Annotated in this window: 47 protein-coding genes and 3 tRNA genes (1 of these 50 only partly in view); 35 read left to right on the forward strand and 15 right to left on the reverse strand. The window is 75.4% G+C overall.

From position 1 onward, the window contains the following. From ACN20G_RS16990 to ACN20G_RS17010, 5 genes are all read left to right on the forward strand, one after another. A complete protein-coding gene (locus ACN20G_RS16990) occupies positions 1-255 on the forward strand; it encodes a DUF3311 domain-containing protein (RefSeq protein WP_424213635.1) in 255 nt (84 codons plus the stop codon). Between the two features lie 38 nt (positions 256-293). Next, on the forward strand, positions 294-1,793 hold the full coding sequence (locus tag ACN20G_RS16995) for a sodium:solute symporter family protein (protein WP_424215548.1): 1,500 nt from the start codon (positions 294-296) through the stop codon (positions 1,791-1,793). 586 nt (positions 1,794-2,379) lie between these two features. Further along, positions 2,380-2,580, forward strand: coding sequence for a DUF6412 domain-containing protein (locus tag ACN20G_RS17000; protein ID WP_424213636.1), 201 nt, complete (start codon positions 2,380-2,382; stop codon positions 2,578-2,580). A gap of 1,113 nt (positions 2,581-3,693) precedes the next feature. Further along, the gene (locus ACN20G_RS17005) at positions 3,694-4,713 is read left to right on the forward strand and encodes a hypothetical protein (RefSeq protein ID WP_424213637.1); all 1,020 of its coding nucleotides are present in this window, start codon (positions 3,694-3,696) and stop codon (positions 4,711-4,713) included. Positions 4,714-5,363: 650 nt separating this feature from the next. Beyond that, positions 5,364-6,221, forward strand: a complete 858-nt coding sequence (locus ACN20G_RS17010; protein ID WP_424213638.1) for a fumarylacetoacetate hydrolase family protein — start codon at positions 5,364-5,366, stop codon at positions 6,219-6,221. A 53-nt stretch (positions 6,222-6,274) separates the two neighbouring features. Here ACN20G_RS17010 and ACN20G_RS17015 read toward each other — a convergent pair whose 3' ends face one another. Continuing rightward, positions 6,275-7,354: a Gfo/Idh/MocA family protein gene (locus ACN20G_RS17015; RefSeq protein WP_424213639.1), complete on the reverse strand. Its 1,080-nt coding sequence runs from the start codon at positions 7,352-7,354 to the stop codon at positions 6,275-6,277. Between the two features lie 55 nt (positions 7,355-7,409). Here ACN20G_RS17015 and ACN20G_RS17020 point away from each other — a divergent pair, with 55 nt between their 5' ends. The 3 genes from ACN20G_RS17020 to ACN20G_RS17030 all read left to right on the forward strand — a co-directional run bounded on the left by ACN20G_RS17020 (position 7,410) and on the right by ACN20G_RS17030 (position 10,101). After that, a complete protein-coding gene (locus tag ACN20G_RS17020) occupies positions 7,410-8,687 on the forward strand; it encodes an ROK family protein (protein ID WP_424213640.1) in 1,278 nt (425 codons plus the stop codon). Positions 8,688-8,729: 42 nt separating this feature from the next. Beyond that, on the forward strand, positions 8,730-9,059 hold the full coding sequence (locus tag ACN20G_RS17025) for a hypothetical protein (RefSeq protein ID WP_424213641.1): 330 nt from the start codon (positions 8,730-8,732) through the stop codon (positions 9,057-9,059). 214 nt (positions 9,060-9,273) lie between these two features. Further along, the gene (locus ACN20G_RS17030) at positions 9,274-10,101 is read left to right on the forward strand and encodes a hypothetical protein (RefSeq protein ID WP_424213642.1); all 828 of its coding nucleotides are present in this window, start codon (positions 9,274-9,276) and stop codon (positions 10,099-10,101) included. Here the strand turns inward: ACN20G_RS17030 and ACN20G_RS17035 are convergent. After that, positions 10,082-10,657, reverse strand: coding sequence for an MBL fold metallo-hydrolase (locus ACN20G_RS17035; RefSeq protein WP_424213643.1), 576 nt, complete (start codon positions 10,655-10,657; stop codon positions 10,082-10,084). The genes ACN20G_RS17030 and ACN20G_RS17035 overlap by 20 nt on opposite strands. Before the next feature lie 76 nt (positions 10,658-10,733). Next, complete coding sequence (locus tag ACN20G_RS17040) at positions 10,734-11,741, reverse strand: aldo/keto reductase (protein WP_424213644.1); 1,008 nt, start codon at positions 11,739-11,741, stop codon at positions 10,734-10,736. Positions 11,742-11,925: 184 nt separating this feature from the next. Here ACN20G_RS17040 and ACN20G_RS17045 point away from each other — a divergent pair, with 184 nt between their 5' ends. The 9 genes from ACN20G_RS17045 to ACN20G_RS17085 all read left to right on the forward strand — a co-directional run bounded on the left by ACN20G_RS17045 (position 11,926) and on the right by ACN20G_RS17085 (position 21,748). After that, a complete protein-coding gene (locus ACN20G_RS17045) occupies positions 11,926-12,393 on the forward strand; it encodes a MarR family winged helix-turn-helix transcriptional regulator (RefSeq protein WP_424213645.1) in 468 nt (155 codons plus the stop codon). 167 nt (positions 12,394-12,560) lie between these two features. Continuing rightward, on the forward strand, positions 12,561-13,322 hold the full coding sequence (locus ACN20G_RS17050; RefSeq protein WP_424213646.1) for a GntR family transcriptional regulator: 762 nt from the start codon (positions 12,561-12,563) through the stop codon (positions 13,320-13,322). Positions 13,323-13,511: 189 nt separating this feature from the next. Further along, the gene (locus ACN20G_RS17055; RefSeq protein ID WP_424213647.1) at positions 13,512-14,633 is read left to right on the forward strand and encodes a TIGR03364 family FAD-dependent oxidoreductase; all 1,122 of its coding nucleotides are present in this window, start codon (positions 13,512-13,514) and stop codon (positions 14,631-14,633) included. Between the two features lie 8 nt (positions 14,634-14,641). Beyond that, complete coding sequence (locus tag ACN20G_RS17060; protein ID WP_424215549.1) at positions 14,642-15,340, forward strand: phosphonatase-like hydrolase; 699 nt, start codon at positions 14,642-14,644, stop codon at positions 15,338-15,340. Continuing rightward, a complete protein-coding gene (locus ACN20G_RS17065) occupies positions 15,337-16,485 on the forward strand; it encodes an ABC transporter ATP-binding protein (protein ID WP_424213648.1) in 1,149 nt (382 codons plus the stop codon). Before ACN20G_RS17060 ends, ACN20G_RS17065 begins: the two co-directional genes overlap by 4 nt. A 64-nt stretch (positions 16,486-16,549) precedes the next feature. After that, complete coding sequence (locus tag ACN20G_RS17070) at positions 16,550-17,560, forward strand: 2-aminoethylphosphonate ABC transporter permease subunit (protein WP_424215550.1); 1,011 nt, start codon at positions 16,550-16,552, stop codon at positions 17,558-17,560. Beyond that, positions 17,544-18,341 carry an ABC transporter permease gene (locus ACN20G_RS17075; protein WP_424213649.1) on the forward strand — a complete coding sequence of 266 codons (798 nt, stop codon included), beginning with the start codon at positions 17,544-17,546 and terminating at the stop codon, positions 18,339-18,341. Before ACN20G_RS17070 ends, ACN20G_RS17075 begins: the two co-directional genes overlap by 17 nt. Positions 18,342-18,573: 232 nt before the next feature. Further along, on the forward strand, positions 18,574-19,653 hold the full coding sequence (locus tag ACN20G_RS17080) for a 2-aminoethylphosphonate ABC transporter substrate-binding protein (RefSeq protein ID WP_424213650.1): 1,080 nt from the start codon (positions 18,574-18,576) through the stop codon (positions 19,651-19,653). Between the two features lie 544 nt (positions 19,654-20,197). After that, on the forward strand, positions 20,198-21,748 hold the full coding sequence (locus tag ACN20G_RS17085; protein ID WP_424213651.1) for an alkaline phosphatase family protein: 1,551 nt from the start codon (positions 20,198-20,200) through the stop codon (positions 21,746-21,748). A gap of 135 nt (positions 21,749-21,883) precedes the next feature. Here the strand turns inward: ACN20G_RS17085 and ACN20G_RS17090 are convergent, their stop codons facing one another. Next, positions 21,884-22,441, reverse strand: coding sequence for a hypothetical protein (locus ACN20G_RS17090; RefSeq protein WP_424213652.1), 558 nt, complete (start codon positions 22,439-22,441; stop codon positions 21,884-21,886). Between the two features lie 407 nt (positions 22,442-22,848). Here ACN20G_RS17090 and ACN20G_RS17095 point away from each other — a divergent pair, with 407 nt between their 5' ends. The 3 genes from ACN20G_RS17095 to ACN20G_RS17105 all read left to right on the forward strand — a co-directional run bounded on the left by ACN20G_RS17095 (position 22,849) and on the right by ACN20G_RS17105 (position 26,675). After that, positions 22,849-23,628, forward strand: coding sequence for an HAD-IIA family hydrolase (locus ACN20G_RS17095; RefSeq protein WP_424213653.1), 780 nt, complete (start codon positions 22,849-22,851; stop codon positions 23,626-23,628). A gap of 1,620 nt (positions 23,629-25,248) precedes the next feature. Next, positions 25,249-25,998, forward strand: coding sequence for a hypothetical protein (locus ACN20G_RS17100; protein ID WP_424213654.1), 750 nt, complete (start codon positions 25,249-25,251; stop codon positions 25,996-25,998). Beyond that, positions 25,995-26,675 (forward strand): class F sortase, encoded by a 681-nt coding sequence (locus tag ACN20G_RS17105; RefSeq protein WP_424213655.1) that lies wholly within the window; start codon positions 25,995-25,997, stop codon positions 26,673-26,675. The genes ACN20G_RS17100 and ACN20G_RS17105 overlap by 4 nt, the downstream gene beginning before the upstream one ends. 87 nt (positions 26,676-26,762) lie before the next feature. Here the strand turns inward: ACN20G_RS17105 and ACN20G_RS17110 are convergent. Beyond that, a tRNA-Lys gene (locus tag ACN20G_RS17110) sits at positions 26,763-26,836 on the reverse strand. Between the two features lie 187 nt (positions 26,837-27,023). Between ACN20G_RS17110 and ACN20G_RS17115 the strand changes: the two genes are divergently transcribed. From ACN20G_RS17115 to ACN20G_RS17140, 6 genes are all read left to right on the forward strand, one after another. Continuing rightward, positions 27,024-28,775, forward strand: coding sequence for a peptidoglycan-binding protein (locus ACN20G_RS17115; protein WP_424213656.1), 1,752 nt, complete (start codon positions 27,024-27,026; stop codon positions 28,773-28,775). A 1,256-nt stretch (positions 28,776-30,031) separates the two neighbouring features. Continuing rightward, entirely contained in the window at positions 30,032-32,293 is a 2,262-nt protein-coding gene (locus ACN20G_RS17120; RefSeq protein ID WP_424213657.1) for an SPFH domain-containing protein, read from the forward strand. A gap of 338 nt (positions 32,294-32,631) precedes the next feature. Beyond that, positions 32,632-33,306, forward strand: a complete 675-nt coding sequence (locus ACN20G_RS17125) for a lytic polysaccharide monooxygenase auxiliary activity family 9 protein (protein ID WP_424213658.1) — start codon at positions 32,632-32,634, stop codon at positions 33,304-33,306. A gap of 111 nt (positions 33,307-33,417) precedes the next feature. After that, positions 33,418-35,130 (forward strand): AMP-binding protein, encoded by a 1,713-nt coding sequence (locus tag ACN20G_RS17130; protein ID WP_424213659.1) that lies wholly within the window; start codon positions 33,418-33,420, stop codon positions 35,128-35,130. Positions 35,131-35,219: 89 nt separating this feature from the next. Further along, entirely contained in the window at positions 35,220-36,056 is an 837-nt protein-coding gene (locus ACN20G_RS17135; RefSeq protein ID WP_424213660.1) for an isocitrate lyase/PEP mutase family protein, read from the forward strand. A 98-nt stretch (positions 36,057-36,154) separates the two neighbouring features. Beyond that, positions 36,155-36,228 (forward strand) — tRNA-Lys (locus ACN20G_RS17140). A gap of 89 nt (positions 36,229-36,317) precedes the next feature. Here the strand turns inward: ACN20G_RS17140 and ACN20G_RS17145 are convergent. After that, positions 36,318-37,076, reverse strand: a complete 759-nt coding sequence (locus ACN20G_RS17145) for an IclR family transcriptional regulator (RefSeq protein ID WP_424213661.1) — start codon at positions 37,074-37,076, stop codon at positions 36,318-36,320. A 263-nt stretch (positions 37,077-37,339) separates the two neighbouring features. Here ACN20G_RS17145 and ACN20G_RS17150 point away from each other — a divergent pair, with 263 nt between their 5' ends. Both ACN20G_RS17150 and ACN20G_RS17155 read left to right on the forward strand, forming a co-directional pair. Next, entirely contained in the window at positions 37,340-38,572 is a 1,233-nt protein-coding gene (locus ACN20G_RS17150) for an LLM class flavin-dependent oxidoreductase (RefSeq protein WP_424213662.1), read from the forward strand. 250 nt (positions 38,573-38,822) lie between these two features. Then, positions 38,823-40,535: a glycosyl hydrolase family 18 protein gene (locus tag ACN20G_RS17155; RefSeq protein ID WP_424213663.1), complete on the forward strand. Its 1,713-nt coding sequence runs from the start codon at positions 38,823-38,825 to the stop codon at positions 40,533-40,535. Positions 40,536-40,699: 164 nt separating this feature from the next. Here ACN20G_RS17155 and ACN20G_RS17160 read toward each other — a convergent pair whose 3' ends face one another. Next, entirely contained in the window at positions 40,700-42,700 is a 2,001-nt protein-coding gene (locus ACN20G_RS17160; protein ID WP_424215551.1) for a putative bifunctional diguanylate cyclase/phosphodiesterase, read from the reverse strand. Between the two features lie 602 nt (positions 42,701-43,302). Here ACN20G_RS17160 and ACN20G_RS17165 point away from each other — a divergent pair. Next, entirely contained in the window at positions 43,303-44,556 is a 1,254-nt protein-coding gene (locus ACN20G_RS17165) for a M6 family metalloprotease domain-containing protein (RefSeq protein ID WP_424213664.1), read from the forward strand. A gap of 76 nt (positions 44,557-44,632) precedes the next feature. On the opposite strand, the gene ACN20G_RS17170 is transcribed toward ACN20G_RS17165, so the two are convergent. The 5 genes from ACN20G_RS17170 to ACN20G_RS17190 form a co-directional block, all read right to left on the reverse strand. Continuing rightward, positions 44,633-44,706: transfer RNA gene (locus tag ACN20G_RS17170), tRNA-Lys, on the reverse strand. 184 nt (positions 44,707-44,890) lie between these two features. Continuing rightward, complete coding sequence (locus tag ACN20G_RS17175) at positions 44,891-45,529, reverse strand: bifunctional DNA primase/polymerase (RefSeq protein ID WP_424213665.1); 639 nt, start codon at positions 45,527-45,529, stop codon at positions 44,891-44,893. A gap of 260 nt (positions 45,530-45,789) precedes the next feature. Further along, a complete protein-coding gene (locus tag ACN20G_RS17180; protein WP_424213666.1) occupies positions 45,790-46,131 on the reverse strand; it encodes a hypothetical protein in 342 nt (113 codons plus the stop codon). A gap of 183 nt (positions 46,132-46,314) precedes the next feature. Further along, on the reverse strand, positions 46,315-47,733 hold the full coding sequence (locus tag ACN20G_RS17185) for a sensor histidine kinase (RefSeq protein ID WP_424213667.1): 1,419 nt from the start codon (positions 47,731-47,733) through the stop codon (positions 46,315-46,317). Next, positions 47,730-48,419 (reverse strand): response regulator transcription factor, encoded by a 690-nt coding sequence (locus ACN20G_RS17190; RefSeq protein ID WP_424213668.1) that lies wholly within the window; start codon positions 48,417-48,419, stop codon positions 47,730-47,732. Before ACN20G_RS17190 ends, ACN20G_RS17185 begins: the two co-directional genes overlap by 4 nt. Positions 48,420-48,497: 78 nt before the next feature. Between ACN20G_RS17190 and ACN20G_RS17195 the strand changes: the two genes are divergently transcribed. Both ACN20G_RS17195 and ACN20G_RS17200 read left to right on the forward strand, forming a co-directional pair. Further along, positions 48,498-49,067, forward strand: a complete 570-nt coding sequence (locus ACN20G_RS17195; RefSeq protein ID WP_424213669.1) for a hypothetical protein — start codon at positions 48,498-48,500, stop codon at positions 49,065-49,067. Between the two features lie 38 nt (positions 49,068-49,105). Further along, positions 49,106-49,480: a hypothetical protein gene (locus ACN20G_RS17200; protein WP_424213670.1), complete on the forward strand. Its 375-nt coding sequence runs from the start codon at positions 49,106-49,108 to the stop codon at positions 49,478-49,480. Between the two features lie 31 nt (positions 49,481-49,511). Here ACN20G_RS17200 and ACN20G_RS17205 read toward each other — a convergent pair whose 3' ends face one another. Then, the gene (locus ACN20G_RS17205) at positions 49,512-50,435 is read right to left on the reverse strand and encodes a spermidine synthase (RefSeq protein ID WP_424213671.1); all 924 of its coding nucleotides are present in this window, start codon (positions 50,433-50,435) and stop codon (positions 49,512-49,514) included. A gap of 40 nt (positions 50,436-50,475) precedes the next feature. After that, positions 50,476-50,943: a hypothetical protein gene (locus ACN20G_RS17210; RefSeq protein ID WP_424213672.1), complete on the reverse strand. Its 468-nt coding sequence runs from the start codon at positions 50,941-50,943 to the stop codon at positions 50,476-50,478. Between the two features lie 252 nt (positions 50,944-51,195). Between ACN20G_RS17210 and ACN20G_RS17215 the strand changes: the two genes are divergently transcribed. After that, the gene (locus tag ACN20G_RS17215; protein ID WP_424213673.1) at positions 51,196-52,524 is read left to right on the forward strand and encodes a tetratricopeptide repeat protein; all 1,329 of its coding nucleotides are present in this window, start codon (positions 51,196-51,198) and stop codon (positions 52,522-52,524) included. 91 nt (positions 52,525-52,615) lie between these two features. On the opposite strand, the gene ACN20G_RS17220 is transcribed toward ACN20G_RS17215, so the two are convergent. Next, positions 52,616-53,212, reverse strand: a complete 597-nt coding sequence (locus ACN20G_RS17220) for a histidine phosphatase family protein (protein WP_424213674.1) — start codon at positions 53,210-53,212, stop codon at positions 52,616-52,618. Between the two features lie 242 nt (positions 53,213-53,454). On the opposite strand from ACN20G_RS17220, the gene ACN20G_RS17225 reads away from it, so the two are divergent. The 3 genes from ACN20G_RS17225 to ACN20G_RS17235 form a co-directional block, all read left to right on the forward strand. Then, positions 53,455-54,702, forward strand: a complete 1,248-nt coding sequence (locus ACN20G_RS17225; RefSeq protein WP_424213675.1) for a hypothetical protein — start codon at positions 53,455-53,457, stop codon at positions 54,700-54,702. Further along, the gene (locus tag ACN20G_RS17230) at positions 54,690-56,342 is read left to right on the forward strand and encodes a hypothetical protein (RefSeq protein WP_424213676.1); all 1,653 of its coding nucleotides are present in this window, start codon (positions 54,690-54,692) and stop codon (positions 56,340-56,342) included. The genes ACN20G_RS17225 and ACN20G_RS17230 overlap by 13 nt, the downstream gene beginning before the upstream one ends. 61 nt (positions 56,343-56,403) lie before the next feature. Next, positions 56,404-57,671: the 5' portion of an AAA domain-containing protein gene (locus tag ACN20G_RS17235; protein ID WP_424213677.1), read on the forward strand. The gene runs 76 nt beyond the window's last position; the window shows 1,268 of its 1,344 coding nt (coding positions 1-1,268); it begins with the start codon at positions 56,404-56,406; its stop codon lies beyond the right edge, outside the window.

Consider the following 57,671-nt stretch of genomic DNA (forward strand, 5'->3'; position numbering starts at 1 on the left):
ATGCGTCCCTTTTGGGCTGAGCGCCCGCATCTGCTCTGGCTCCTGGTGCCGTTCGTCGTGTACCTGGGGGCCCTGCCGGCCGTGAACCGGGTGCTGCCGACCGTGTTCGGCGTGCCGTTCCTGCTCGCGTGGTTCGTCGCGGCGACGCTGGTGACCCCGGTGGCGGTGGCCCTGGCCTGGCGCGGGGACCGGCGCCTGGCGGCGCGCCACGCGGCGGCCGGGCGCGCGGCCGAGGGGGAGGGGGAGGGGCGGTGAGCGCGGCGGCGGTGGCGACCTCGGTGTTCGCCGTGTTCATGGTGGCGACGGTCCTGCTGGGCCTGTTCGCCGTGCGCGGCCGGGGCGGGGGCGGCGGGGGCCTGACGGAGTGGTCGGTGGGCGGGCGGTCGCTGGGTACCGTGTTCATCTGGGTGCTGATGGCCGGCGAGGGCTACACGAGCTTCAGCTACCTGGGCGCGGCGGGCTGGGGCTACGACCGGGGCGCGCCGGTCGTGTACGTGATCGCGTACATGTCGTGCGGGTACGCGATCGGGTACGTGGTCGGGCCGATGCTGTGGCGGTACGCGCGCACGCACGGCCTGGTGTCGATCTCCGACCTGGTCGCGCACCGGTGGCGGCGGCCCTGGCTGGGGGCGGTGGTGGCGGTGCTCGCGACCGTGTTCCTGCTGCCCTACATCCAGCTCCAGATCACCGGCATGGGCGTGGTGTTGGCGACGGTCTCGTACGGGACGGTGTCGTTGGAGTGGGCTTACTTCGTGGCGTTCGCGGTGACCACGGGCTTCGTGGTGGTGAGCGGGCTGCGGGGCAGCGCGTGGGTGTCCGTGCTCAAGGACGTGCTGGTGATCGGGACCCTGGGGTTCCTGGCCGTGTACGTGCCGGCGCACTACTTCGGCGGCTGGGACGGCCTGTTCGAGCGGCTGGTGGCGGAACGCGGCGACTGGCTGACGTTGCCGGGACACGCGCCGGGCACGGAGGACGGGCGGGGCACGCTGGGCACCCTGTGGTTCACGACGACGACCGTCCTCAACGCGCTCACGGTGGTGATCTTCCCGACCACGGTGGCCGGGTACCTGGGCGCGCGGAACGCGGACGCGCTGCGCCGCAACGCGATCCTGCTGCCCGCCTACAACGTGTTGTTGCTGGTGCCGATGGTGCTGGGGATGGCGGCGTTGTTCGTGGTGCCGGGGCTGACGGGCGCGGACTCGAACCTGGCGTTGTTCCGGCTCGTCGTCGACGCGCTGCCGGCGTGGGCGGTGGGCCTGGTGGGGGTGGCGGCGGCGCTGTCGTCGATCGTGCCGATGGCCGTGTTCATGCTGGTGATCGGCACGATGTGGGGCGCGAGCGTGTTCCCGCTGTGGCGGCGCGGCGAGGACGCGGGCGGCGAACGGGGCAAACGGGCCGCGCAGGTCGTGGTGTTCGCGGCGGGCGGGATCGCGCTGCTGATGACGTACGCGGCGCCGAACACCCTGGTGCGGCTCTCGCTCATCTCGTACGAGGGGATGGCCCAACTCGTGCCGATGCTGCTGCTGGGGCTGGTGTGGCGGCGGTTGAGCCTGGCGGGGGCGGTGAGCGGGCTGGTGGTGGGCGTCGGTGTGGTGTGCGCGCTGGTGTTCACGGGACGGGATCCGCTGTGGGGAGTGAACGCGGGAATGCTCGCGCTGGCGCTCAACCTCGCGGTGGCGGTGGGCGTCTCCCTGTACGGCCCGCCGATCGCCCCGGCGGACCGCCCGGACGACCGCGTCCCGGCCCCGGACCCGGTCACGGACCCGGTCACGGGCTCGGCGATGGTGCGCTGAAAACCGGACCCGCGAGCGGGAATCATCGCGGGAGCCCGACCGTTGAAAGGGCACGGTGGGCGGGAGAACGCCGGCCGAGGACGAGGGAAGAGACAGGGGGAGGGCCGACGACATGCGAAACGACACGCACACGCACACGGACCCCCCACGCCCTCCCACGCCCACGCCGACGCCCACGCACACGAGCACGGGCACGTCTGCGCGAGTGTCGGGGTTGCGGGCGGCGGCCACGCGCACGCGCACGTCCGCGCGCACGCCGCTGTCGCGGTCGGCGGCGCGTGCGTTCACGCGTACACCGGCGTGGCGGCCGGCCACGAATGCGCGTACGGCGGCGGATTCGCCGACGGAGGCGGTCACGCGGGCCGTCGGCACGATCGCGGCCCGCCTGCACACCCGTTTCGCCTCCCTCTCCGCCCGCCCGCGCACTCGCGCCGGCCACCACACCGGGCGTCGGACCGGACCCCGGTCCCCGTTCCTCGTTCTCCTTTTCGCGCTTCTCCCGGCCCTGGCCCTCGCCCTGTTCGCCGCCGCCGGCACTCCCGGTGGCGTCGGCACGGGCGCCGGCGCCGCGGCCGGGGCCTCGGCCGTGGTGTTCGCCGTCGGCGCCGCCGTGTGGGCCTCCGTGCTGCTCGCGGCCCGACTCGGCATCCCGATACCCCGCGCCCGGACGCGCACCGCGATCCGGGACCGCGAACTCCGCACCGCCTTCCTCCCGCAACGCGACCCCGACGCCTCCGGCCGTCCGCGCCCCCGCGCCCCGGGTCGGACCCTGCCGACGGCCGCGTAGGCCCCTCTCCTCCTCACCCCACCCCGCCGTGCGATCAGGCGAGGGACGGGCGTGGACGGAGAGAACGGCCCCCGGGTCCGCTCGGCGGACGGGGAGAACAACAGAACACAAGCGAAGCGAAACAGCCACCGACACCCGCACCACCGCGGGCTTCGCCACTCACCACGCTGTGCCGCTGCCCGGACTGTCCGCGCACCTCAGGGCGCCCCCGGCGCACCGCCGCGTGCTGCGACCGGCCGCTCCCCGGCGTCACCCACCACGTGCCGCCGGGGCCACCCACCGAGGCCACGAATGGGCTGCTGTGGGGCCGGGGCCGGGGCCGGGGCCAGGGCCGGGACGGGGGACGTTCCCACCGGTTCGAGCCGTGGTCCCGCCCATCACGTGTCGCTGTGCGGGCCTTCCGTTTCGGGCCGGTGGAGCCGTCGGGCTCCAACGGGTCGGACAGGCGTCCCGCGCGGCCCATCCGGCCGGTGCGACTTCGGGTCGGGCCGGCCGGGCCCCGGCCTCGTGGGGTGCATCGGGTTCCTGCGGAATACTCCGTGGCCCACGATGCCCTCGCCTGGCTCCGCGTGATCTCGTGATCTCACGTGGCGAGGTGCCGGCGTGCGCTCGGCCGTTGGTCCTGCCGTGCTGCCGCCCCATGGGTGTCGGTCGCGCGCGGGAGTCCTCGGCTTCGGGCGCGGCGCGGGTGACGGTCGGTGCGCGGGACGCGAGCCGGTGGCGTTCGGCGTGCCTCGCCCGGCAACCGTGCCGGTTGCGTCGTGACGGCGTCGCGCCCTCCCTCGTCGGCCCGTCCTGGGCGCCCTGTTTATGGGTTCGCGCGGTTCGCTTGTGTTCTCGGTTCGTTCCTCCGCGTCCTCCGACGCGCACTCTCGCCGTCCGCGTTCTCCCGTCCGGCCCGTCTGTCTGTGGCGGGTGGGTTGGAGCGCGGGCGCGGGCCGGTGCGCAGGGACCCTTCACGCGCGGCACGTCGGCACGACGCCCGCCGTCCCCGTCCTGAGTCGTCGTGATCCGCCCCGTGCTTCGTGCGTGGAGCGGGTGGGCGGCTCGGGACGGGAGTGGCGTGATCGCGAGTCCGACGACGACCTCCGTTTCCCCGAAGGGTCTGCCCACGTGTCCGTATTCATCGATCTCGTCTCCTGGTTGGCCGGGCTCGTCGAGCCCGCCACCGGCGCGTTCGCAGGTGCCGCCGCCATCGTCCTGTTCACCGTGCTCGTCCGCCTGGCCCTGCACCCCCTGGCCCGGGTCGCCGCCCGCAGTGCCCGGCCCGCCGTCGCCCTGCTCACGTTCCTGCCGCAGATACCGCTGCTCTGGTTCCTGTACCGGGCCTTCTCCGAGACCCGGGTGGACGGCGCCCCGAACCCCCTCCTCGAACACGGCCTGTTCGCGGCGCCGTTGTCCGGCACGTGGGGTGAGGCGCTGTCCGGTGACGGCCCGTTCGGGCCGGCCGGGCTGGTCTTCCTGGGTCTGTTCGCGGTGGTCGCCGCCGTCGCGTCCTGGAGTGCTCTGCACGGCCGGCGGATGGCCCAGTTGCGTGCCGAACTCCCCCCGACCCCGCTTCCCGGCGGCAAGCGGCCCACGCCGGAACAGGAAGAGGTGATGCGACGGATGACCGCCATGGCCCCCAAGCTCGCGCTGCTCTCGTTCGGCACGCTGATCTCCGTCGCGATCGTTCCGCTGGCCGCCGGGCTGTACCTGATGACCACGAGCGCGTGGGCCATCGCCGAACGCACGCTGCTGGACCGCCGCTGGCCGCCGGCCGAACGCGCCCGTATCGCCGCGGAGGCCCGTGCGCGGGCCGGGGCGGGGGATACGGCCACGGCGGGGGCCAAGGCCAAGGCCAAGGCCGAGGTCGAGGTCGGGGGCGGTGCTGTGGTCAGGGGTGACGCCGGTGTCGGTGTCGGGGCCGAGGCCGCCGGTGGTGACACGGGTGGCGCACGGTCCGTTCCGGCGGGTCCCGGTACGCGCACGACCAAGGCGCAGCGGGCCCGTGCCGCCAGGGCACGCGCGAACGCGGCGGCACGCGGGTCCGGTGCGGGTGCGGACGCGGGTGCGGGTGCGGACGTGGGGTCCGCTTCGGCGCCCGTGTCGGGGGCGGCCCGATCTCGTGCGCGGTCGCGTGCCCGGTCCTGACGGTGCCGTGGTCCCGGTCGGCCGCGTTCCCCTGTTCCCCCAGTGAGGGGCGCGGGTGTGTTCACGTCCGTGACCGGGGCCGTGCGGGTCGGTGGTGGGTGGCCGGCGGAGTCGGTGGGGGGGCTTGCGTACCGGCCGGGCTCGGGTCGGGGCGTGGTCGCGGTGGCCGCCTGCCGGCGGCGGGCAGGTCAAAGGCTTTTCCCAGGGGCGGCGGAGGGGGGCCGGGGCTCGGGCCGTGGCCGTGTTTCCGTCGCCGGGAGCCGGGAGCCGGGGGCCGGGGGCCGGGAGCCGGGAGCCGGGAGCCCGGAGCCGGGAGCCCGGAGCCCGGAGCCCGGAGCCGGGAGCCCTGAGCTGGGGGCCGGGGGACGGGGGCCTGGAGCCGGGAGCTGGTAGCCGGGAGGGGGTGGGGCCTGTGGCCCGTGGGCGGGTGGGTTCGGGTGTCCTTGGGGCGCCTGGGGTGGGGGTGTTCGGGTGGTTTGTAGGGGTGGGTGGGGTGAGCGGGATCGGGGGGTGTGTTCCAGAGTGTGAACGGGGTCTTGCGGAATGACCCGGCATCTTGGAGGATCGACCAATCCTCCGATGGCCGCAACCCATCGTCCGGCCCGGGGCATGCCCATGGGTCGACCAATCTCGACCACGGGAGAATGCCCATGAAGCTGCTGCGAGTCGGACCCGTCGGTGCCGAGCGCCCCGCGCTCTTGGACGCCGAGGGCGTGCTGCGGGACCTGTCCGGGCTGATCACGGATGTGGACGGCGCCCTGCTCGCCGACCCGGCCGCGCTTGCCCGAGTACGGGAGGCGGCCGCCTCCGGTGAGCTTCCCGCCCTGGACGCCGAGGGCCTGCGTGTCGGCGCCCCGGTGGGGCGGATCGGGAAGGTCGTCGGCATCGGCCTCAACTACCACTGCCACGCCGTCGAGGTGGGTGCGGAGGCGCCCGGTGAGCCGATCGTGTTCATGAAGGCCGCCGACACCGTGGGCGGCCCGGACGACGTGGTGCTGATCCCGCGCGGCAGCGTGAAGACGGACTGGGAGGCGGAGCTGGGCGTCGTCATCGGCACGACCGCCCGCTACCTGGACTCGGCCGAGGAGGGCCTGGCGCACGTCGCCGGCTACGTGCTCGTGGACGACGTGACCGAGCGCGCGTTCCAGAACGAGCGCGGCGGCACGTGGGACAAGGGCAAGAACTGCGAGACGTTTACCCCGATAGGCCCGTGGCTCGTGACCGCCGACGAGGTGGGCGACCCGCAGGCCCTCGACGTGAAGCTGTGGGTCAACGGCGAGCTGAAGCAGGACGGGCACACCTCGGACCAGATCTTCCCGGTCGGCGAGGTCGTGCGGTACCTGAGCCACTTCCTCACCCTGTACCCCGGTGACGTGATCGTCACGGGCACCCCGGCCGGTGTGGCCGCCGGGCAGCCCGAGCCGAAGCCGTTCCTGCGGGAGGGCGACGTGATCGAGCTGGAGATCGGCGGGCTCGGTCGCCAGCGGCACGAGTTCAAGAACGCCTGACGCGCCGCGAACGGCCCGGCCCCCGCACTCGCGGGGGCCGGGCCGTTCGTGTGTCAGGGGGCGAGGCGGACCGTGACGCCCTCGGTCGCGGAGCGGCGGGCCGCTTCCAGGACGTCGAGGGTGGCGGCGGCTTCCCGCGCGCCCACCGGGGCCGGGCCGCCCGTGCGCAGGGCGCGGGCGACGGCCGCGTAGTAGGCCGGGTAGTCGCCCGGCAGGGTGGGGACGGGCTGTGCGTGGTCGCCGGCGCCGAGGACGCCCCAGGCCGATTCGGGTTCGACGCCCCACGGTTCGCCGTGCTTCGGCCGCGCGCCGTCGCGCAGGGCGCCCTCCTGCGGGTCGAGGCCGTGCTTGACCCAGCCCGCCGTCGAGCCCAGGACGCGGAAGCGGGGGCCGAGGCGGGGGGTGACGGCGCTGACGTAGAGGTGGGAGCGGACGCCCGAGGTGTGGGTGAGGGCGATGAACGTGTCGTCGTCGGTGGAGGCGGTCGGCCGGCGGACGTCGACCTCCGCGTAGACGGTCTCGGCGGGCCCGAAGAGGACGAGGGCCTGGTCCACGACGTGACTGCCGAGGTCGTACAGCAGCCCGCCGACCTCCTCCGGCGCCCCCGATTCGCGCCAGCCGCCCTTCGGGGTGGGGCGCCAGCGTTCGAAGCGGGACTCGAAGCGGCGGACCTCGCCGAGCTCCCCGGCGTCGAGGAGGGCGCGCAGGGTCAGGAAGTCGTTGTCCCAGCGCCGGTTCTGGAACACCGACAGCATCAGGCCGGCCTTGTCGGCGGCGTCGGCGAGGGCGCGGGCCTCGGCGGCGTGCGCGGCGAGCGGCTTGTCCACGACGACGGGCAGCCCGGCGTCGAGGGCTGCGTGCGCGAGCGGGACGTGGGTCTTGTTCGGGGAGGCGACGACGACCAGGTCGAGTTCCTCGTGGCGGGCGAGGAGCTCGTCGGGCGTGGCCACGACCCGCACCCCGGGGTGTTCGGCCTCGGCGGCGGCCCGGCGTTCGGGGTTGCCGGTGACCACGGTGTCGAGGGTCAGTTCGGGGCAGGCCGCGATCATCGGCGCGTGGAAGACGGAGCCGGCGAGGCCGAATCCGACGAGGCCGACGCGCAGGGGGGCGTGGGTGTGGGGTGTGGTCGTCATGACTCCACTTTGGCAACACTGTTGCGGAAGTGCAAGAACAGGCGACAATGGACGCGTGAACAGGGGAACCGGGGCCAATCTGCCGAGCGTGCGCCACCACAACGGGGCGCTGCTGCTCGACCTGCTGCGCGCGGCCGGGCCGGGCGGGCTGGGCCGGGCCGAACTCGCCGAACGCTCCGGGCTGACCCCGCAGGCCGTCAGCAAGATCTGCGCGCGGCTGCGCGCGGACGGGCTCGTGGACGACGCCGGCCGGGCCGCGTCCACCGGCGGCAAGCCGCGCACCCTGCTGCGGCTCGTCCCGCACGGGGGTCACGCGATCGGCGTGCACGTGGACCGGGACGGCACCCACGCCGTCCTCGTGGACCTGACGGGCCGGGTCCTGGCCGAGGCCCGCACCCCGGTCGGCCTGGCCGACGGCGCCTGCGAGGACCCCGCCCACGACCGCCCCCACCCGCCCGCCGACGACCCCGCCCGGGACGGCGACGCCGCACGCACCCACGGCACCTCGGGCCCGCCCGCCGGTGACCCCGGCCGACCCGGGCCGCACGGGGCGCACGCGCGGCACGTCGGGGTGCGGGCCGCGTGCGGGCTCGTCGACGCCGTCACCGGGCTCGTGCGCGGGCTGCTGCCGGCCGGCTCCCCGCCCGTGCCGGTCGGCGTGGCCCTGCCCGGCCCCCTCGACGCGCGCACCGGCGTGCTCGGCCCGATCACCGCCGCCCCCGCCTGGGCAGGCGTGCCGCTGCGGGCCCTGCTCGCCGAACGGCTCGCCGCCGAGGGCCTGACCCCGCCCGACGGCGTCGTGCTCGACAAGGACACCAACGCCGTCGTCGTCGGCGCCCTGCGGGCCCTGCCCGACCCCGCCGGCGACGTGGTCTGCCTGCACCTGGGCACCGGCCTCGGCGCGGGCCTGCACCTGGGCGGGACCCTGCACCGGGGCGCACGGTCGGCGGCCGGCGAGTTCGGGCACCAGGTCCTCGACCCGGCCGGCCCGCGCTGTGCGTGCGGGGCACGGGGCTGCGTGGAGGCGCTGTGCCTGGCCGCCGCGGCCCGGGGCGACCTGCCGGCGGCGGCGCGGGCGCTGGGGGAGGCCGCGGCGAACCTGGTGGCGTTGCTCGACGTGGACCGGCTGCTGCTCGGCGGCGGCACGGTGGACGCGGCGCCCGAGGTGTTCCTGACGGGGGTCCGCGCCGCCCTCGCCGCCCGTTCCCACCCCACCCCGTACGGCCCGAGCGCCCCGGCGGGCTCGTCCGTCACGGTCTCCCGCACCCCGGTCGGCCCGGCCGCCGGCGCCGCCGAACTGGCCCTGGCCCCCCTCTTCGGCCGCCGGCCGTAGTCGGGACAGGGGCGCGGGCGGGGTGGAAGAGCCCGGTACCCGTTGGCGATCGCCGCGGTCCTGGCGTCGGCCGGACCCGGTTTCGCCGTGCTCGCGCTGTGGGCCCTGCGCAAGGGCAGCGTCGCCCCCGGCCGCTTCGACCGGGTCGGCTGGATCCTCGGGGGCTGGGGCACGACGACGGTGGCCCTGTTCCCCGTCGGCGTGACCACGTACGGCCTCGGCGAGGCGGCGCGGCCGCCGGCGACGGTGTTCGCGGTCGGGGCGGTCGCCACGGGCCTCGCCGCGCTGTCGCTGCCCCCGTACGCGGACGCCCGGGCCGGCCTGGACATCGGCGGCCGGCCGGGTCGGGTGCGGGACCGACGGCCTCGGTGAGGGCGCGGGGCGGGCCCTTGGGCCGGTCGGCGGTGGGGCGCGAGCCGGCCGCCGCCATTCGAGGCACCGGGCCCGGGTCGGCGGTGGGTCGGCGGCGGGCCCCGCGCGGGGGCGTGGCAGGGTGCGGGGCACGGGCGGGGTGATCGTCACCTGGTCCGACCATCCTCCGACCCCGTCCGGCCGCCTCGTTGACGACGCGAGTGAAGGTGATCGAATGCGCACGCGTGACGCCCTCGCCCTGTCCGCCCTGCTGCTCACCCTGACCGCCGGCGCGGCCGGTCCCGCCGTCGCGGACGTGGGCGCGGGCGGGGGCGCGAACCCGGCGCCCGCCCTGCCCTCGCGGATCGAGGCCCGCTGCGGCAAGGGCGTGGACACGGCGTTCCCGATCGGCGCCCGGATCCGCGGCGGGCCGGCCGTGTACCGGATGGGGGCCGAGCCGCAGAGCTGGTACCTGGACCTGGCCAACACCACCGACAGCCGGTGCACGGCCATCCACCCCGTGGTGGTGTTCACCGACCGGGCGCGGTCCCTGCGCCCGGCGCACCTGCGGATGCGGTTCGACGGCCCCGGCGGATCCCTGCCGGTGTCGGTGGAGCGCAGCGACCGGGACGAGGTGATCGCCGTGTTCGACGGCGGGTCCCGGTTCCCGGGGTTCACGGTGGACGCGGGCGCGTCGCTGACGGTGAAGGTGTCGCTGGCCTTCGCGCCGGACGCCCCGACGGGCGAGGTGGTCGCGGACGCGGCGCTCGTGCGGCGGGCCGGCGAGGACGGGGACTGGGTGGGGGAGGCGGGCACCTACCGGTTCGCGGTCTCGGGGCCCGACCCCTCCGACCGCGGGTCGTGGGACGGCGACGGCGACGAGGGGAGGGCCGAGGCGGGCGCGTTGGCGCACACCGGCGGCCCGCCCGCGTCGCGCGCGGAGCGGGACCGGCCGCGCACCGGCCCCTACGCGCTGGCCGCGTTCGGGACCCTCACGCTCGGCGCGGGCTTGCTCCTCACCTCCCGCCGACTGCGCGGGCCGGTCACCGTCGCACGGGACTGAACGGGCCGAACAGGGCGCGTTCGGCGCCCAGGGTGGTGTCGGGGCCGTGGCCGGGCAGGACGCGCGTGGAGTCGGGCAGGGGGTCGCAGACGGCGGCCAGGCCGGCCCGCAGGGCGTGCGCGTCGCCGCCGGGGCCGTCGGTGCGGCCCAGGGCGCCGGCGAGGAGGGCGTCCCCGGTGACCAGGAGCGGCCCGCCGGTCGAGCGGCCGGCGTCGGCGGGCCGGGGCGTGTCCGCGGGACGGGCGGCTTCGGCCGGGTCGGTGACGGTGATCAGCACCGAGCCGGGGGTGTGTCCGCCGACGTGGTCGACGGTCAGGTCGAGTCCGGCGAGGGCGAGTCGGGTGCGGTGCGCGGCGAACTCGACGACGTGCGCCGGTTCCCGGTCCGGATGCCCGGCCAACAGGTCGGCCGGGAAGGAGGGCGGGAGGGCGGCGGCGGGGTCGGCGAGGGCGAAGCGGTCGGCGGGGTGCACGTGGACGGGAACGCCGTGCGCGTCCGCGACGGGCACGGCGTCCCAGGTGTGGTCCATGTGCCCGTGCGTGATCAGCACGGCCACCGGCCGCAGCCGGTGCCGGGGGCCAGGACCAGGGCGTTGGTGCCGAACGAGCCGGCCGGGAAGCGGAGGGCGAGCATCAGTAGCGGGTCCCGCGGGCGGCCGGCAGCGCGGACAGGGCGGCCGTGTCCTCCTCGGTGAGGACGAGTTCGACGGCGCGGACGTTGTCCTCCAGGTGGGCCAGGGTCTTGCTGCCGGGCAGCGCGACGACGTTCCCGGCCCGCGCGAGGACCCAGGCGAGGGCGACGCGGGCCCCGCTCACCCCGTGCCGCGCCGCGACCTCGCGGACCCGGTCCGCGATCGGCTGGTTCGCGGCGATGGCCTCGGCGCTGAACCGGGGCGTGGCGTGCCGGCCGTCGACGGCCGGCAGGTCGGCGGCGGAGCGGATGGCGCCGGAGAGGAAGCCGCGGCCCAGCGGGGCGTAGGCGAGGAAAGTGATGCCGGCGCGGGCGCAGTGGTCGAGGACCCCGTCGGCGAGGGGCTCGCGGCTCCACAGCGACAGTTCGCTCTGCACGGAGGTGACGGGGTGGATCGCGGCGGCGCGTTCGATCTCGTCGACGGACACCTCGGACAGGCCCAGTCGGCGGGCCTTGCCCTCGGCGACGAGCTCGGCCATGGCGCCCCAGGTCTCCTCCAGGGGTACGGCCGGGTCCACGCGGTGCAACTGGTACAGGTCGACGTGGTCGGTGCGCAGGCGGGTCAGGCTCGCCTCCAGGGCGGCGCGGAGGTGCTCGGGACGGCCGTTCCGCCGGCTGCGGTGGGTGGCGGGATCGTCGACGACGAGACCGCCCTTGGTGGCGAGGACGGCGCGGGCGCGGTGCGGGCCGGCGAGGGCGCGGCCGAGGAGGGCCTCGTTGGTGAAGGGGCCGTACTGGTCGGCGGTGTCGAGGAGGGTGCGGCCCAGGTCCAGGGCGCGGTGGACAACGGCGATGGAGCGCTCGTCGTCGCGTCCCTCCTGGTCGTAGCCCCAGGACATGCCCATGCAGCCGAGGGCGACGGCGGGGACGACGATGCCGGTGCGACCCAGCTCCCGGGTGGGCGCCGGGGCGGTGGGGGTGGCGGGCGTGGTGGGCGTGGTGGTGCTCACGGGGGCTCTTTCGGTCGGAACGGTCGGAAGGTCAAAACGGTCGGGCAGGCGAGGCAGGGCACACTCTTGCATCAGTGTTCTGTCATTCGCAAGGGTTCTGTTGTCGTGATCCTCGGAAGGCTGAGACCATGTGCGACGACACCCCGCCGACCCACCGGCCCGCCGCCCACACGAGAGCCCCGCCATGGACCAGGAACCGCCCACCCCGCCCGTCACGGCCGCCGCGCTCGCCCCGGACCGGCTCGGGCTCGTGATCAAGCGCGCCGAGCAGGCCCTGATCGCCCGCAAGACGCGAGCCCTGCGCGCGCACTCCCTGACCGTCCCCCAGTACGCGGCGCTGCTCCTGCTCGCCGCCTCCGACGGCATGTCGGCCGCCCAGCTGGCCCGCGAGTGCATGGTGACCCCGCAGACCATGTCCACCGTCCTGGGCAACCTGGAGAAGGCCGGGCACGTCGTGCGCGCCCCTTCCCCGTTGCACCAGCGGGTGCTGGTGGTCCGGGCCACCGACTCCGGGCGGGCCCTGGTGCGCCGGGCCGACGAGGCCGCGCTCGCCGTCGAGCGGCGACTCGGGGACGCCTTCACCCCCGAGGAGCGGGCCGCGCTGGAGGAGTACCTGGAACGGGCCGTCGTCGCCCTGACCGAGGAGCCCTGACCGAGGGGCCCTCACGGTCGGGCCCTCACGGTCGGGCCCTGACCGACGGGCCCTGACCGACGAATCCCGGCGGAAGGGCGCCGTCCGGGTGCGGGGCGCCGGCCCCGGGCGTCGTGCCCGCCCCGGCGCGTCGTCCCGCGTTCGCCCGGGCCGCGTAGGGTGCCGGCGTGGAACCGACCCGACACCGACCCGGGGAGCCCGTCCGTTCGGGCATCCCCGAGCACGGACGCATCCCGAAGTACTACGCCGTCAAGGCCCGCATCGGCGGCCTCGTCGCCGAACTCGGCGAAGGCGGCGTCCTGCCCACCGAACGCGACCTCGCCGAACGCCACGGGGTCTCCCGCGAGACCGTCCGTCAGGCCCTGCGCGAACTGCTCCTGGAGGGCCGGTTGCGCCGCTCCGGGCGCGGCACCGTCGTCGCCGGACCCAAGCTCGAACAGCCCCTCTCCCTGGCCAGCTACACCGAGGGCGTCCGCCGTCAGGGCCGCCGCCCGGGACGCTCCCTGATCGGGCTGGAGCAGTTCCCCTGCCCGCCCGACCTCGGGCCCGAGATCGGGGCCGAGGCCGGCGAGCCGGTCTGGCACCTGGAGCGCGTGCTCCTCGCCGACGAGGAACGCGTCGGCCTGGAGAGCACCTACGTGCGCGTGGCCCGCGCACCCCGCCTCGACCGCGAGTTCCCGCCCGACTCCTCCTTCTACGGCTGGCTGCGCGAGCACCTCGGCATCGAGTTCGGCGACGCCGACGAGAAGCTGGAGACCGTGCTGGCCACCCCCCGCGAGGCCCTCCTCATCGGCACCCCGCCGGCCCTGCCGATGCTCCTCATCCACCGCGTCTCGCGCGACCGCGAGGGCCGGCCGCTGGAACGGGTCCGCTCCCTCTACCGCGGCGACCGGTTCAGCTTCACCACCCACCTGCGTCCCACGACCTGACGGATCCCGCACCGTCCCACTCCACCGCCCGGGTGCCGCCACACCCGGCGAACCACCGCAAACCCCTGCCAAACCACCCCCGTTCGATCACGAAATGGTAACGGGTCTGGTCCAAGCGTCCCGTGTCGTTCACCGGCCCGTCGCCGGGCCGATCCTCCCGGGACATCGGTCCCGACGACCGTTTGCGTCATGCGAGTGACAATCGTCGGAGGCGGCGTGGTCGGCACCATGCACGCCTGGCAAGCAGTCCAACGCGGCCACGAGGTCGTCCAGATCGAACGCGAGGCCGAGGCCCGGGGCGCGTCCCTGCGCAACTTCGGGCAGATCTGGGTCAGCGGCCGGGCCCCCGGGCCCGAACTCGACACCGCCCTGCGGGCCCGGGAGCTGTGGGAGGGCATCGGCGCCGAGGTCCCCGGCCTCGGCTTCCGCCCCAACGGCTCCCTCACCCCCGTCCGCACCGACCGCGAACTCGCCGTCGCCCGCGCCGCCGTCGCCGCGCCCGAGGCCGCCGCCCGCGGCCACAAACTGCTCGACGCCGACGAGGCCCGCGCCCTCAACCCGGCCCTGCGCGGCGAGTTCAGCCACGCCTTGTGGTGCGAACGCGACGCCGCCGTCGAACCCCGCACCGCCCAACTCGCCCTCCGCGAAGCCCTCCACGCCACCGGCCGCTACACCTTCCGGCCCGGCCGCGAGGTCCGCGAGGTCATCGGCGACAACACCGTCCGCGACGACCACGGCGACCTCCACCACGCCGACCAGGTCGTCCTCGCCACCGGCGCCTGGCTCGGCGGCCTCGTCCGCGAACTCGCCCCCGACCTGCCCGTCCGCCGCGTCCGCCTCCAGATGATGCAGACCGCGCCGCTGGGCGAACCCCTCCCCACCTCCGTGGCCGACGCCGACAGCTTCCGCTACTACCCCGCCTACCGCTCCCCGGCCCTCGACGAGCTCACCGCCGAACAGGCCCAGACCCCCACCGCCGCCGCCCACAAGATGCAACTCCTCATGGTGCAGCGCCTCGACGGCGGCCTCACCATCGGCGACACCCACGAATACGAGCACCCCTTCGCCTTCGACACCCTCGAAGACCCCTACGAGCACCTCACCGGCGTCGTCGAGTCCCTCCTCGGCCGCTCCCTGCCCCCCGTCCGCCGCCGCTGGGCCGGGGTGTACGCGCAATGCGTCGACCCCACCCGCGTCGTCCACCGACAGCAGGTCCGCGACCACACCTGGCTCGTCACCGGACCCGGCGGACGCGGCATGACCTGCTCGCCCGCCATAGCCGAGACCACCGCGAACGAACTGGGTTGGTGACCACCACCATGAGCGACAACACCACCGCGCCCCTGCGCCACGACCTCGTCGTCCTCGACATGGCCGGCACCACCGTCGCCGACGACGGCCTCGTCGAGCGCGCCTTCGACACCGCCGCCCGCGCCCTCGGCGTCGCCGCCGGCACCGAGGAACACGCCCGCCACCTCGACTACGTCCGCACCACCATGGGCGCCTCCAAGATCGCCGTCTTCCGGCACCTGTTCGGCAGCGACGAACTCGCCCACCGCGCCAACACCGCCTTCGAGGACGCCTACGCCGCCCTCGTCTCCGACGGCCTGATCCACCCCCTGCCCGGCGCCCGCGACACCCTGGAGAAGCTCCGCGCCGACGGCCGCACCGTCGTCCTCACCACCGGCTTCGCCCGCGTCACCCAAGACGCCATCCTCGACGCCCTCGGCTGGCGCGACCTGCCCCACCTCACGCTCTGCCCCGCCGACGCCGGCGGCCGCGGCCGCCCCCACCCCGACATGGTCCTCACCGCCCTCGTCCGCACCCGCGCCGTCGACGACGTGCGCGCCGTGGCCGTCGCCGGCGACACCGCCCACGACGTGCTCACCGGCCGCCGCGCCGGCGCCGGCCTCGTCGCCGGCGTCCTCACCGGCGCCCACGACCGCGCCACCCTCACCGCCGCCGGCCCCGACCACGTCCTCGACTCCGTCGCCGACCTCCCCGGACTCCTCACGTGACCGGCGTCCGCTTCGACTCCGTCTCCGTCGCCTACCAGGGCACCACCGCCCTCGCCGACCTCGACCTCACCGTCGAACCCGGCGAGGTCATGGCCCTCCTCGGGCCCTCCGGATCCGGCAAGACCACCGCCCTGCGCGCCGTCGCCGGCTTCGTCCGCCCCACCGCCGGCCGCATCCACATCGGCGACCGCGACGTCACCGACCTGCCCGCCCACAAACGCGGCATCGGCATGGTCGTCCAGCAGTACGCCCTCTTCCCCCACCTGCGCGTCGAAGAGAACGTCGCCTTCGGCCTGCGCGCCCGCAAAACCCCCAAGACCGAGATCCCCGGCCGGGTCGCCGAAGCCCTCGACATGGTCGGCATGGGCTCCTACGCCCGCCGCCACCCCCGCGAACTCTCCGGCGGCCAACAACAACGCGTCGCCATCGCCCGCGCCCTGGCCATCCGCCCCGACGTGCTGCTCCTCGACGAACCCCTCTCCGCGCTCGACGCCCCCCTGCGCTCCGGGATGCTCGCCGAACTCGCCCGACTGCACCGCGAACTGCCCGAGATCACCATCCTGTACGTCACCCACGACCAGGTCGAGGCCCTCACCCTCGCCGACCGCATCGCCGTCATGGACCGCGCCCGACTGCGCGACGTCGGCACCCCGCAACGCCTCTACCGCAACCCGGCCACCGAGTTCACCGCCTCCTTCGTCGGCAACGCCAACCTGCTGCCCGTCACCGTCACCGAGGACGGCGCCGAATTCGCCGGCCGCGCCCTCACCCTCGACCCCGGCACCGCCACCCCCGGCGCCCGCGCCACCCTCTGCGTCCGCCCCCACCTCCTCGCCCCCGTCGGCGACACGAGCGAGGACGAGCAGGCGGGCGCGGACGGGGACACGAGCGGGGGCACGAGCGGGGGCACGCACGGGAGCGCGCACGGGAGCACGCACGGGAAGGCCAACCGGCTCGCCGGCCGCATCACGGAAGTCCAGTGGCGCGGAGCCACCCACCGCCTCCACGTCGACGTGGCCGGCCACCTCGTCAAGGCCGACCTCCCCGAACTCCGCGAAACCCCGCCGCTCGGCACCGAGATCACCCTCACCTTCGCCCCCGGCGACGCCGTCCTCCTCCCGGCGGGAGTCCCCGATGCGGCCTAGCCCGACCACAACGGGAACGACCACGCCCCCGGGCACGAGCACGAGCGCCGGCGCGAGCACGGGCATGGGCACGGGACGGCACGCAGGCGCGTCCACCGGCACGGGCGCGAGCACGCCCCCGTACTCCGACCCGGCCCCGGTGGCCCGCGCGACCGGTACACCCGCTCCCGCTCCCGCTCCCGCTCCCGCTCACGGTCCAGGCACCCCGGACCCCGCCCCGACGGCCGCCCGCCCCCGCGCGGGCGCGCCCCGCGCCATCGCCGGCTGGCTCTGGGCCGCGCCCCCCGTCGCCGTCCTCGCCCTGATCTTCCTCTACCCCCTCGCCCTGGTCGTCGACCAGTCCTTCCGCCCCGACTCGGGCGCCGGACCCTTCGCCGGCTACGCCGACGTGCTCGCCGCGACCTCGTTCCACCAGGCGCTGCTCACCACGGTGCTCCTCGCCGCCGGCGCCACCCTCGGCTGTCTGCTCCTCGGCTTCGTCCTCGCGCTGATCATCGCGTTCGTGCCCTTCCCCGGCGCCCGCGTCGTCGCCCGCTTCGTCGACGTGTTCCTCTCCTTCCCCTCCTTCCTCGTCACCCTCGCCCTCCTCTTCGTCTACGGCCGCGTCGGCATGGCCAACGGCCTGTGGACGGACCTCACCGGCGACGCCACCGGACCCTTCGCGTTCCTCGCGACCCCCTGGGGCGTGCTCCTCGCCGAGATCACCTACTTCACCCCCTTCGTGATGCGCCCCCTCCTCGCCTCCTTCTCCCAACTCGACCCGGCGCAACTGGAGGTCGCCGCCGGCCTCGGGGCCCGCCCGGCCCGCATCGTGCGCCGCGTGATCCTCCCCGAGGCCCTGCCCGCCCTCGCCGCCGGCGGCGCGCTCGTCCTCGTCATGTGCCTCAACGAGTTCGGGATCGTGCTCTTCACCGGCGCGAAGGACGTCACGACCCTCCCGATGCTGATCTACGGCAAGGCCATCCTCGAAGCCGACTACCCGGCCGCCTGCGTCGTCGCCGTCGTCAACATCGCCCTGTCCGTCGGCCTGTACGGCATCTACCGAACGGTGAGCAAGCGTGCTGGTGACCACTAGGGCGGGCCGCTGGGCCGTCTGGACCCTCTTCGGGGCGCTGTTCCTGCCCCTGTTCGCACTCCCGCTGCTGGTGGTGCTCGCGGCCTCCTTCGCCGGCAACTGGTCCGGCGCCCTGCCCTCCGCCCCGACCCTGGAGCACTACGCCACGGCGACCCGCGGCGAGGCCCTGGCCGCCCTCGGCACCAGCCTCGCCACCGCCCTCCTCGCCAGCCTGGCCGCCCTCGCGCTCGGCACCTGGGCCGCCCTCGCCGCCGAACGCCTGCCACGCCCGGCCCGCAGGATCCTGGACGCCGTGTTCGTGCTGCCCGTGGCCGTGCCCTCGGTGGTCGTCGGACTCGCCGTGCTCGTCGCGTTCAGCCGGCCCCCGCTGCTCCTCAACGGGACCGCGCCCATCGTGATCCTCGCCCACACGGTGCTGGTCACGGCCTTCGCCCACCAGTCCGTCGGCGCCGCCCTGCGCCGCCTCGACCCCGCCTACGCCCAGGCCGCGGCCTCGCTCGGCGCGAGCCCGGCCCGCGTGCTGTGGCGCGTGCGCCTGCCCCTGCTGCTGCCCTCGCTGGGCGCGGCGGCCGGCCTCTGCTTCGCCCTGTCCATGGGCGAACTGAGCGCCACGATGATGCTCTACCCGCCCGACTGGCTGCCGCTGCCGGTGCTCGTGTTCACCGCCACGGACCGCGGCTCGCTGTTCTCCGGCTCGGCCCTCGCCGTGATCCTCATGGCCACGACCGTGCTCGCCCTGCTCGCCGTCTCCCGCATCCGCAACCGCGCCGCCCACCGCTGACGCGGCCCGACGACGCGGACCGACGGTGCGGGCCGCTGACGCAGACCGACGAGGCGGACCGACGACGGCCGGGACCCGTTCCACCTCCGTTCCACCCCGTCCCGGCCCCGTTCCACCCTGACCCACCGCCGTTCCACCCCCGTCCCACCCCGTTCCACCCTGATCCGCCCCGTTCCAGCCCCCCACGGCCCCACCTCCTCCTGCCCACGTGCTCCTCCCGTAAGGAAGCGTCATGTCCCGCATCCCCCGTGCCGCTCTCACGCTCGTCACCGGCCTCGCCCTGGCCGGCACCCTCACCGCCTGCGGCGGCGCCGCGACCGCCGGCGGCAGCGCCGACGGCAAGTCCGGCGAGAAGGTCGTCACCGTCTACAGCGCCGACGGCCTCAAGGGCGAGAAGGGCGACGGCTGGTACGACAAGGTCTTCGCCGAGTTCACCGCCGCCACCGGCATCAAGGTCGAGTACGTCGAGGGCGGCTCCGGCGAGATGGTCCAGCGGGCCGTCCGCGAGAAGACCAACACCCAGGCCGACGTGCTCGTCACCCTCCCCCCGTTCATCCAACAGGCCGACGGCAAGGGCCTGCTGGAGGCGTACCGGCCGAAGGGCTCCGACAAGGTCGGCGCCGGTGACAAGGACGCCGACGGCAAGTGGACCTCCGTCGTGAACAACTACTTCGGGTTCGTCCACAACAAGAAGGAGCTCCCCACCCCGCCCGGCACCTGGGAGGCCCTCCTGGACGCCAAGTACAAGGGGCGCGTCCAGTACTCCACCCCGGGCGTCGCCGGCGACGGCACCGCCGTCCTCATCAAGGCCATGCACGACTTCGGCGGCAAGGAGCCGGCCCTGGAGTACCTGAAGAAGCTCCAGACCAACAACGTCGGCCCCTCCTCCTCCACCAGCAAGCTCGCCCCCAAGACCGACAAGGGCGAACTCCTCGTCGCCAACGGGGACGTGCAGATGAACTTCGCGCAGGCCAAGTCCATGCCCAACCTCGGCATCTGGTTCCCGGCCAAGGACGGCGGCAAGCCCACCACCTTCGCCCTCCCGTACGCCGCCGGCCTCGTCAAGAACGCCCCGCACGGCGACAACGGCCGCAAGCTCCTCGACTTCATGCTCGCCGAGCAGGCCCAGAAGCAGGTCAGCGAGATCGGCGGCGGCTTCCCCGCCCGCTCCGACGTCAAGCCCACCGACGCCAACGCGGTCGCCCTCGCCAAGCTCATGAACGGGGTGGAGGTGTTCACCCCGGACTGGAAGGACATCGACACCAACCTGACCGCGTACGTGGACGCGTGGAAGTCCGCGACCGGAAACTGAACCGCCCCCGTCCGGTCACCCGCCCGTCACGCCCCCCGGCGAGAGTTGGCCACGCCGCCCCCGCGCACGGCCGATCCCGTGCCCGCGCCGCCCCTCTCCCTGAACCGTCCCGGGCCCGTTCCACCCCGTACCGGCCTGTGCCGGACCCGTCCCGGATCCGTTCCACCCCGTGCCGGGCCCGTTCCACCCCGTGCCAGGTTCGTTCCACCCCGCGCCGGGCCCGTCCCGCCCGGCCCGGAACCCGGCCCGGAACCCGGCCCGGAACCCGGCCCGGAACCCGGCTCCGTGCCGCCCTCCCGCGCCCCACCGGCCGGCCACTCGGGCGCCAGGCCCGCCCGGCCGCGGCACCCGCTCGGCCCACCAAGCCGTTCCACCCGTCCCACTCGCTCCACCGGCTCAGCCCGCTCACCCGCTCATCCCGTTCAGCCGGCTCCACCCGTTCCACCCGTTCCACCCGCTCAACCCGCCACACCCCGGCGTGGGCCCGTCCGCCCCGCCCGGTGTCCTCGCGCAACCCCTACGACACTTGCTCCCGGAGGAGTACGTGCCCATCGCCCTGCCCGGCCGCGCCGTCACCCGCGCCGCCGTCGCCCTCGCCCTGACCGCCGGCACCGTCACGGTCCTGGCCCTGCCGACCTCGGCCGCCCCCGCCACGACGGCGACCGCCGAGGCCGCCAAGACCCCGAAGGTGCTCGTCCTCGGACTCGACGGCGCCGTCCTCGACCGGATCAAGGCCGCGAACGCCCCCAACCTCAAGAACCTGATGGCGCAGGGCCTGACCGCCCGTTCCAGCCTCTACGCCAACCCCATGGCCGCGACCTCCTCCGGCCCCGGCTGGTCCACGATCGCCACCGGCGTCTGGCCCGACAAGCACGGCGTCAAGGACAACGGCTTCACCGGCAAGAACTACACGGCGTACCCCGACTTCCTGACCCGGATCGAGAACGTCCGCCCCGCCCTCAACACGTACGCGGCGGCCGACTGGGAGCCCATCACCTCCACCGACCAGAACGGCCCGATCTTCTCCGCCAAGGTCGACAAGCGCCTCTCCCTCAAGGGCGACCGCGACGGCTACGGCAACGAGGACCCGAAGATCGCCGCGGCCGCCGCGACCGAGCTGCGCACCGGCAACCCCGACGCGAGCTTCGTCTACCTCGGCGAGATCGACGCCGCCGGCCACTCCTCCGGCGCCGCGAGCCAGAAGTACCTGGACACCGTCGCGCGCGTCGACACGCTCGTCGGCCAGGTCCTGACCGCCGTCAAGGACCGCCCGACCTACGCGCAGGAGGACTGGCGGATCCTCGTCACCACCGACCACGGCCACACCGACGCCGGCGGTCACGGCGGCTCCAGCGCCGCCGAACGCGGCACCTTCGTCATCGCCCAGGGCGCCGGCATCCCCGCCGGCTCGGTCCGTGACGACGTCAAGCTCGTGGACGTGGCCGCCAGCGCCCTCGCCCACGTCGGTGTGGCCCCCGGCGGCAACCCCCTCGACGGCGTCCCCCTCGACACCCCCGACGACGACGCCTTCGACACCCTGCGGCCCCAGCTCCAGACCCGCGTGGACGAGACCGGCATCCCGGCCGCCGTCAAGGGCTTCACGAAGACCCCGCCGGCCGGCTGGAGCGTCGACAACTCCAAGATGGGCACCGGCGGCGTCACCGAATGGGCCGGCTGGAGCTTCGCGACCGACGAGTTCTGGAGCCAGTCCCAGCGCGACCAGTGGCGCGAGCTGAACGTCCGCTCCCGTGACGTGTTCGCCGTCGCCGACTCCGACGAGTGGGACGACAAGACCCACACCGGCACCTTCGACTCCACCCTCACCACCCCCGCCTACACCGTCCAGGGCGGCACCACCCGCACCCTGAACCTCAACACCCACTACCGTCACGAGTCGGGCCAGGTCGCCCAGATCCTCGTCTCGTACAACGGCGGCACCCCGACCGTGCTCAAGTCCTTCACGGCCGACGTCGTCGCCGGCGGGCAGTCCGTCCCGGTCACCGTCCCCGCCGGCGCGACCCAGGCGAAGTTCTCCTTCCGCTACCAGGGCAACAACAACTGGTACTGGACCGTGGACGACGTCCGCCTGAGCTGACCCACGCCCCGCGCCGCCCGGCCCGAACGGCCCGCGAGCGCACGACGTGAACACCGAGGCCCCCGCACCCCCGAACCCCGGGGGCCGCGGGGGCCTCGGCACGTCCGAACCGGCCCGAGGCCCGTTCGCGCCGGCTCAGCCGACCCGCCGCATCAACGGCAGGTGCGCGAGGAGCAACAGCACCCCGCCCACCGGGATCAGGTCCTTGGCCACCATCGGCAGCACGGCGCTGAGCAGCACGAGCGCCGGTACCCACCACCCGACCAGCCCGCGAGCCGCGGCCCGAGCGAACACGAGCACCTGACCGACGAAGAACAGCAGCGGCCCGACGAGGTAGAACGCGGGCTTCACCCCGGGGATCGCCATGAAATCCGCGGAACGGGCGGACAGTTCGGCGTGATCGGCCGAGAGGAGCCCGAACAGGACGTCCGTCCCGAACTGCACGCCGAACGCGGCGGCACCCACCCACGCCAATCCCCGGCCCACGGCCCCGAGCCGATCGGGCCCGGTCGCCCGTCCCAGCAGCACCAGCCCCCACAGCAGGAACCCCACCCCCGCGAGGAACGCGAGATGCCCGACCGTCCACGCGGGGCCGGGGCCCCGTACCCCGTCGAGCCCGTCGACGTACCGGAGCAGCCCGTAGGCGGTGAGGAGGAGCGGGCCGAGGAGGAACGGAGTTCTTGTCGTGATCATGTCTCGATCTTGGTCCCCGGGGCGCCCCGAGCCCATCCGGGAACCCCCTCCCCGAACCCCACCCGAACCCCGAGCCCCCACCCTGACCCGTCTCAGGGTCGACCCGGAGATGCGCGGCACGACCGGACCACCGCGAGGGACGGGAGCCGACACCCGGGGGACGCCGGGCACCCAGGGCGGCGGCCCGCGCCCCCCGAGATGCCTCCGGGGCGGCTGGGGGAACGGCCCGCGACGCACGTCGAGTGCCACCCCGGACGTATCGGGGGCCGGACGGCCCCGGCGCGCCGGCCCCGCGCCGGATAGGGTTGGTGGTAGAGACCACATGCCCCGGCGGGGCCGGCCCGGCGAGACCCACGACCACCACCCCGCACGGGCGCACACGCCACCGCAGAGCGGAGAACAGTCCAGTGGCAGAGCGCAAGCCGATCGAATCCTGGCTCACGGACATGGACGGGGTCCTCATCCACGAGGGCACCCCGATCCCCGGGGCCGATGTCTTCATCAAGCGGCTGCGCGACTCCGGCAAGCCGTTCCTGGTGCTCACCAACAACTCCATCTACACCCCGCGCGACCTCCAGGCCCGCCTGCAGCGCATGGGGCTGGACGTGCCGGTCGAGAACATCTGGACCTCCGCCCTCGCCACCGCCAAGTTCCTCGACGACCAGCGCCCCGGCGGCACCGCGTACGTCATCGGCGAGGCCGGCCTGACGACCGCCCTGCACGACATCGGCTACGTGCTCACCGACCACGAGCCCGACTACGTGGTGCTCGGCGAGACCCGCACCTACTCGTTCGAGGCGATGACGAAGGCGGTCCGCCTCATCAACGCCGGTGCGCGCTTCATCTGCACCAACCCCGACGAGACCGGCCCCTCCACCGAGGGCCCCCTGCCCGCGACCGGAGCCGTGGCGGCGCTCATCACGAAGGCGACGGGCAAGAAGCCGTACTTCGCCGGCAAGCCCAACCCGCTGATGATGCGCACGGGCCTCAACGCGATCGGCGCCCACTCCGAGAGCAGCGCGATGATCGGCGACCGGATGGACACCGACGTGCTGGCCGGCCTGGAGGCGGGCATGCAGACCTTCCTCGTCCTGACCGGCCTCACGAGCGTCGAGGACACCGAGAAGTTCCCGTACCGCCCGACGAAGACGGTCAACTCGATCGCGGACCTGGTCGACCTCGTCTGACCCACACCCCTTCCCGGCGCCCGCCCCCGCGTGGGGCGGGCGCCGCGCGCAGAATCAGCCGGTCCGGCAGGCAGCGCGGGTGCGGGTGGGTTGGTGGTGTGGTGGGTGGCTGGGGTGGGTCGGGTCGTTCCCGTCAGTTCGATCGTCTTTCACCGGTGGGGCCGGCTTCAAGGGCGCTCCCTTCGGTCGCGTCGCTGCGCGATGGCGCTGCGCGCCACCCTTGACCCCGTCCCCACCGGCGCAAGCCAACCGCTCTGCCGGCACCGCCCCCAATCCGGAAAGAAACGTGCCGGGCGGGGGGCCACCTGTGCCCAAGCCCGTCCCCTGCCTGCGACCCGCCCCGTGGAAACGCACCAGGCCCGGCCGCGCCAGGGACGCCCATGCGTCAGACGGCTGGGGCACGCGGGAGCGCACCAGGCCCGGCCATGCTTGGGACGCCCACGCGCCAGACGGCTGGGGCATGTGCTGGCGCACCAGGCCCGGCCGCGCCCGGGACGCCCATGCGCCAGACGGCCACTCGACGTGGCGACACGCCGGCCAGTCCCCAACCGGGCCCGCCAGGTGCCAGACGGCTGCCCGACGTGGGGACACGCCGGGCCGACCGCAGTCGGGCCCGCAGGTGTCAGGCGGCCGGTGTTCGGGGTGCCACGATGGGCCCGCACCCGCCCGAGACCGCTGAGTGAGTGCGGCGGGTGGCGGGGCGCACGGTCGCAGTTCATGGAGCAGACCACACCAGCCGCCCCCGGGCCCGTCGCCTGCCGTGGACCAACCCCCACCCCACACGAACCGGCGAACGGCCACGGACCCAGACCCCGGCTCCCCTCCGCCGCCCCTGGGAAAAGCTTTTGACCTACCCGCCGCCGGCAGGCGGCCACCCCAGCCCCACCCAACCGAACCCCGCCCGACAGCCCGGCCCCATCCCGTCGTACGCGCCCCCACCCGCCCAAAAATCCGCGACGATGGCACCAAACCCCCGCCTAACGGTGGCGCCTCACCACCCAAGGCCCACAATGATCGAAATGCCGGACTCTCCAATCCTTGCTCAAAACACCAGCCTGCCGCGACAAACCTGCAGGTAAAAGACTCCGCTCCCCGCACATGCGGGGATGACCCCGCGGGCGTGGCCGCCCCGAGGCCCGCCGTCGCCTGCTCCCCGCGCACGCGGGGATGCCCCCCTCCGCAAGGAGTCGGGGATGGCCCCCGGCGCCACGAGCACGTGTTCAACCTGAGGGCCTGCTCCCCGCGCACGCGGGGGTGGTTCGGGCCGGTCCCGGACTCGGATGGGTCAAGGGCGCGCCGTGTGCGGATGCGGGGGGTTGGGTGGGAGGTGAGGGTGCGGGGAGGAGGTTCTTCATGCGCCCTGTCGTTCCGTTCGCCCTGGGCGCCGTCGCGACGGCGGTGCTCGTGGTCTGCCCGGCCTCGACCGTCTTCGCAGTCGCTCCCGCCGTCAAGACCGTTCCCGCCGCCGTTGCTCCCGGCGTTGCCCGTCCCGCCGCCGTCGCATCCGGCGTGGCTCCTTCCGTCGCCTTCGCTCACGGCGTGGCCGCTCCCGGTGGCGTCGTTGCCCGTGGGGTGCGTGCCGTTGGGGACGGGGCTGGCGGGCCGGCCGGGGTGGCGGTCGTGCCCGAGGGGGTGTTGCCCGGGCTCGACGCCGAGGTGAGTGCCCTGCTCGCCGGGGCCGTCGCCGCCGCCGAGCCGAAGGGGGAGGTGCGGCTCAGTCCGGCGTTCCCGCAGGCCGGGGCGCAGGTCGAGTTGCGGGTGACGGGGTGTTCGGGGCGGGGTGGGGTCGCGAGTTCGCCCGTGTTCGTCGCCGACGCCGACCTGTCCGCGCGGGACGGGGTCGGGCGGCCGTTGTTCGGTGAGGCGATGGTGGGGTCCCGGACCGCGCCGGGCCGGTACGCCGTGACGGTGGTGTGCGCCGGGAGCGGGGGGCGGTTCGCCGGGAGCTTCGAGGTGCTCGCCCCGGGGGCGAAGCCGCCGGTGCCCGTGGCGCCCGTGCCGTCCGTGTCGCCCGCCGCGCCGGTGCGGCCGCAGGGGCGGCGTCCGGCCGGGCCGGCGTCGAACCCGCCGCCCGCCGTGCCCCGGCACGCGAGTCCCGTCGCGCCCGTGCGGGCCGGTGGGGGCGGGATGGCGGCGCGTCCGGCGGATCCGGCGGATCGGATCGAGTCGGCGGCCGGCGCGGGGCGCGCGGGGCGCGCGGCCGGTTCCGCGCACGTGGCGCGGGAGCTGCCCGGCGGGGACGGGCCGGGGTTGCCGCACGCCGTGATCGGCGGGTTGTTGGCGGCGGCGGCGTGTCTGGCGTTCGCGGCGCGTTCGCCCCGGTTGCGGGCCCGGGTCGTGCGGCGGCGCTCCGGCGGCGGTCGCCGATGAGCGAACCCCGTGAGCGTTCGGCCGGCGGCCGGGTGTCGCACCTGGCCGTGTACGCGTTGCTGCTGGCCGCGCTGTGGTTGTGGGGGCGGGAGCTGACCTCCGGGTCGGTGGGGGTCGACTCCGCCGTGGCGGCCGCGCCGGAGCTGCCGGCGGCGCTCGCGCCGTTGCCCGCGTCGCCGCCGGTGCGGCTGGACCTGCCGGTACTCGGGGTGCAGGCCCCGGTGCGGGGGCGGGGTCTGGACCGGGACGGGGCGCCCGATCCGCCGCCGTTCGACCGGCCCGGCACGGTCGGTTGGTGGGACGGCGGCCCGAAGCCGGGCGGCGCGGGGCCGGCGTTGCTCGTCGGGCACGTGGACACCACCACCGAGGCGGCCGTCTTCCACGGTCTGAGCACCGTGCGGCGCGGGGATCCGATCCGGGTGGTGCGGGCCGACGGCGGGATCGCCGAGTTCACGGTGGAGGAGGTGCGGGTCTACTCCCGGGACGGCTTCGCGCCGGAGCGCGCCTACGGTCCGAGGGTCCGGGGGCGCGCCGAACTGCGGCTGCTGACCTGTGGCGGGAGCTACGACAAGGGGGCGCGCGAGTACACGGGGAACGTGGTGGTCTCGGCGTACCTGACGGGTTTCACCCGTCCGACCGCCGCCGTTCGGGACGCGACCCTGCTGCGGGCCGTCTGACGCGCGGACCTCACCGCCCGCGCCCCGGGCCCGCGTACGGAACAACGAAGAAGCCCCCCGCTTGCGCGAGGGGCTTCTTTCGTGTCGTGCGCCGCCAGGGACTCGAACCCCGGACCCGCTGATTAAGAGTCAGCTGCTCTAACCAACTGAGCTAGCGGCGCCTGCTGACAGAGAAAACTCTACCCCAGGTTTGAGGGCGCTCATGACCGTCGGCGCGTCCGGTCGGGGGGTCCACCGCCCCCACACTGTCCGATTAGCGCATGTTCGCGCCTTTTGCGATGCAAGATGTGTTCTGGCTCACCGCACGTGACGGTGGAACGAACGGCCCAGGGGAGCGGACGCAGCCACATGACCACCCAGATCCGTACCAGTACAGAGGCCCCGGACCCCGGTCCCGCCCGGCCGCCGGACCCGCCCGAGGACCCGCGCACCGCCCCGGCGGTCTTCGCCGAGTACACCCCCGCCGCCGACTGCCCCTGCCCCGGCTGCGCCCGCCGGCGGCGGACCCGGGCGGCCGGGGGCGGCGGGCGGCACGTGGGCGGGTACGCCGGACGGGCCGCACGTCGCGCCGTCGTCCTCGTGGCCACCGCCGGCGCCGTCCTCGGCACCGCGGCCACCGGCCTCGCCGCCCCCGCCCCGTCCCCCGCACCCCCGTCCCCCGGTCCGGGCACCGGCACGGGGGAGCGGTCGGGGCACGGCGCGGGGGACGGGGCGGGCACGGAATCGGGTGCGGGAACGGCATCCGGTGCCGGTGCCGGTGCGGGAGCCGGGGCCGGGCCCAGGGCCGGTGCCGGTTCGGGCGACGGGGGCTCAGGGGGCTCGGGGGGCTCAGGGGGTGCCGGGGCCGCGCGTGACGCCGTCACCGAGGTCGACGAGCCTGCGCCCGGGGCGCGCGAGGACCAGCCCGGGAGCCCGCAGAACGGCGGCCGCACCCCCCTGCACGGGCCCGGCCCCAAGCCCGGCCCCACCGGTTCCCACGGCGCCCCGTCCAGCGTCCGCCGCATCGACCGGGCCACCATCATCAAGCGCGCCAAGACGTGGATCGCCGCCCAGGTCCCGTACAGCATGGAGCGCTACTGGGAGGACGGCTACCGCCAGGACTGCTCCGGCTTCGTCTCCATGGCCTGGAACCTCGACTCCAACGAGTGGACCGGCAGCCTCGACTCCTTCGCCACCCGCATCACCAAGGACGAGCTGCTCCCCGGCGACATGCTCCTCTTCCACAACCCCGCCAACCCCAACCGGGGTTCGCACGTGACGCTGTTCGGCGGCTGGGCCGACGCGAGCCGCAGCCACTACATCGCGTACGAGCAGACCAAGCCCACCGCGCGCCGCCTGATCACCCCGTACGGGTACTGGAGCAACGCCGCCCGCTACCTGCCGTACCGGTTCACGGGCGTGGTCGGCGGCCCCGTCGCCGCCGAGCCGCCCGAGTCCGTCGAGGCCCCCGTCACCCCGCCCGCCGGCGCCGCCGCACCCGCGCCCGCCCCGGCCCCCGCCCCCGGAGCCGGCACGGCCTGGCCGGGCGCGGCGGCCTTCGGCCCCGGGGCGAACAACGCGCACGTCACACGCCTCGGCGAGATGCTCATCGCCCGGGGCGGGGCCCGCTTCTACCCGCAGGGCGCCGGCCCCCAATGGACGGACTCCGACGCCGCCGCCGTTCGCGCCTTCCAACGCGCCCAGGGGTGGACGGGCGAGGACGCGGACGGGATCCCCGGGCGGACCACCTGGCAACTCCTCGTCGAGGGCCGCGGCAAGGACATCCCGCCGGCCACCCCGGGCAACCCCGCCCCACCCGGCCGCCCGGCCGCCGCACCCGCCGCCAACACGCCCGCCCCCCAGGGCGAGGTGGGGGAGCGGACCCCGGTCTACCCCGGGGACGGCGTCTTCCGACCCGGACGGGTCGATCCGGCCATCGAGGCGCTGGGGCGCCGACTGGTGGCCAGGGGCTACGGCTCGTTCTATCCCGCCGGACCGGACGCGCGCTGGTCGGACGAGGACAGGCGGGCGGTGGCCGCGTTCCAACGCGCCCAGGGCTGGAAGGGCGCCTCTGCCGATGGTTACCCGGGCCCGCAGACCTGGCGCCGGTTGTTCGCGTGACGGAGGAAACGATGGACCCCGCTCAGACCGCATTCGCGTTCGGCACCGGCGCCCTGCGCCGGCCCCCGGGCATCCCGCCGACGGGTGCGGGGCCGGCCGTGCCGCGCACCCTCGTGTCGGTGTACGTCCGCCCGCCGGCGGCACGCGAACCCGCGCCGGTGGAACCGGCCCCGATCCCGTGGTTCGGCCCCCGCCCGACGCCCCGCCCCTCCTTCGTCCCGGCCCCGAACCCCCGCCCCCGGGGACCGCGCGAGACCGGGTCCGTACCCGGGCCGACGCCGGGGCACGCGGGGGAGGCCGCCCGGACACCCGAACCGGCCCCCGACGACACGCACCCCGCCCCGCCTCACGGACACCGGCCCCGACACACCCCGACCGCCACCCGCCCGGAGCCGGACGGCCACGGGCACGAGCACGAGCACGAGCACGGGCACCATGACCCGCGCCCGGCCGACACCCCGCAAGACCACCGCATCCCCACCGCGCACGGGGCGACGACGTTCGGACGGGACCGGGCTGCGCACCCGGGCGGCGAGAGGCACGGGGCGCCCGCACCCGGCGAGGGCCGCGCGGCCGGGCCGGAACGCACCCGTTCCGCGGAGACCACCGAGCCCCCCGGCACACACGGCCGCGAGGACGCGTCAACGCACGAGCCGATCACGTACCGCCCCGACGCCGGTGCCGCCCGGACACCGACGGGGACGGGGACGGGCGCGGCGACGGGTGCGGACCCGACCCGTTCCCCGGCCTTCCCGAACGACCAGCGGGGTGCCATGGCAAACAACCCCGCATCCGGCCGCGAACACACCGGCCGATACACGACGGCGTCGGGCACGGACCCGACCCGTTCCCCGGCCTTCCCGAACGACCGGCGGGGCGCCGTGGCACACGACCCCGCGTCGGGCCGCGAACAGACCGGCCGGTACGCGGCGGTGACGGGTGCGGAGCCGACCCGTTCCCCGGCGTTCCCGAGTGACCGCACGGGTGCCGTGGCACACGGCTCCGCGTCGGGCCGCGAGCACGCCGGTCGGGACGCGGTGGTGACGGGTGCGGAGCCGACTCGTTCTCCCGCGCTCCCCGACGACCGGTCGAGGGCGGGGGCGTACGACTCCGAGTTCGGCCGAGAACGCACGGGCCGGTACGAGCTCGGGGCTGAACACGCGGGGGCGCGGATGCGCCCCGCCGCGTTCGGGGCCGAGCCCGCGCGGCAGGGCCTCCGGACACCGGGCGGTACGGGCACGGGTGCTGACGCACCGGTGGAGCGGACGGCGATCCGGTACGAGGACCCGGCGGCGGCCGGTCACAGCGGGGCCCGCCTCGGGGCGGGCGCGGCCGAAGCGGCGCCGACGCCGTACCCGGCACGCGACCCCCTCGGCGCCGTGGGTGCCGAGCGGCGCACGGACCGGCCCCTCCCGACCGGCAACCGCACGGCCGAACCCCTCCCGACCGCCAACCGTGCGACCGACCCCTTCCCGCCCGCAGGCACCGCCGTCCCACCGGCGGAGCACGCCTGGCACCGGGCCCCCGAGCGGAGCGAGCAGGCGACCCGGGACGCGAGCCGTATCGAGGACCGCGACGACGACCGGGTCCGGCCCCGGTCGGACGCCCCGGCCCCGATCCCGACAGAGGCCCCCACCCCGGCCCCGGACTCCGCCCCGCTCTCGGCAGGGGCCCGCACCTCCGACCGGGCCCCTCTCTCCGCCCCCGCCCGGACCTCCGCCCCCGCCCCGGGCCTCGCGCAGGCCCCGACTCCCACCTTCGCCCCGGCTCAGGGCCAGGTCTCGCCCGGCGCCTCGGCCTCCGCGCAGGCCCGGATGGCCACCCCCGACCGGGCCCCCGCGCAGGCCCAGGCCCCCACGCCCGCCCCGGCCGGTGTCCAGGCCCCGGTTCGCGCATCCACCCCTGTCCCCGATCCGGCCTCCGCCCCGGTCCGTACTCACGAGCCGGTGCCCGCGCAGGCCGCGGTCGCCGTTTCCGACCCGATCCCCACCCCTGCCCCCACCCCCGTGCCGGTGGCCGCGGCCGCCCCCGGGCCGGATTTCGCGTCGATGCCGGCCGTGGCCGACGCGCCCGTGCACGTGCGGGTGCGGCGGGGGCCGACGATCGGGGTGCCGGCGCGGCTGCTGCCGGCGCGTGCGCACTCCGGGATCCCCGGGCCCGCGCCCGTGGCCGGTCCGCTCGCCGCGCGGTCGGCCCCGACGCCGGCCGCCCCCGCGCCCACGGCCCCCGCCACCACCGCCCCCGCCCCCGCGCCCACCGCTCCCGCGCCCACCGGCGGCGGGGCGGGGCGGGCGGCGGACGTGGCGGCGCGGGCCGTCGCCGTCGGGTTGGCGCGGGCCGCCGCCGAGGAGGGCGGCGCCGTGCCGTTCGCGCCCCCGCCGTCCGCCTCCGCCGGGCGGGTCCCGCGTGATCTGGACCTGCACAGCCAGGACCGGGGCCGGCCCGCGTCGATCCCCGTGCCGGCGGGGCCCCGCCCCGGCGCCCCCGCCCCCGCCCGGTACGCGTCGGGCGCGCCCCGGACCTCGGCCTCCGCCTCCCTCACCCCCGTCGCCCACCAGGGTCCGCGTCACGAGTTGTCCGCCCGGCTGTCGGCCGCCTCGGACCCCGTGTTGCGCGCGCCGCGCGGGGACGAGCGCCTGCGCGAGGTGCGGGGGCCGGCGCTGCCCGGCATCGTCGCCCTCCTGCTGGCCGCGCTCGCGCTGGCCGGGTGCGCGGCGTTGCTGTGGCGGGCCGGGGTGGTGCCGCGTGATCTGGCGCGGGTGCTGGACCTGCGGCCGCGCCCGTACCGGGGGATGACCCCGGTGCGCTGGGCGCCGATCGCCGGTCTGTCGATGTTCGCGTTGTTGGCGGTCGGCGGGCTGAGTCGGGGGCGCAGCGGTCACGCGTGGGTGCTGACGTTGTTCGGCCGCTACCGGGGCACGGTGCGCCGCACCGGTCTGCTGTGGGTGAGTCCGCTGCTGACCCGGCGTCGGGTCGACGTGCGGCTGCGGCACTGGCGCAGCGAGCCGATGCCGGCGGTGGACGCGGGCGGGTTGGCCTTGCGGGTGGTCGTGCAGGTGGTGTGGCAGATCCGGGACAGCGCGCGGGCCACGCTCGCCGTCGAGGACCACATCGACTTCCTGGCCGAGCAGGTGGAGTCCTCGATGGCGCGGGTGCTGTCGCGGCTGCCGGCGGACGCGTTCCACGAGGACGCGCCGACGCTGCGCGACGCGGAGGCGGTCGGCGCGTGCCTGACGCGGATGCTGGCGGCGGAGACGGAGGCGGTGGGCATCGAGGTGTTCTCGGCGCAGCCGACGCGGATCGAGTACGCGCCGGAGGTCGCCGAGGCGATGCGGCGCCGGCGGGTCGCGGCGATCGAGGCGAAGCACCGTGACAGCGTCCTGAACTCGATCGTCGACGCGGTGGACGACACCGTCACCCGGTTGACGAGTCGGGGGCTGGTCGAGTTGGACGACTACGAGCGCAAGGCACTGGTGAAGGACCTGACGGTGGCCTTCTCCACCGGCCGGGTGGACTGACGGGAGGTCAATCACAGCCCCGTCGAATCGGGTTGGGGAACGGGTCGGGCGGTCGTCGCGCGGAGGGCGCGACGGCCGCCCGGCCCGTTTTCCTGTTTGCCGATCGGTATGGACACGGCCAAGTTCCGTCAATAAGTTGGGTCGTGAACTTGGTCTAGACCTAACTCGCCCCGCCGGGCCGCGGTGTCCGGAAACCGACCGTCGGGAGCGGCGCTCCGTCGTGCCCGCACGCCGGCGCCGACGCCGCTCCCCGGCACGTCGGATCCCCTCGGGGCGAGCTGTCCCGCACGGCACACGCGGCCCCCCACGGCCCGCCCGTCCCCAAGGAGCATCCCCACATGCACCTCACCAACCCCTCCCACACCACCGCCACCACCGACACCGTCACCGTGCCCGCCCCGGCCTCCGCCCGCCGCCGCGTCGCCCGCCGCGCCGGCACCGCGGGCATAGGTCTCGGCGTCCTCGCCGGCGTCACCCTCCTCGCCGCCCCCAGCGCCAGCTCCCACGGCTACACCGACAGCCCCATCAGCCGCCAGAAGCTCTGTGCCAACAAGACCGTCGCCGACTGCGGCCAGATCCAGTGGGAGCCGCAGAGCGTCGAGGGCCCCAAGGGCTTCCCCGCCCTCGGCCCCTCCGACGGCACGATCTGTGCCGGCGGCAACGCCCAGTTCGCCGAGCTCGACGACCCGCGCGGCGGGGCCTGGCCGGCCACCAACCTCACCAGCGGCCAGAACTTCACCTTCCGCTGGCAGTTCACGGCCAACCACGCCACCACCGACTTCAAGTACTACGTCACCAAGGACGGCTGGAACCCCAACAAGAAGCTGACCCGCGCCGACCTGGAGCCCCAGCCCTTCCTCACCGTCGCCTACAACGGCCAGCGCCCGCCCATGACCTTCAGCCACCAGGGCAACCTGCCCTCCGGCAAGTCCGGCCGGCACCTGATCCTCGCCGTGTGGACCGTCGCCGACACCACCAACGCGTTCTACTCCTGCTCCGACGTCAAGTTCTGACCCCGGACCCCGGACCCCTGACCTCCTGACCTCCCGCCCCCGACCGTCGGGGCCGAGGCGACGCGCCTCGGGCGTTCAATTCTGACGATGCGTCAACTACCCTGCCCCGCCATGGCAGACCAGGCGACGCACCCCGACACGGCGACGGCACCGGCGGCGGCCGGTACCGTCGCCGACCTCCTCATCCGCCAGTGGGAGGACCACCGGCCCGGACTCATGCACGAGGACACCGTCCTCACCCACCACCGGGCCGTCCGCGAGAGCGCCGCCCGCGCTGCCCTCCTCGTGGACCTGCTCCCCACCCGCGCCACCCCCCACCTCGGGATCCTGCTCGACAACACCCCCGAGTTCCCCTTCTGGCTCGGCGCTGCGGCCCTCGCCGGGGCCGCCGTCGCCGGCATCAACCCCACCCGACGCGGCCCCGAACTCGCCCGCGACATCCTCCACACCGAGTGCGCCGTCCTCGTCACCGAACGCGCCCACCTCCCCCTCCTCGACGGCCTCGACCTGCCCGGCGTCCGCGTCCTGGTCACCGACACCCCCGCCTTCGCCGCCCTCCTCGCCCCCTACGCCGACGCCAAACCCGGCGAGGCTCGCCTCACCCCCGGCGGCCCCACCCCCGCCGACCGCCTCCTGCTCTACTTCACCTCCGGCTCCACCGGCGCCCCCAAGGCCGCCGTCTGCTCCCAGGGCCGCCTCGCCCACGCCGGCCGGGCCCTCGCCGACCAGTTCTCCCTCGGCCGCCGCGACGTCCACTACCTCTGCATGCCCCTCTTCCACGGGAACGCCGTGATCGCCGGCTGGCTGCCCGCCCTCGCCGGCGGCGGCGCCGTCGCCCTGCGCCGCCGCTTCTCCGCCGGCGGATTCCTGCCCGACGTGCGACGTTTCGGCGCCACCTACTTCACGTACGTGGGCCGCGCCGTCCAGTACCTTCTCGCCACCGAGGCCCGCCCCGACGACCACGACAACCCCCTCCGCCTCGGCTTCGGCACCGAGGCCGGCACCGTGGACGCCGCCCGCTTCACCGAACGCTTCGGCGCCCGCCTCGTCGAGGGCTACGGCGCCACCGAAGGCGGCGCCTCGGTCCAACGCGGCCCCGACACCCCGCCCGGCGCCCTCGGCCGCCCCGCCCCCCACGAGGACCTCGCCGTCGTCGACCCCGACACCGGCCGCGAATGCCCCCGCGCCCGCCTCGACCCCGACACCGGCCGCCTCCTCAACGCCGACGAGGCCATCGGCGAACTCGTCAACCGCGGCCGCAACAGCTTCGAGGGCTACTGGAAGAACCCCGAGGCCGAGGCCGCCCGCACCCGCGACGGCATGTACTGGACCGGCGATCTCGTCTTCCGCGACGAAGCCGGCCACCTCTGGTTCGCCGGCCGCGCCGACGACCGCCTCCGCGTGGACAGCGAGAACCTCGCCGCCGCCGTCATCGAGAACATCCTCGCCCGCTGGGACCGGGCCGCCGCCGTCGCCGTCACCGCCGTCCCCGACGAGACCAGCGGCGACCAGATCCTCGCCACCCTCGCCCTCCAACCCGGCACCACCTTCGACCCGGACGCCTTCACCGCCTTCCTCGCCGCCCAACCCGACCTCGGCACGAAGATGACCCCCCGCTACCTCAGGATCACCCCCACCATGCCGGTCACCGCCACCAACAAGATCCACCGCGTGGCCCTCCGCAAGGCCGGCTTCCGCTCGCCGGACCCCACCTGGTGGCGCCCCACCCCCGCCCCCACCTACCACCCCCTCACGCCGGAAGCCCTCCAATCCCTCCTGACCCGCTACGCCACCCACAACAGAACCCACCTCCTGGACCGCTGAGACGGGGCACCCCGTGTGGAAGGGTTCGTCGGTGGCGGGCCTTCGGCCCCTCGTCGTGATCGTCGTGCCGTCCGATCGGAGTGCTTCTCGTGGCGTTCAGTGGTGGGTTTTCGGGTGGGGTTCGGGAGAAGGGGGAGCGGTTTCGGGGGTTGCACGAGGGGCCCGGGGTGTTCGTCGTGGCCAATCCGTGGGACGCCGGGAGCGCCCGGATGCTGGCCGGGCTGGGGTACGCGGCCCTGGCCACGACCGGGGCGGGGCTCGCGTACGCGTCGGGGCGGCCGGACGGGGCCGTGACGCGGGCCGAGGTGCTGGAGAACGCGCGGGTGATCGCCGGGGCCGTGGACGTGCCCGTCACGGTGGACCTGGAGAGCGGTTTCGGGGTGGATCCCGCCGGGGTCGCCGAGACGGTGCGGGCGGTGGCCGGCGCGGGTGCGGTGGGGGCCTCGGTGGAGGATTCGACGGGGGATCCCGCGGATCCGGTCCGGCCGCTCGGCGAGGCGGTGGCCCGGGTGGCGGCGGCGGTGGAGGCGGCGCGCGGGTTGGGCTTCCCGTTCACCGTGACCGCCCGCGCCGAGAATTTCTTCGTGGGCCGGCCCGATCTGCCCGACACCCTGCGCCGGCTGCGGGCGTACGCCGAGGTCGGGGCGGACGTGGTGTTCGCGCCGGGGCTGCCGGACGAGGCGGCGGTGCGGGCGGTGTGCGCGGCGACGGACCGGCCGGTGAACGTGCTCGCCTCGCCCGCGTTCACCGTGGCGGGGTTGGGGGCGCTGGGGGTGCGGCGGGTCAGCCTGGGGTCCGGGCTCGCCCGGGTCGCGCACAGCGCGCTGCTCGCGGCGGCGGGGGAGGTGCTCGCCGAGGGCACCTTCGGCGCGGTGGCCGCGGCCCGCTCGTACGCCGAGATGAACGCCCTGCTCAAGGGGGTGTGAGCGGCTCGCGACGGGCGCTCGGGCGGGGGCCGGCGGGGTGCTCCGGAACGTGGTCGCGAGCACCCGTTCGGAGCGGGTAGTATTTTCTCTGTCAGCAGGCGCCGCTAGCTCAGTTGGTTAGAGCAGCTGACTCTTAATCAGCGGGTCCGGGGTTCGAGTCCCTGGCGGCGCACCTGAGACTTCGGGGCGATCACCTTCACGGTGGTCGCCCCGAAGTGTTTTTCCACCTCCGCCTTCGTGCCGCGCCCGCCCCCGCCCTCGTCAGAGGGCCAGCGAGAGCAGCAGCGGGGCCGCTTGGCGGTTGAGGGTGTCGGCCGCCTCGCGCAGGCGGTGCGCGTGGGCCAGGGGCAGGGAGAGGGCCACGCAGCCCACCGAGGCGCCGGCGGTGATCGGGACGGCCGCGCAGACCGTGCCCACCGCGTACTCCTGGAGGTCCAGGACCGGCACCGTGGCCGGCTGGCTGTCCAGTTTCGAGAAGAGCAGGGCCTCGTTCACGATGGTCTTCGACGTGAGACGGGCGATCTTGTGCCGGGAGAGGTGGTCCCGGCGGCCGTTCACGTCGAGCTGTGTGAGGAGGCACTTGCCGATCGCGCTGGCGTGCGCCGAGGAGCGGAAGTCGACCCACTCGTGCACCTTGGGGGTGCGCGGGCTGTCGGCGACCTGCTCGATGCGGACCTCGCCGTCCACGTAGCGGCTGATGTAGACGGCCGCGTCCAGGGAGTCGCGGAGCCGGTCGAGGGTCTCCTGGAGCTTGTCGCTCATGGCCTGGGCGCGACCGGGCCCGGAGCCGAGGAGGAGTGCGGAGTCGCCGACGGCGTACGCGCCGTCCGCGACCTGGAGCACGTACCCCTCGCGCCGGAGCATGAGCAGCATGGGGGCGAGGTGGGCCGCGGGCAGGCCGGTCTCGCGCGCGATCTGCGCGTCGGTGACCCCGCCGGCGTGCCGGGCGATCGTCTCCAGGACGCGCAACGCGTATTGCACCGAATGGAACGGCGCGGTCGGCTCGGGCTTGAGCGCCACGGTCTCCCCCTAGCAGGTTGCCACCGCTTGCCGTACCACGATAGCCGGCGGATGGGTCCTGTGGAGCGCCTGTTGCCGACATCCGTGGCGTGAATCGGCCCTTCCGCCAGCGCCTATCCGATCGGCATATGCCAGTGTCACAACCACCCTCCCGGAGTGCCGGGAATGCCCGACGCCGGTCCGCTGTTCGAGAACCCCGTACGGGCGCGGCGACGGGCCGGCACAAGCCGGGTCGGCCGCCCCGAGGGATCACGGGAGTGACGATGGCCGAGGCGAACGCGCGATCCGGGCACGGGACCGCGGAGGGCGGTGCGGAGGGCGCGGGAGCGGGTCCGGCGGCGGCCTTGGCGGAAAATCGCTCCCCGCACGCCTCCACCGCGAGCACCCCGCCGGTCCCGACCGAGCCCGCCGGCGACCCGATCCGGGGCCGGGCCCTCGGCGCGGCCCCCGTGCCCCTGTCCGTGCTCGACCTGGCCACGGTCGGGGTCGGCTCCACCGCCCGCGAGGCCCTCGCCGGCAGCGTGGCCCTGGCCCGGCTCGCGGAGTCCCGTGGCCTGCACCGGCACTGGGTGGCCGAACACCACTCCATGCCCGGGGTGGCCAGCTCGGCGCCGGCCGTGATCCTCGCCCACCTCGCGGCGCACACCTCCCGGATCCGGCTCGGGTCGGGCGGGGTGATGCTGCCCAACCACGCGCCGCTCGCCGTCGCCGAGCAGTTCGGCACGCTGGAGGCGTTCGCCCCGGGGCGCGTGGACCTCGGGCTCGGGCGCGCGCCGGGCACCGACGGGCGCACGGCGGCGGCGCTGCGCGGGCCGGGCCGGCTGGACGAGGGCGCGGAGGAGTTCCCGCGCCGGCTCGCCGAACTGATCCGCTTCCTCGACGACGACTTCCCGTCCGCGCACCCCTACGCCTCGGTGCACGCCGTGCCCGGCCCGGTGCAGGGGCCGACGGGCCGCCCGCCGATCTGGCTGCTGGGTTCCTCCGGTTACAGCGCCCGGCTGGCGGCCGAGCTGGGGCTGCCGTTCGCGTACGCGCACCACTTCTCGGCGGCCGGCACGGTGCCGGCGCTGGAGAGCTACCGCACCCACTTCCGGCCCTCGGCCGTGCTCGACCGCCCGTACGCGCTGATCGGGGTGGCCGCGGTGGCCTCCGAGGACGCCGCCGAGGCGCGGGCGCAGGCGCTCACGGGCGCGGTGTCGATGTTGCGGTTGCGCACGGGCCGGGCGGGGCTGATCCCGACGCCGGCGGAGGCCGTGGCGGAGGAGGCGCGGTTCTCGCTGCCGGAGCGGGAGTTCGTGGACTCCTGGCTCGGGAACATCGTGCACGGGGAGCCGGCGGAGGTGCGCGAGCGGCTGGACGCGCTGGTGAAGACCACGGGCGCGGACGAGTTGATGCTGACCGGGAACGTGCACGGCGGTGACTTCCGGTTGCGGTCCGTCGAGCTGATCGCGGATGCGTACGGACTGCCCGGCGCGGGGCCGTCGGTCAACTCGTAGCCGATGAAGGTCGTTTGAATGGTTCATTGACGAAACCCTGCTCGAACCCGGCTCGAAGCCGGCTGAAACCGCTCGTCACCGTGGGTGGCGGGCGGTTTCTGCTGTCCGGGCACGTCCCTGACCACGCCCTTTGTCTCCGAACTGGTCTAGTCCTTGTTTGGTCCAAACCATTGACGCGGCCCCGGAGTGATCGCTATCACTTCTCCCACCCGCACTTCACGTCCTCCCCTCCCACCTCCGGAGGCAGTTCATGCACATCCGTAAACCGCTTGTCGCCGCGGCCACCACGGCCGCGCTCGCCGCCGGAGCGTTGGCCACCTTCGCCGGGCTCGGCACCGCGACCGCCGCGACCCCCGCCGCGGCCTCGGCCGCCGCCGCCGACGCCACCCCCGGTGGCGTCCGGATCGGCTACTACGACCAGTGGAGCGTGTACGGCAACGCGTTCTACCCCAAGCACCTGGACACCCGGGGCATAGCGAGCAAGTTGGACGTCATCAACTACTCGTTCGGCAACATCCACCCCACCAACCTCACCTGTTTCGAGGCCAACAAGGCCGCCGGTGACGACAACAACCCGAACGCCGGTGACGGCGCGGGCGACAGCTACGCCGACTACCAGAAGTCCTTCGGCGCCGCCGACAGCGTCAGCGGCGTGGCCGACAAGTGGGACCAGCCCATCGTGGGCGTCTTCAACCAGTTCAAGCAGCTGAAGGCCAAGTACCCCCACCTGAAGATCAACATCTCGCTGGGCGGCTGGACCTACTCGAAGTACTTCTCCGACGCGGCCAAGACGGACGCGAGCCGCAAGAAGCTCGTCGCCTCCTGCATCGACCAGTACATCAAGGGCAACCTGCCCGTCGAGGGCGGCTTCGGCGGCCCCGGGTCCGCCGCCGGCATCTTCGACGGCATCGACATCGACTGGGAGTACCCCGGCTCCTCCGGCGGCCACCTCGGCAACCACTACGCCCCCGAGGACAAGCAGAACTTCACCCTCCTGCTGAAGGAGTTCCGCGAGCAGCTCGACGCCTGGGGCGCGGCCAACGGCGGCAAGAAGATGCTGCTCACCGCCGCCCTCCCGGCCGGCCAGGACAAGATCAAGTACATCGAGACGAACAAGATCGGTTCGTACCTCGACTACGCCAACATCATGACGTACGACATGCACGGCGCCTGGGACGGCGACGGCCCGACCTACCACCAGTCCCCGCTGCTGCCCTCCTCGGCCGACCCGACCGACCCGATCGCCCCGGGCACCGAGAAGTACACGATCAAGAACGCCATCGACTCCTGGATCGACGGCAACGCGGCCTACGGCATCGCCGGCGGCTTCCCCGCCAACAAGCTGACCCTGGGCTACGAGTTCTACTACCGCGGCTGGAAGGGCGTGCCCGCCGGCACCACCAACGGCCTCGCCCAGACCGCCACCGGCCCCTCGGCCGCCCGTCCGCTGAGCCAGCAGCCGGGCATCGCCAACTACAAGGAGCTCGGCGGCATCGTCGACAACCCGGCGACCACCTTCTGGGACGACCAGGCCAAGGCCGCCTACTTCTACAAGGACGGCGAGTTCTTCACCGGCCTGAACCAGAAGGCCATCCAGGCCCGCGTGGACTACGGCAAGAGCCGCGGCCTCGCCGGCGCGATGATGTACTCCCTCCTCGGCCTGGACAACAACGCCACCCTGCTCAACCAGATCTCGGACGCCCTCGGCAGCACCACCGTGCCGCCGACCACCCCGCCCACCACCCCGCCCACGACTCCGCCGACCACCCCGCCGACCACGCCGCCGACGACGCCGCCCACCGGCAGCTGCGCCAACCCGGCCTACGTCGCGGGCACCGTCTACAACAGCGGTGGCCTGGTCTCCCACAAGGGCCACAACTGGAAGGCCAAGTGGTGGACGCAGAACGAGGAGCCCGGCACCACCGGTGAGTGGGGCGTCTGGCAGGACCTCGGCGCCTGCTGATCCCCCCACCCCGCGCCGAGCGCCGGTCGCCCCCGCCCCCGTCTCCTTCCCGGAGGCGGGGGCGCCCGTGCGTCCGCGCCCGCGCGCCGCCACGCCCCGAACGCCGAGCCCGGGCCGCCGGGTTCCGACGGCCGTGCCCCGGTCGTCGTACCTCGGCCGTCGGGTCAGTCCTGCGGGTGTCCCTGGGGCCGGTCGCCGTCCGAGCCGCTCCCGGCCTCCACCTCCGCACCGGCCCCGGCACCGGCCCGAGCCCCGTCCCCGTGCCCGGCGTCCGGCTCCGCCCCGACCGCCGTCGGGCCCGCGATCATCTCCGCGATCCGCTCCGGGGCCACCGCCCGCGAGTACAGCCAGCCCTGCCCGGTGTCGCACCCGACCCGCCGCAGCCGCGCCGCCTGCCCCGGGGTCTCCACGCACTCGGCCGTCACGGTCAACCCGAGCCGGTGCGCGAGCTGTACCAGCGCCTCCACGATCGTCTCGTCCGCCGGGTTCGGGTGCGTGCCGCCCTCGTGCCGGAACCCGCGCACGAAGGACCCGTCGAGCTTGAGCACCGAGACCGGCAGCCGGCTCAGGTAGGCGAGGTTGGAGTAGCCGGTGCCGAAGTCGTCGATCGCGATCCGCACCCCGGTGTCACTGAGCTCCTGGAGGGCCTGGAGCGGCCGTCCGGCGGAGCCCATCACCGCCGACTCGGTCAGCTCCAGCTGCAACAGCCCGGGCTCCAGGCCGGTCTCGGCGAGGATCTCGGCCACGTCCCGCACCAGGTCGGAGTCCCAGACCTGGCGCACGGCCACGTTGACGGAGACGAACACCGGCGGGTGCCCGGGGTGGTCGAGCTGCCAGCGCCGGGCCTGCCGGCACGCCGTCCGCAGCACCCACTGTCCGAGCTGGACGATGGAACCGTCCTCCTCCGCGATCCCGATGAACCGATTCGGCGTCAACGTGCCGAAGGTCGGGTGGTTCCACCGCACCAGGGCCTCGACCCCGCGCACCACCCCGCTGGCCAGGTCCACGAGCGGCTGGTACTCCACCGCGAACTCCCCGTGCTCCACCGCCTCGCGCAGGGTGGAGGACAGGGCCTGACGGGTCATCCGGTGGGCGTTGCGCTCCGGGTCGAAGCGGGCCACCCGGGCCTTCCCGTCGGCCTTCGCCCAGTACAGGGTGGTGTCGGCGGCCTGCATGAGGGCGGTGGCGGTGGTGCCGCTCGCGGACCGTTCCACGACCCCGATCGACGCCGACACCAGCAGCCGCTGCCCCGCGAGGTCGAAGGGCTCCTGCACGGCGGCCAGCAGCTCGGCGGCCAGCTCGGCGATCCCCTCCACACCGGGGGAGTCCTCCACCAGCAGCGCGAACTCGTCCCCGCCCAGCCGCGCCACCAGGTGCCCGGCCCCGGCCGCCCCGTGCCCCGGCCGCGCGCCCCGGCCGTGCCGCCGGGCGCAGGCGGTGAGCCGATCGGCGACGGCCGCCAACAGCCGGTCCCCGACCCGGTGCCCCAGGGTGTCGTTGACGGCCTTGAACCCGTCGAGGTCGAGGTAGCACAGGCCCACCCGGCCGGTGCCGGAACGCCGGTGCACCGCCGACTCCAGGGCGCCCGAGAGGCGTTCGAAGAACAGGGCCCGGTTGGGCAGCCGGGTCACCGGGTCGTGCATCTGGAGGTGGCGCAGCCGGGCCTGGAGGTCGCGGCGCTCGCTCACGTCGGTGACGGACAACAGCAGGTCGCGGCCCCCGCCGGGCATCGGCCCGAGGGAGACCTCGGCCCACAGGGCGCGCCCGTCGGGCCGGGGCAGCCGGCGGGTGCAGCGCAGCCGGGTGGGCCGGCCGCGCAGCACGTCGCGGTAGCACTGGCGGGTGCGGGCGTCGGCGGAGAGGTCGAGGAGGTCGGCGGCGCGGCGGCGCAGCAGGGACTGCGGGGGCACGGAGAACAGGGCGCCCAGCGCGTGGTTGGCGGCGAGCACGAGCCCGTCGCGGTCGAGGACGGCCAGCGGCAGGGGAGTGGCGTCGAAGACGGCGCGGAAGTCGCGTTCCCCGGCGCGGACCCCGGCGAGCGCCCGGGCGGCGTGCCCGTCACGGGCCTCACGGGCCTCGCGAGCGCCGGGGCCGCCGGGCCCCTCGTGCGCGTCGGACCCGACCGACCCGACCGACCCCGCCGGTCCGTCGGGCGGGCGGGGCACGGCGAGGGCGGCGGTGCGCGCGGGGCGGTGTTCGTCGGCGGGGTGCCCCTCGGGGCGGTGGTTCGCGGAGCGGGCCTCGGGGGTGCGGGGGCCGGAGGGGCGGGCGCCCGGGGCGCGGTGGGTGCCCCCCGGCGGGGGCGGGGCCGGTACCGGGCGGTGACTCTCCGTGGTGATCGGACGGTGGTCGCGGGCCGGCCCGTCGGCCCCGTGTGCTGATCCGCTCACCGTTCGCTCCCGCTGTCTTCGTGCCGTCCGCGCAGGATCCTCTTGGGAAAGTGTGCCGATCATAGAGGCTGACGACAGGGCTGATCCAGCGGCACCGCCGGGTGGGAGCGGGGAGTTCGAACGGGGGTGGGGCGGGGGATGTGTACGTGTCTGTCGGACTCGTCGGATCGGGGCTGATCGATTCGGTGTGTCCCTGAACGGCCTTGTCCGAGCTCGATCGATGGTGACTCATGGTGATGCTTTGGCATATGCGACACGGTTGTGCCCGTCACCTGAATGCCTGTTCGCTCACTCCCCCGGGGCAGTGCAACAAGGCATTAATCGGATAATCGGCCCAAGGTGGGTGTGATGGTTCATCACACGCATCGGAGGTCCACGTGTCGCGACTGCCCGCACCCGGGACGCCCGAGAATCAGCCCCGGTCGACGGGCACGCGCCTGCGCAGCGCGGCGGCGGCCCTCACCTCGCTGACCGCGCTCGCCGCCACCTCCCTCGTCGCCGGTCCCGCCGTGGCCGACACCGGATCCGGCCCCTGCGCCCTCACCCGCACGGCCGCCCACCACTCCCTCGGCCTCGACACCTGGAACCCGGCCTACCCCCGCCCCGACCGCACCCTCGACGCCGTCATGGTCTTCCTCTCCTTCCCCGACCACGAGCCCACCGTCACCCCCGCCGACCTCGCCGCCGACCACTTCCCCGCGACCGGCGAGTTCTTCGCCCGCGCCTCCTACGGCCGCTTCGCCCTCGCCCCGCACCCGCAACGCCAGTGGCTGAGGATGCCCAAGCCCTCCACCGCTTACGGGATACGACGGGACTGGGCCGCCGACGGCCGCGCCGCCTACCTCCGCGACGCCGTCGCCACCGCCGACCCCTCCGTCGACTTCTCCCGCTACGACGTGGTCTACTTCGTCGCCGACCCCGACGCCCCCGGCGTGGACTCCGACGCCACCAAGGTCGTCAACTTCGAGCGCCCCATCACCGCCGACGGCACCGAACTGCGCCGCATCGTCACCGTCTTCGAGCGCCACCCCCCGGACCGCAACGTCCTCGCCCACGAGACCGGCCACGTCTTCGACCTCCCCGACCTCTACCACCGCCCCACGGACGGCAAGGGCGACTGGGACACGCACGTGGGCGACTGGGACGTCATGGGCAGCCAGTTCGGCATGGCCCCCGACCTCTTCGGCTGGCACAAGTGGAAGCTCGGCTGGCTCGACGGCGGCCAGGTCGACTGCGTCCGCGAGGGCTCCTCCCGGCACACCCTCGTCCCCCTCGGGGCGGACCCCACCCCCGGCGGCACCGGCGGCACCCGCCTCGCCGTCATCCGCACCGGCCCCGGCACCGCCATCGCCGTGGAGGCGCGCGGCGCGGCGGGCAACGACCGGGGACTGTGCCGGGAGGGGGTGCTGGTCTACCGGGTCCGCAACGACTCCGCCTCCGGCGGCGGCCCCATCGAGGTGGTCGACGGGCACCCGGGCACGGAGGCATGCTGGGACCGTTCCGTCTACCCGCCGCTCGCCGACGCCCCTCTGGAGGTCGGCCAGACCTTCACGGTCCCCGGCGAACACATCACCATCGAGGTCGCCGACCGCACCCCGTCCGGCGCGTACACGGTCAAGATCACGGCCTGAGCGCGGCCCGAACACGGAACCCGCGCGGAACACGACGAAGGCCCCCTCGTTCTCACGAGGGGGCCTTCGCTGTCTGTGCGCCGCCAGGGACTCGAACCCCGGACCCGCTGATTAAGAGTCAGCTGCTCTAACCAACTGAGCTAGCGGCGCTTGCTGACGAGGAAGACATTAGCACCCGGATCCGGGGAAGGTGAAATCGGCGCCGGTCGGGGCGGGTGTGACCGGTGGTGCGGGCGGTGCGGGCCCGGTCCGGCCGTCCCGTACGCCGTACAGGAGGGCCGGCAGGGGCGCCGTGCGGTCCGAGCGGGGGCGGGCGCGGACCGCACGGCGGGTCTCAGGGGCGGTACGCGCCGACGGCGCTGTCCGCCGCGGCCTCGCGGGAGCGCCGGGCCGCGCGGACGCACGCCCACAGCAGGGCCTCCGGCCCCGGCAGCCACGGCGCGCGGGTGTCGGGGGCCACCAGCCAGCGCGAGGGCGAACCGGCCGAGCCGACGAGGGCGGGCACGGTCACCGCGTCGCCGCGCCCGTGGCACAGCGGCGCCGGCACCGAGTCGCCCCACTCCTCCCAGCCCAGCAGCGAGGGCAGCCGGCGGCCGGTGCCCGGGGTGGCGAACAGCAGGGTCCGCCCTCGGTGCACGGCGACCGGGCCGGAGCCCGGCCCCTCGGTCCACAGCAGGTCCAGGACCCGGCGTCCGAACATGGTCGGCACGTTCACCACGTCGAAGACCACCCCGCAGGGCAGCACGGCCGGGGCGGTGGGCCGCCCCCGCCACAGGGCCAGGGTGCTGCGGGGGTAGGCGGTGGCGGAGGCGAGCCAGGCGGCGCCCTGTGCGGTCACCTCGGTGACGTGACCGGACGGCGCGCCGGCGAGCGCGAACCGGCCCGCCCCGGACCCGGCGGCCGACGCGGTCGCGCGCGTCGGTCGCGGGTCGGCTGCGGCGGGGCGTCCGGGGAGCGTCGTCGAGGTTGTCATGTCCCCAGGTCTACCCCGCGTCGCGGGGCGATTCCGCAGAGTCGCGAAAACCCGGTATCGCCGGCCCGCGCCGGTGTATCTTGCGCAGCGCATATGCCGCACGGACGTGGCGGCGGTACGCCCGGGGCGGGTGTGACGGTACGAGCCCCCAGGGGCCCGCGTGCCCCGCGTCCGCCGACCACCGGCACCGGCGCGCGAGGGCGCCCGTGAAAGCACCCGAGGCACCCCGGCGCACCCGCGGCGCTCGCCGGGGACGCTCGTCAGGGGCGGCCGCGCTCGCGCAGCAGGGACTCGCCGAACTCGATCATCTTGTGCGCGTAGTCCGCGGTCCAGTCCGCGCGCTCGGCCACGGCCTCCGCCGGCAGCCGGTCGAAGCGTCGCGGATCGGCGAGTTGGGCGGCGGCCAGGGCCTGGAACTCCACCGCGCGGTCCTGCGCGGCCCGGAACGCCAGGGCCAGCTCGGTGGCGCGGGCCAGCAACTCGCGCGGGTCCTCGATCCGTTCCAGGCCGAAGAAGTGCTCCGGGTCGGCCACCGCCTCGGAGGGCTCGAAGAGCAGCGGTGCGGGCCGCTGTTTGCGCTCGGTCCGCTCGGGCTCCGGCATGCCTGTCCTCCTGGTGCTGCCACGGGGTGTGGGTACGGGCGGGTCTCCGGGGCGTCCCCCGGACCACCCTCCATTGTCGCAAGGCCGCGCAAGGGGCCGGCGGGGCGCGCGAGGGGGTGGTGCGCCCGCCCGTGTTCCACCCGCCCGCGCTCCCCGCCGTCCCCGCCCCCGCGCCGGTCCGGGTCAGGCGCGGGTGCGGCGGCCCGGGAGGCGGGAGCGGGTGGGGGCGCGGCGGGCGCGGGAGCGGGTCTCGCCCCGGGCGCGGCCGCCGGTCGCGAGCCAGACGCGGACCTCGGTGCCGCCCAGCACGGAGCGGCCCAGCCGCACGTCGCCGCCGGTGGACTCGGCGACGCGGCGCACGATGTCCAGGCCGAGGCCGGTGGAGCCGGCGCGGGCCCCGTCGTTGCCGCGGGCGAGCGCGGCCTCGGGGTCGGTGATGCCGGGGCCGGCGTCGGAGACCAGCACGATGACGGCGTCGCCCGCGTCGTGCACGTCCACCGCGAAGGGGGTGCCCTCGGGGGTGTGGCGGAAGACGTTGCCGAGCATCGCGTCCAGCGCGGCCGCCAACTCGGGGCGGGCCACCGGGATCCGCACCTCGCGGTCCACGCCGGCCGTGCGCACCTCCCGGCCCTCGTCCTCGGCGAGCGCCGACCAGAAGTCCATGCGTTCGCGGATGACCTCGGAGGCGTCGCAGCCGGCGCCCGGGGCGACGCCCGTCGTCGGGGCGCCGGCGCCGTTCTCGGGGCGTTGTTCGCGGGCGGTGCGGATGATGGCGTCCACCTCGCGTTCGAGCTGTTCCACGGCGGCCCGGGTGTGGTCGGCGGCCGGGCCCTCGCCGAGGGAGGCGGCGTTGAGGCGGAGCACGGTGAGGGGGGTGCGCAGCCGGTGGGAGAGGTCGGCGGCGAGCTCGCGTTCGTTGGCGAGCAGGCGCAGTACCTGGTCGGCCATGGAGTTGAACGCGACGGCCGCCGCGTGCAGTTCCTTGGGGCCGGATTCGGGGACGCGGGTGCCGAGCCGGCCCTCGCCGAGGCGGACGGCGGCGTCGGCGAGGCGTTCGGCGGGGCGGACCAGGCGCACGCCGAGCCGGTCGGCGACCGCGACGGAGCCGATGATCAGGGCCAGGGCCACGCCGGAGAGCACCACCCAGGCCGTGGTGACCCCGTTGCTGAGCTCCTTCTCCGGCACGAACACCTCGACCACCGCGCTGTCCCCGCTGCTCAGGGCGGTGGGCGCGAGGAGGGCCACGTCCCCGCCGGGCAGGTCGGCGCGGCGGGCGGCGCCGGCGGAGCGGACCTCGGCCACGGCCCGGACCCCGGCCCAGCCGCGTTCGCCGACGGTGACGGCCGGGGTCGAGCCGCCGCCCGGCAGGTGCACGGCCATCCGGCCCTCGGCGCCGGCCTGGGTGGACTCGATCGCGGTGCGGAGCTGATCGGGGCGGACGGTGATGGACAGGATCGGGCCCATGCCGGCGGCCTGGCGTTCGGCGTTGGACACGGCCCGGTCGCGGGCCATCTCCTGCACCACCAGCCCCAGCGGTACGGCGAAGGCCACGACCACCATCGTGGTGACCGCCAGGCACACCTTCACCAGGGCCCACCTCACGCCGGCGGCTCCAGCTTCACGCCGACCCCGCGCAGGGTGTGCAGGTAGCGGGGGCGGGCGGCGGTCTCGCCGAGTTTGCGGCGCAGCCAGGACAGGTGCACGTCGATGGTCTGGTCGTCGCCGTAGGTCTGCTGCCAGACCTCGGCGAGGAGTTCGCGGCGGGCCACGACCACCCCGGGTCGGCCGGCGAGGAAGGAGAGCAGGTCGAACTCCCGGCGCGTCAGGTCCAGCCGGACGCCGTCGAGTTCGGCCTGTCGGCGCAGCGGGTCGATGGCCAGTCCGCCGACCCGCAGCACCCGGTCGGGGGGTTCGGCGGGGCCGCCGGCGCGGGCGCGGCGCAGCACGGCGGCCATCCGGGCCGACAGGTGGGCCACGGAGAAGGGTTTGGTCAGGTAGTCGTCGGCGCCGTCGTTGAGGAGCCGGACGATCTCGGCCTCGTCGTCGCGGGCGGTGGCGATGATCACCGGCACGTCGGTGATGCCGCGCAGCATCTTCAGGGCCTCGGCGCCGTCGAGGTCGGGCAGTCCGAGGTCGAGGATGACGAGGTCGAAGCGGAAGTGGGCCACCTCGCGCAGCGCTTCGAGGGCGGTGCCCACGCTGCGGACCGCGTGGGATGCCTCGGTCAGGTGCCGGATCAGGGCGGAACGCACGAACTGGTCGTCCTCGACCACGAGCACACTTGCCATGGCCCGCACCGTAGCCCATTCGGGTGAGTCGGGAGGCGGTGGGCCCGGGTTGTGAGGGATGGTGCACCATGTGCCGTGATGGGTAGGGGAATCGTGCACGCGCTGGCGTGGCTGTTGGCGACGGCGGCGGCCGTGACGCTGAGTTGGTGGGGCGTGCGGACCGTCATGTCCGGGACGGCGTACGACCCGCCGCAGGCGCTGCCGCTGTCCGGGGTGCCGCTGACCTCCTCCACGCACGACGCGCGGCCCTCCGCCCCGGCCCCCTCCGCCCCGGCCTCGTCCCCGGCCGCCTCCCCCTCGCCCTCCCGTTCGGCCTCCGCGTCCGTTCCGGCCCGGGGCCCGGCGGCCTCCCGCACCCCCTCGGCCCGGGTCCCGGTTCGTCCGACCCCGGAGCCGGGCCCGGACGGCGGCGTCGGCGGGGGAGGGGGGACGGCGCAGGGGCACCGGGTCTCGGGCGGGCAGGTGGTCTTCGACATGGGCCCGTCCTCGGCCCGGCTGGTGTCGGCGACCCCGGAGGCCGGCTGGACGATGCGGGTGTGGAAGACGGACACGTGGATCCGCGTGGTGTTCACGCGCGACGGCCGGGAGGTGTCCGTGTTCTGTACGTGGCACGACCATCCGCCGCTGGTGGAGATCGTCGACCCCTGAGGGGTGTGTCGGTCTCCGGCGCGGGGCAGGGCCGGGGCATGGCGGGGACACGGGACCTGGTCGGGGTGTGGCGGTGGGTGACGCTCGCCGGCGCGGGCATGGTGGTGTTGGGCTTCCAGGCGACGGCGGTCGGCGAGTGGGTGCGGTTGGAGCCGGGCCCGCCGACGGGCTCGGGTCGGTGCGTCGTGCGGTACGAGGATCCCGACGTGCGCGAGGTGGTACGGACCGGCGAGTTCCGGTGCGGGGCCGAGGAGGCCCTGGTGGTGACGGCGTGGCCGTGGCGCGGCCGGTTGTCGGAGGTGTCCGACCGGCGCCCGGTGGCCCCGGCCTGGGTGACGACGGGGCTCGGGGTGGGTGGCACGCTGCTCGCGGCGACCGGGTTCGGTTGCGGGATGCACCGGCGCACGGGCTGAGCCCCCCCATGGCCCGCGCCGTGCGCGCCGGTCAGCGGAAGACGGAGGGCGGGGGTGCGGGGGAGGGGGTGGCGGCGGCGTCGGTGACCACCGGGGCGCCGCCCGCGAACGCGATCAGTTCCCGGCCGTGCTCCACGCGCCCGGGGTGCGGGTCGCTCGCCACGCGGCGGGTGAACTCGGCCACCGGCAACGTCGTGTCGGCGGCCACGAGCACCGCGTTGCCGAATCGTTTCCCCCGCCAGACCACCGGGTCGGCGGCCATCGCCAGCTCCCCGAAGCGGGAGGCGACGGTCGAGATCTGGCCGCGCAGGTGCGTCAGCGGCGGGCCGTCGGCGAGGTTCGCCACGTACCAGCCGGTGGGGGACAGGGCCCGGCGGACCTCGTCGAGGAACTCGCCGCTGTTCAGGTGGGCCGGGGTGCGGGCGCCCGCGAACACGTCCGCGATCACCAGATCGGCCCACGCGTCCGGCATCCGGCCCAGGCCCTCGCGCGCGTCGGCGGTGCGCACCCGCACCCGGGCCTGCGGGTCCAGCGGCAGCCGGGAGCGCACGAAGGCCACGAGCGCCCCGTCGATCTCCACGGCCTGCTGGGTGGAGCGGGGGCGGGTCGCGGCCGTGTAGCGGGCCAGGGTCAGCGCGCCGCCGCCCAGGTGCAGCACGTTCAGGGGGCGCCGGGCGGGGGCGACGAGGTCCACGAGGTGCCCGATCCGGCGCTGGTAGGAGAAGTCCAGCCGGGTCGGGTCCACCAGGTCCACGTGCGACTGCGGGGCGCCGTCGAGCAGCAGGGTCCAGGAGTCCGGGTGGTCGCGGTCGGGCCGCAGTTCGGCGAGCCCGCCGGCGACGACGGCCGAGGGGGGACCGGAGGGCGCGTCGGCCGCGGCCCCCGACGCGTTCCCCGTACGGCCCTCGCCGCGTTCCCCGCGCGCCTTCCGTCCTGCTTTCGTGCCCTTCGCCATGCCGCCATCATCGCAGCCGGCGGCCGGGGCGGCGGCCCGCTCAGTGGCAGGCGTCGGCCGCCGCGAGCAGCCGGGCGGCCTCGCCGAGGGCGGCCCGCAGCACCTCGGGGTCGGTGACCGGACGGGTGCCGGGCTCGAAGGGCAGCAGCAGACCGGTGCCCCCGGTGGTGGGCCCCTCCACCACGGGCCCCTCGACGGCGCCGCCCGCCGCGCCGAGTCGCAGGCCCCGCCCGTGGGTCTGGGTGCAGGCGCTGCCGGGGAGGTCCCAGGCCGCGGCCGTGCCGGGCGGGACGAGGAAGCCGAGGGTGTCGCCGGCGCCGTCGTGGAGGACCGGGCCGACCCGGTCACGGCAGCCGGCCGACCGCCGCAGGATGTCGAACGCCTCCAGCCCCTGCCGGGTGGAGACGGTCACCAGGTCCGGAGCGGGGCTCCCCGCCGATCCCGCTCCGGACCGGGGCTCGGTCCCCCCGTCCCGTACCGGACCCGCCTCGATCGTCGTGCGCTCCATGCCCGCCTCCACCACGAACAACCCCTCCAACGGTCCGGGACGTGTTGTTGTACGAAGGGTCAACGCGTCGACGCGTCAACGGCTACGGCGGAACGCCGCCGCAAAGGATGGCAGTTCATGGCGAATCACGGGTGAGATATCCGTTTTGTAGCCAAACAACGCGTGTCGCGGGGGCGTCCGGCGGTACGTTGCGTGCGCGCCGGCCCGCCAGGGAGCGGACCGGCCCGTCCCCACTGAGGAAGGCCCGCGGCCATGCCGGCGTCCCCCCACTCACCCAACGTGCTCTTCCGTGAACTGCGCGGCAGCCTCTCGCCCGCCGAGTTCGCCGCGCAGGTGCGGCGCGCGGGCCGGGAGATCGGCGAGACGGTCGCGTGCGACGCGCGCTACATCGGACGGGTCGAGTCCGGTGAGATCCGCTGCCCCAACTACGCCTACGAGCGCGTGTTCCTCACCATGTTCCCCGGCCGCAACCTGTCCGACCTCGGCTTCTCCCCGCGCGAGACGGTCCGCGGCCGGGCCGCGCACGCCTTCCCCCCGAGCACCCCCCACCCCTCCCTCCCCTCTTCCCTTCCCTCCAAGGAGAGCGACGTGCTGCGTCGCGCGTTCATCGCGGGCGGCTCCGCGACCGTGGCGGCGGCCGCCGCCTTCAACTTCAGCCTGCTGGGCGACAACCGCCGCATCCCCTCCAAGGTCGGCGAGACCGAGGCCGCGGCCGTCGAGGACGCCGTCCGCCGGATCCGGCTCTGGGACGACAAACTCGGCTCCGACGGCCTCTACCGGCGCGCCGGCGAACCCCTGCGCACCGCCTACGCCCTCCTCGACGCCGGCACCGCCCGCCAGTCCACCGCCGACCGGCTCCAGGCCGGCGCCGGCGAACTCGCCATCTCCGTGGGCTGGCTGGCCCACGACTCGGGCCGCTACGACGACGCCCGCTCGCACTACGCCGAGGCCCTGGCCACCGCCCGCATGTCCGGGGACGCCGCCCTGGAGGCCCACGCCTTCAGCAACATGGCCTTCCTCGCCCGCGACACCGGCCGCTCCCGCGAATCGGTCCGCGCCGCCCAGGCCGGACTGCGCGCCGCCCGCACGGTGGGCTCGGCCCGACTGCGGTCCCTGCTCGGGCTGCGGGAGGCCGGCGGCTGGGCCGGACTGGGGGAACGGAAGTCCGCCGAGGAGGCCCTGAACCAGGCGCAGAAGGAGTTCTCCCGGGGCTCGGCCTCGGAGGACCCGGAGTGGATGACGTTCTTCGGCGAGGCCGAACTCGAATCGCTGGAGTCACAGGTGTGGGCCGCGCTCGGGGAATCCGCCCGGGCCGCCCGCCACGCCCGGCGCGCCGCCGACCTCCAGGGCGCCGAGTTCGCCCGCAACCAGGCCCTGTACACCGCCGAACTCGCCGAACACCTGGCCAGGGCCGGGGCCCACGACGAGGCCGCGTGGGCCGGGGAACGCGCCCTGGACCTGCTCGCGGAGGTCCGCTCGCCCCGGGTGCGCACCCTCGTGGCCAACACCGGCCGCACCCTGCTGCCGCACCGGGCCTCGCCCCGCGTCGGGGACTTCCTCAGCCGCACCGCCCGCGCCTGACCCGCCCCGCCCCCGGACCCGGCCCCGGTCGGCGCACCGTGCCCGCGCGGGGGCGGGTGCGGACGCCGACCGGGGCCGTCCGCTCGTCCGCTCAGGCGTCGAGGTGACCGGTGTCGTTCCAGCGCTCCAGGGCCGGCGCCCCGTACGCCCAGCCCAGCACCGACAGCGAGGTCGGCTCCAGCCGGATCCGCGCCCCGAACGAGACGTCGAACCCGAGCCAGCGCGCCGCCAGGCTCCGCAGCACGTGCCCGTGCGCGAACACCAGCACGTCCCGCTCGGCCGACCGGGCCCAGGCCACGACCTCGTCCACGCGGGCCGACACGTCGGCCGGGGACTCCCCGTCCGGGACCCCGTCGCGCCAGATCAGCCAGCCGGGCCGGATCGCCTGGATCTCGGCCGGGGTCATCCCCTCGTACGCCCCGTAGTCCCATTCCATGAGCGCGTCCCAGGGCTCGGCCTGGAGGCCGAAACCGGCCAGGTCGCAGCTCTCGCTCGCGCGGACCAGCGGGCTGGTGCGGACCTCCACGCCCGGCAGGCCCTTCCACGGGTCGCGGGCGAGCCGCTCGCCCAGCAGACGGGCGCCGCGGCGGCCCTCTTCGAGCAGCGGCACGTCCGTGCGGCCCGTGTGCTTGCCGGACAGCGACCACGCCGTCTGTCCGTGACGGGCCAGCAGGATGCGGGGGGCCATGGCGTTCTCTCCCGGATCGATGGGGTGGGTGCGCGACCCGGTCGGACGCTCGCGCGCCCGGCGGGCCGGTTCGGCGGGAAATGTCACGCTCCCGCCGTCCCATCATCGCGGAGACCGGCCCCCGAGGCCCTGTCCGAAAGTCCCCCCTTGTCGAGCCCGGCGGCCCGGCCGCCCCGGCCCCGGGACGCGGGAATCCGGCCGCCCGGCCCCGATTGTCGGTGCTCGGTGGGAGACTTCGACGGGTGAACCCGTACCCGCCCGCCGAGTCCGCCGCTCCCCCCGTCGCCCTCCGGCGACGCCTGGCCGACCTGCGCGGCCCCGGCGTGCCCGCCCGTCCCCTCGACGCCCGCGCCCTGGCCGCCCTCGCGGCCAACCCCGGCTGCGACAGACGCGCCCTGCTCGACGGCGCCGGCGTGGACAAGACCGCCCTGGCCGCCGCCCTCGGCAGCCCCTCGGCCTTCGGTCAGTCCCAGTTCGCCATTGCCCGCGGCAACTCCTTCGAGGCCCGGGTCAAGGCCGACGGGGGCGCCGAGCTGCTGCGCCTGGTCCACCGCGAGCTGGCCCCGCACCTGCCCGAACCCGGTCCGGACACGGTCCGCACCCCCGCCCTGACCGCCGCCGGCCCCGAGGGACGCGCCGCCCGCACCGCCCTCGCCCTGCGCGAGGCCGCCCGCGCCGCCGCCGACGAGGGCGCCTGGACCTTCCTCGACCACCCGATGGTCGCCCTGGAGGTCGCCGGCGCCCCTGCCTACCTGGAGCCGGACGCCGTCGTGGTCCGCCCCGACGGGCACTGGACCGTGGTCGAGATCAAGTCCTTCCCCATGATCGACGGGGCCGCCGACCCCGCGAAGGTCGGCGCCGCCGCCCGCCAGGCCGCCGTCTACGTCCTCGCCCTGGAACGGGTCGCGGCCCTGCTGCCCGCCGCCACCGCGGACCCCCGGGCCCTGCTCGTGTGCCCCAAGGACTTCTCCAACCTGCCCACCGGCGCCGCCGTCGACGTGCGCAAACAGCGCGCCGTCACCCAGCGCCAGCTCGGCCGGCTCACCCGGGTCGCCGACCTCGCCGACACCCTGCCCACCGGCTCCTGCTTCGACCCCGAACTGCCCCGCGCGACCCTGGAACGGGCCGTGACCGCGCTGCCCGCCGGCTACGCCCCCGAATGCCTGGCCGCCTGCGAGCTGGCCTTCCACTGCCGCGACCGGGCCCGCGCCGCCGGCGAACCCGCCGCCCTCGGACGCGCGGTCCGCGGCGAACTCGGCTCCCTCGCCACCGTGGACGCCGCCCTCGACGCCGCCGCGTCCCCCGCGCCCGCCGACACCGACGCCGACGGCTCCGGCGAGGGCGAGGGCGAGACCGAGGGCGGGCCCGTCGAGGACCCGACCGTGACCGCGCTGCGCCGCGCCGCCCGCCTGCGCGCCGAGGCCCTCGCCCACGTCCCCGCCGCCCGCACCGCCCCCGAGTCCCGAAAGGCCGACCCGTGTCCCTCCTGACCACCCTGGCCCGACTGGAGGCCGTGCGCGCCGAACACGCCCGCCCCCTGGCGACCGTCCGCCACCGGCACCTGTCCGAGCGGCCCCTGGTCCTCGTGCCGCTCACCACCTCCGGCGAGGCCGGCGCCCCCCTCGGCGCCCTCGTCGGCACCGCCGAGGACGCCCCCCGCCTGCTCATCGTGGCCCAGCCCCGCGACCGCGACCTGCGCTGGCGCTTCCTCGCCGACCTCGCCGACGAGGTCCTGCCGTACCTGGAGTCCTTCGACACCGACGTGGAGGAGGTGGAGCGCACCGAGACCGACCCCGACACCGGCAAACCCGTCAAGGTCCTCGCGGAACTGTGCCGCGACGCCCCCCAGGTGATCGTCCCCGGCCGCGCCGGCGTCCAGTACGTGCGCCTCCTCGGCCGCTCCATGCGCTTTCGCCGCACCGCCGAACAGGACCCCGACACCCCGCACCCCGTGCCCACCCGCGTGCCCCTCCTCGGCCGCTGGTTCACGCACATCGGCGAACGCGCCCACACCCCCGGCTCCGGACTCCTCACCGCCGCCGGCGACCTCCTCGCCCGGCACTGGGCCACCGGCCGCTCCACCCTGGAGGACCAACACCTCGGCTCCCTCCTCGCCTGGATCGACCCCGCCGGCAGCGGACTGGGCCGACCCGGCGAGAGCGGCGCCCGCGCCGCCGAACGCCTCGAACTCGACCGCGACGAGCACGGCGTGCTCCGCCACCCGCCCGCCGGACCCGCCACCGACCCGGCCTTCGACAACCGGCTGCTCGCCCCCGCCATGGCCCGCTTCGACGCCGCCCGCGCCCTCGACCCCGCCGACCCGGCCGCCGTCACCCGCGCCGAGGCCGAACTCCGGGCGCTGATCGACACCCAACTGCGCCCCACCTGGCACGCCGTGTGGCGCGCCGTCGACCTGCTGCGGACCCTCCCCGAAGGCGAGCACGTCGACGACCGCTGGACCCGCGACCGCTGGTCCCACACCTCCCACCGCGACCGGGTCCGCGCCGGCGAACCCCCCCAGCCCCGGCACGACGACGCCGTCACGGCCGCCCGCAAACTCGCCTCCCGCGAACGCGAACAGGTCCGGCTCGACGCCCAGGAGGCCCTGGACGACCCGCTGGTCATGGCCGGCCGACGCCTCGCGGGCGAGGCGTTCGAAGGCGAGGTCACCGAAGTGGTGATGGAGTGGACCGACTCCAAGCGCCCCAGCCCCCGCCCCCTCCTCGTCCTCTCCGGCGAGGACGGCCCGCAGCTCGCCGAACCCGGCACCAAGGTGTGGCGCAGCCTCGACGGACGCCCGCAGGCCGCCGAGTTCGTCGGCTGGGACGGGCCCCAGGAAGCCGGCCGGATCGTGCTGCGCCTCCTCGACAAGATGGGCCGCGGCCGCGAACCCGAACCCGGCAGCGTGCCCGAGAAGGGCGACCGGACCTGCTGGACCCTGTTCGAACACGACGTGCGCTCCGGGCCCAGGCTCCCCGAACCCGAACAGACCCCGTGGACCCACGGCGGCCCGCCCACCATCGGCGAGCCGAACCCGCCCGCCATGGCACCCGCGCGCGCCGGCACCGCCGCCGGCGCCCCGCGCCCCGCCGAGGCCCCCGACCCGCTCACCGCCGAGGACGTGTGGTGACCCCGGCGCACCGCCCGCCCCGACCCGCCGCACCCGCGCCCAGCCCCCGGAGCAGCACCCGATGACCCCCGCCGACACCCTCGCCCCGGGCCCCGCCGCCGATCGGGCCACCGCCGCGATCCTCGCCGACACCCTGCACGGCACCGCGCGCGGCGTGGTCGTCGACTCCCCGCCCGGCGCCGGCAAATCCACCCTCGTCGTCCGCGCCGCCCGCGAACTCGCCGCCGCCGGCCGCCGCCTGATGATCGTCGCCCAGACCAACGCCCAGGTCGACGACCTCGTGCTGCGCCTCGCCGCCAAGGACCCCGAACTCCCCGTCGGCCGACTCCACGGCAGCGACAGGACCGCCCACGACCCGAGCCTGCTCACCCTGCCCTCGGTCCGCCTGTCCACCAAGCCCGGCGACCTCGCCGACCTGCCCGTGGTCATCTCCACCGCCGCCAAATGGGCCTACGCCCAAGGCTCCCAGGCCCCCGAACCCTGGGAGCACGCGATCGTCGACGAGGCGTACCAGATGCGCTCCGACGCCCTCCTCGCCGTCGCCGGCCTCTTCGAACGCGCCCTGTTCGTCGGCGACCCCGGCCAACTCGACCCCTTCAGCGTCGTCGACGCCGACCAGTGGGCCGGCCTCGCCCACGACCCCGCGAGCAGCGCCGTCGCCGGCCTCCTCGCCCACAACCCGCACCTGCCCCAACACCGACTGCCCGTCTCCTGGCGGCTCCCGGCCACCGCCGCCCCCCTCGTCTCGCGCGCCTTCTACCCCGACAGCGAGTTCCGCAGCGGCACCGACCACGGCGACCGCACCCTCGCCTTCCGCACCCCCGGCGACGGCAGCGGCCCGCACCGGGTCCTCGACGAGGCCGCCCGCGCCGGCTGGGGCCTGCTCGAACTCCCCGCCCGGATCACCCCGCGCACCGACCCCGAGGCCGTCGCCGCCGTCGCCGCCGTGGTCCACGCCGCCCTCACCCGCGAGGCCGTCACCACCGACGAACGCGGCCCCGACCCCACCCCGCTCACCGCCGACCGGATCGCCGTCGGCACCGCCCACCGCGACCAGGCCGCCGCCGTCCGCGCCGCCCTCGCCCGGATCGGGGTCACCGGCGTCACCGTCGACACCGCCAACCGGCTCCAGGGCCGCGAATACGATCTGACCGTCGTCCTGCACCCCCTCTCCGGCCGCCCCGACGCCACCGCCTTCCACCTGGAGACCGGCCGACTGTGCGTCCTGGCCTCCCGACACCGGCACGCCTGCGTGTTCGTGGCCCGCGCCGGCATCGCCGAACTCCTCGACGCCCACCCCGAGACCGAACCCGTCCGCCTCGGGGCGCC

This window comes from Streptomyces dryopteridis, assembly GCF_049606955.1.
Lineage (GTDB): Bacteria > Actinomycetota > Actinomycetes > Streptomycetales > Streptomycetaceae > Streptomyces.

Excerpts from the sequence above, each read along its gene's own strand:
- ACN20G_RS17200 (WP_424213670.1), top strand. The coding sequence starts at position 49,106 with ATGGCGGGGACACGGGACCTGGTCGGGGTGTGGCGGTGGGTGACGCTC.
- ACN20G_RS17105 (WP_424213655.1), top strand. The coding sequence starts at position 25,995 with ATGAGCGAACCCCGTGAGCGTTCGGCCGGCGGCCGGGTGTCGCACCTG.
- ACN20G_RS17130 (WP_424213659.1), top strand. The coding sequence starts at position 33,418 with ATGGCAGACCAGGCGACGCACCCCGACACGGCGACGGCACCGGCGGCG.
- ACN20G_RS17220 (WP_424213674.1), bottom strand. The coding sequence starts at position 53,212 with ATGGCCCCCCGCATCCTGCTGGCCCGTCACGGACAGACGGCGTGGTCG.
- ACN20G_RS17215 (WP_424213673.1), top strand. The coding sequence starts at position 51,196 with ATGCCGGCGTCCCCCCACTCACCCAACGTGCTCTTCCGTGAACTGCGC.
- ACN20G_RS17180 (WP_424213666.1), bottom strand. The coding sequence starts at position 46,131 with ATGCCGGAGCCCGAGCGGACCGAGCGCAAACAGCGGCCCGCACCGCTG.
- ACN20G_RS16990 (WP_424213635.1), top strand. The coding sequence starts at position 1 with ATGCGTCCCTTTTGGGCTGAGCGCCCGCATCTGCTCTGGCTCCTGGTG.
- ACN20G_RS17125 (WP_424213658.1), top strand. The coding sequence starts at position 32,632 with ATGCACCTCACCAACCCCTCCCACACCACCGCCACCACCGACACCGTC.
- ACN20G_RS17070 (WP_424215550.1), top strand. The coding sequence starts at position 16,550 with ATGGGCACGGGACGGCACGCAGGCGCGTCCACCGGCACGGGCGCGAGC.
- ACN20G_RS17150 (WP_424213662.1), top strand. The coding sequence starts at position 37,340 with ATGGCCGAGGCGAACGCGCGATCCGGGCACGGGACCGCGGAGGGCGGT.
- ACN20G_RS17210 (WP_424213672.1), bottom strand. The coding sequence starts at position 50,943 with ATGGAGCGCACGACGATCGAGGCGGGTCCGGTACGGGACGGGGGGACC.
- ACN20G_RS17175 (WP_424213665.1), bottom strand. The coding sequence starts at position 45,529 with ATGACAACCTCGACGACGCTCCCCGGACGCCCCGCCGCAGCCGACCCG.
- ACN20G_RS17055 (WP_424213647.1), top strand. The coding sequence starts at position 13,512 with ATGCGAGTGACAATCGTCGGAGGCGGCGTGGTCGGCACCATGCACGCC.
- ACN20G_RS16995 (WP_424215548.1), top strand. The coding sequence starts at position 294 with ATGGTGGCGACGGTCCTGCTGGGCCTGTTCGCCGTGCGCGGCCGGGGC.
- ACN20G_RS17015 (WP_424213639.1), bottom strand. The coding sequence starts at position 7,354 with ATGACGACCACACCCCACACCCACGCCCCCCTGCGCGTCGGCCTCGTC.
- ACN20G_RS17030 (WP_424213642.1), top strand. The coding sequence starts at position 9,274 with ATGCGCACGCGTGACGCCCTCGCCCTGTCCGCCCTGCTGCTCACCCTG.
- ACN20G_RS17010 (WP_424213638.1), top strand. The coding sequence starts at position 5,364 with ATGAAGCTGCTGCGAGTCGGACCCGTCGGTGCCGAGCGCCCCGCGCTC.
- ACN20G_RS17205 (WP_424213671.1), bottom strand. The coding sequence starts at position 50,435 with ATGGCGAAGGGCACGAAAGCAGGACGGAAGGCGCGCGGGGAACGCGGC.
- ACN20G_RS17195 (WP_424213669.1), top strand. The coding sequence starts at position 48,498 with ATGGGTAGGGGAATCGTGCACGCGCTGGCGTGGCTGTTGGCGACGGCG.
- ACN20G_RS17155 (WP_424213663.1), top strand. The coding sequence starts at position 38,823 with ATGCACATCCGTAAACCGCTTGTCGCCGCGGCCACCACGGCCGCGCTC.
- ACN20G_RS17190 (WP_424213668.1), bottom strand. The coding sequence starts at position 48,419 with ATGGCAAGTGTGCTCGTGGTCGAGGACGACCAGTTCGTGCGTTCCGCC.
- ACN20G_RS17090 (WP_424213652.1), bottom strand. The coding sequence starts at position 22,441 with ATGATCACGACAAGAACTCCGTTCCTCCTCGGCCCGCTCCTCCTCACC.
- ACN20G_RS17045 (WP_424213645.1), top strand. The coding sequence starts at position 11,926 with ATGGACCAGGAACCGCCCACCCCGCCCGTCACGGCCGCCGCGCTCGCC.
- ACN20G_RS17060 (WP_424215549.1), top strand. The coding sequence starts at position 14,642 with ATGAGCGACAACACCACCGCGCCCCTGCGCCACGACCTCGTCGTCCTC.
- ACN20G_RS17115 (WP_424213656.1), top strand. The coding sequence starts at position 27,024 with ATGACCACCCAGATCCGTACCAGTACAGAGGCCCCGGACCCCGGTCCC.
- ACN20G_RS17080 (WP_424213650.1), top strand. The coding sequence starts at position 18,574 with ATGTCCCGCATCCCCCGTGCCGCTCTCACGCTCGTCACCGGCCTCGCC.